Source organism: Streptomyces sp. NBC_00414 (assembly GCF_036038375.1).
In the GTDB taxonomy this organism is placed as follows: Bacteria; Actinomycetota; Actinomycetes; order Streptomycetales; family Streptomycetaceae; genus Streptomyces.
The window spans coordinates 6644108-6701400 of record NZ_CP107935.1; the positions used below are offsets into that span (position 1 = coordinate 6644108).

The 57293-nt window shown below is 72.0% G+C and carries 49 protein-coding genes (2 of these 49 running past the window's edge); 16 read left to right on the forward strand and 33 right to left on the reverse strand.

Features of this window, described 5'->3' with window-relative positions; genetic code table 11:
- The 3 genes from OHS59_RS28935 to OHS59_RS28945 all read right to left on the reverse strand — a co-directional run.
- Nucleotides 1-2685, reverse strand: the 5' portion of a protein-coding gene (locus tag OHS59_RS28935; protein ID WP_328499407.1) for an FtsX-like permease family protein. It extends 234 nt beyond the left edge of the window; 2685 of the gene's 2919 nt are visible here — the first part of the coding sequence; it begins with the start codon at nucleotides 2683-2685; its stop codon lies off the left edge, out of view.
- Between the two features lie 79 nt (nucleotides 2686-2764).
- The gene (locus OHS59_RS28940) at nucleotides 2765-6226 is read right to left on the reverse strand and encodes an ABC transporter permease (RefSeq protein WP_328496276.1); all 3462 of its coding nucleotides are present in this window, start codon (nucleotides 6224-6226) and stop codon (nucleotides 2765-2767) included.
- A gap of 236 nt (nucleotides 6227-6462) precedes the next feature.
- A complete protein-coding gene (locus OHS59_RS28945) occupies nucleotides 6463-6876 on the reverse strand; it encodes a globin (RefSeq protein ID WP_189779239.1) in 414 nt (137 codons plus the stop codon).
- A 178-nt stretch (nucleotides 6877-7054) separates the two neighbouring features.
- Between OHS59_RS28945 and OHS59_RS28950 the strand changes: the two genes are divergently transcribed.
- Entirely contained in the window at nucleotides 7055-8047 is a 993-nt protein-coding gene (locus OHS59_RS28950; protein WP_328496277.1) for a methyltransferase domain-containing protein, read from the forward strand.
- Here OHS59_RS28950 and OHS59_RS28955 read toward each other — a convergent pair.
- The 13 genes from OHS59_RS28955 to OHS59_RS29015 form a co-directional block, all read right to left on the reverse strand.
- Nucleotides 8044-9522 (reverse strand): FHA domain-containing protein, encoded by a 1479-nt coding sequence (locus OHS59_RS28955; protein ID WP_328496278.1) that lies wholly within the window; start codon nucleotides 9520-9522, stop codon nucleotides 8044-8046. The two genes, OHS59_RS28950 and OHS59_RS28955, sit on opposite strands and share 4 nt — an antisense overlap.
- A 103-nt stretch (nucleotides 9523-9625) precedes the next feature.
- Nucleotides 9626-10972: a vWA domain-containing protein gene (locus tag OHS59_RS28960; protein ID WP_328496279.1), complete on the reverse strand. Its 1347-nt coding sequence runs from the start codon at nucleotides 10970-10972 to the stop codon at nucleotides 9626-9628.
- Between the two features lie 152 nt (nucleotides 10973-11124).
- The gene (locus tag OHS59_RS28965; protein WP_328496280.1) at nucleotides 11125-12645 is read right to left on the reverse strand and encodes a PP2C family serine/threonine-protein phosphatase; all 1521 of its coding nucleotides are present in this window, start codon (nucleotides 12643-12645) and stop codon (nucleotides 11125-11127) included.
- Nucleotides 12646-12648: 3 nt separating this feature from the next.
- Nucleotides 12649-15402, reverse strand: a complete 2754-nt coding sequence (locus OHS59_RS28970) for a serine/threonine-protein kinase (protein WP_328496281.1) — start codon at nucleotides 15400-15402, stop codon at nucleotides 12649-12651.
- Nucleotides 15399-16721, reverse strand: a complete 1323-nt coding sequence (locus tag OHS59_RS28975) for a hypothetical protein (protein WP_328496282.1) — start codon at nucleotides 16719-16721, stop codon at nucleotides 15399-15401. Before OHS59_RS28975 ends, OHS59_RS28970 begins: the two co-directional genes overlap by 4 nt.
- 100 nt (nucleotides 16722-16821) lie before the next feature.
- The gene (locus OHS59_RS28980; RefSeq protein ID WP_328496283.1) at nucleotides 16822-17838 is read right to left on the reverse strand and encodes a glutamate ABC transporter substrate-binding protein; all 1017 of its coding nucleotides are present in this window, start codon (nucleotides 17836-17838) and stop codon (nucleotides 16822-16824) included.
- Nucleotides 17839-17852: 14 nt separating this feature from the next.
- On the reverse strand, nucleotides 17853-19304 hold the full coding sequence (locus tag OHS59_RS28985; RefSeq protein ID WP_443061520.1) for a hypothetical protein: 1452 nt from the start codon (nucleotides 19302-19304) through the stop codon (nucleotides 17853-17855).
- 203 nt (nucleotides 19305-19507) lie between these two features.
- Nucleotides 19508-20482 carry an N-acetylglucosamine kinase gene (locus OHS59_RS28990; protein ID WP_328499409.1) on the reverse strand — a complete coding sequence of 325 codons (975 nt, stop codon included), beginning with the start codon at nucleotides 20480-20482 and terminating at the stop codon, nucleotides 19508-19510.
- Between the two features lie 56 nt (nucleotides 20483-20538).
- Nucleotides 20539-21804, reverse strand: a complete 1266-nt coding sequence (locus tag OHS59_RS28995) for a 6-phospho-beta-glucosidase (protein WP_328496284.1) — start codon at nucleotides 21802-21804, stop codon at nucleotides 20539-20541.
- A gap of 1 nt (nucleotide 21805) precedes the next feature.
- The gene (locus OHS59_RS29000) at nucleotides 21806-22723 is read right to left on the reverse strand and encodes a carbohydrate ABC transporter permease (RefSeq protein WP_328496285.1); all 918 of its coding nucleotides are present in this window, start codon (nucleotides 22721-22723) and stop codon (nucleotides 21806-21808) included.
- Between the two features lie 2 nt (nucleotides 22724-22725).
- Complete coding sequence (locus tag OHS59_RS29005) at nucleotides 22726-23691, reverse strand: carbohydrate ABC transporter permease (protein ID WP_328496286.1); 966 nt, start codon at nucleotides 23689-23691, stop codon at nucleotides 22726-22728.
- A gap of 6 nt (nucleotides 23692-23697) precedes the next feature.
- Complete coding sequence (locus tag OHS59_RS29010; RefSeq protein ID WP_328496287.1) at nucleotides 23698-25026, reverse strand: ABC transporter substrate-binding protein; 1329 nt, start codon at nucleotides 25024-25026, stop codon at nucleotides 23698-23700.
- A gap of 120 nt (nucleotides 25027-25146) precedes the next feature.
- A complete protein-coding gene (locus tag OHS59_RS29015) occupies nucleotides 25147-26361 on the reverse strand; it encodes an ROK family transcriptional regulator (RefSeq protein WP_328496288.1) in 1215 nt (404 codons plus the stop codon).
- Nucleotides 26362-26685: 324 nt separating this feature from the next.
- Here OHS59_RS29015 and OHS59_RS29020 point away from each other — a divergent pair, with 324 nt between their 5' ends.
- Nucleotides 26686-26874, forward strand: coding sequence for a hypothetical protein (locus tag OHS59_RS29020; protein ID WP_328496289.1), 189 nt, complete (start codon nucleotides 26686-26688; stop codon nucleotides 26872-26874).
- A 2-nt stretch (nucleotides 26875-26876) separates the two neighbouring features.
- Complete coding sequence (locus tag OHS59_RS29025; RefSeq protein WP_328496290.1) at nucleotides 26877-27557, forward strand: hypothetical protein; 681 nt, start codon at nucleotides 26877-26879, stop codon at nucleotides 27555-27557.
- On the opposite strand, the gene OHS59_RS29030 is transcribed toward OHS59_RS29025, so the two are convergent.
- Nucleotides 27499-27750, reverse strand: a complete 252-nt coding sequence (locus OHS59_RS29030) for a Scr1 family TA system antitoxin-like transcriptional regulator (RefSeq protein WP_328499410.1) — start codon at nucleotides 27748-27750, stop codon at nucleotides 27499-27501. The genes OHS59_RS29025 and OHS59_RS29030 overlap by 59 nt on opposite strands.
- Nucleotides 27751-27772: 22 nt before the next feature.
- On the opposite strand from OHS59_RS29030, the gene OHS59_RS29035 reads away from it, so the two are divergent.
- Nucleotides 27773-27928: a hypothetical protein gene (locus tag OHS59_RS29035; protein ID WP_328499589.1), complete on the forward strand. Its 156-nt coding sequence runs from the start codon at nucleotides 27773-27775 to the stop codon at nucleotides 27926-27928.
- Between the two features lie 27 nt (nucleotides 27929-27955).
- Here the strand turns inward: OHS59_RS29035 and OHS59_RS29040 are convergent, their stop codons facing one another.
- Complete coding sequence (locus OHS59_RS29040) at nucleotides 27956-28582, reverse strand: Uma2 family endonuclease (protein WP_328496291.1); 627 nt, start codon at nucleotides 28580-28582, stop codon at nucleotides 27956-27958.
- A 233-nt stretch (nucleotides 28583-28815) separates the two neighbouring features.
- The gene (locus OHS59_RS29045; RefSeq protein WP_328496292.1) at nucleotides 28816-29898 is read right to left on the reverse strand and encodes a mechanosensitive ion channel family protein; all 1083 of its coding nucleotides are present in this window, start codon (nucleotides 29896-29898) and stop codon (nucleotides 28816-28818) included.
- A gap of 270 nt (nucleotides 29899-30168) precedes the next feature.
- Here OHS59_RS29045 and OHS59_RS29050 point away from each other — a divergent pair, with 270 nt between their 5' ends.
- Nucleotides 30169-30705: an HNH endonuclease gene (locus tag OHS59_RS29050; protein WP_328496293.1), complete on the forward strand. Its 537-nt coding sequence runs from the start codon at nucleotides 30169-30171 to the stop codon at nucleotides 30703-30705.
- 55 nt (nucleotides 30706-30760) lie between these two features.
- Here OHS59_RS29050 and OHS59_RS29055 read toward each other — a convergent pair whose 3' ends face one another.
- The 3 genes from OHS59_RS29055 to OHS59_RS29065 are packed head-to-tail and all read right to left on the reverse strand — an operon-like array spanning nucleotide 30761 to nucleotide 33512.
- Entirely contained in the window at nucleotides 30761-32134 is a 1374-nt protein-coding gene (locus tag OHS59_RS29055) for an ABC transporter permease (RefSeq protein ID WP_328496294.1), read from the reverse strand.
- Entirely contained in the window at nucleotides 32131-32868 is a 738-nt protein-coding gene (locus OHS59_RS29060; protein ID WP_328496295.1) for an ABC transporter ATP-binding protein, read from the reverse strand. The genes OHS59_RS29055 and OHS59_RS29060 overlap by 4 nt, the downstream gene beginning before the upstream one ends.
- Nucleotides 32865-33512 carry a PadR family transcriptional regulator gene (locus tag OHS59_RS29065; RefSeq protein ID WP_328496296.1) on the reverse strand — a complete coding sequence of 216 codons (648 nt, stop codon included), beginning with the start codon at nucleotides 33510-33512 and terminating at the stop codon, nucleotides 32865-32867. The genes OHS59_RS29060 and OHS59_RS29065 overlap by 4 nt, the downstream gene beginning before the upstream one ends.
- 236 nt (nucleotides 33513-33748) lie before the next feature.
- On the opposite strand from OHS59_RS29065, the gene OHS59_RS29070 reads away from it, so the two are divergent.
- The 6 genes from OHS59_RS29070 to OHS59_RS29095 all read left to right on the forward strand — a co-directional run bounded on the left by OHS59_RS29070 (nucleotide 33749) and on the right by OHS59_RS29095 (nucleotide 39981).
- Nucleotides 33749-34018, forward strand: coding sequence for a hypothetical protein (locus OHS59_RS29070; RefSeq protein ID WP_328496297.1), 270 nt, complete (start codon nucleotides 33749-33751; stop codon nucleotides 34016-34018).
- A complete protein-coding gene (gene malQ / locus OHS59_RS29075; protein WP_328496298.1) occupies nucleotides 34018-36333 on the forward strand; it encodes a 4-alpha-glucanotransferase in 2316 nt (771 codons plus the stop codon). The genes OHS59_RS29070 and malQ overlap by 1 nt, the downstream gene beginning before the upstream one ends.
- A gap of 77 nt (nucleotides 36334-36410) precedes the next feature.
- Complete coding sequence (locus tag OHS59_RS29080; RefSeq protein ID WP_328496299.1) at nucleotides 36411-36707, forward strand: hypothetical protein; 297 nt, start codon at nucleotides 36411-36413, stop codon at nucleotides 36705-36707.
- Nucleotides 36708-36926: 219 nt separating this feature from the next.
- Complete coding sequence (locus OHS59_RS29085) at nucleotides 36927-37481, forward strand: hypothetical protein (protein ID WP_328496300.1); 555 nt, start codon at nucleotides 36927-36929, stop codon at nucleotides 37479-37481.
- 189 nt (nucleotides 37482-37670) lie between these two features.
- Nucleotides 37671-39131 (forward strand): FAD-dependent monooxygenase, encoded by a 1461-nt coding sequence (locus OHS59_RS29090; RefSeq protein ID WP_328496301.1) that lies wholly within the window; start codon nucleotides 37671-37673, stop codon nucleotides 39129-39131.
- Between the two features lie 244 nt (nucleotides 39132-39375).
- A complete protein-coding gene (locus OHS59_RS29095) occupies nucleotides 39376-39981 on the forward strand; it encodes a response regulator transcription factor (protein ID WP_328496302.1) in 606 nt (201 codons plus the stop codon).
- Nucleotides 39982-39991: 10 nt separating this feature from the next.
- On the opposite strand, the gene OHS59_RS29100 is transcribed toward OHS59_RS29095, so the two are convergent.
- The 3 genes from OHS59_RS29100 to OHS59_RS29110 form a co-directional block, all read right to left on the reverse strand.
- Nucleotides 39992-41251, reverse strand: a complete 1260-nt coding sequence (locus OHS59_RS29100) for a sensor histidine kinase (protein WP_328496303.1) — start codon at nucleotides 41249-41251, stop codon at nucleotides 39992-39994.
- Between the two features lie 269 nt (nucleotides 41252-41520).
- Nucleotides 41521-43857, reverse strand: coding sequence for a TOMM precursor leader peptide-binding protein (locus OHS59_RS29105; protein ID WP_328496304.1), 2337 nt, complete (start codon nucleotides 43855-43857; stop codon nucleotides 41521-41523).
- A complete protein-coding gene (locus tag OHS59_RS29110; protein ID WP_328496305.1) occupies nucleotides 43854-44033 on the reverse strand; it encodes a hypothetical protein in 180 nt (59 codons plus the stop codon). Before OHS59_RS29110 ends, OHS59_RS29105 begins: the two co-directional genes overlap by 4 nt.
- Before the next feature lie 263 nt (nucleotides 44034-44296).
- Between OHS59_RS29110 and OHS59_RS29115 the strand changes: the two genes are divergently transcribed.
- Entirely contained in the window at nucleotides 44297-45115 is an 819-nt protein-coding gene (locus OHS59_RS29115) for an AfsR/SARP family transcriptional regulator (protein ID WP_328496306.1), read from the forward strand.
- Between the two features lie 15 nt (nucleotides 45116-45130).
- Here OHS59_RS29115 and rfbH read toward each other — a convergent pair whose 3' ends face one another.
- Nucleotides 45131-46435, reverse strand: coding sequence for a lipopolysaccharide biosynthesis protein RfbH (rfbH, locus tag OHS59_RS29120; RefSeq protein ID WP_328496307.1), 1305 nt, complete (start codon nucleotides 46433-46435; stop codon nucleotides 45131-45133).
- 162 nt (nucleotides 46436-46597) lie between these two features.
- Between rfbH and OHS59_RS29125 the strand changes: the two genes are divergently transcribed.
- Nucleotides 46598-47590, forward strand: coding sequence for a Gfo/Idh/MocA family protein (locus tag OHS59_RS29125; protein ID WP_328496308.1), 993 nt, complete (start codon nucleotides 46598-46600; stop codon nucleotides 47588-47590).
- 132 nt (nucleotides 47591-47722) lie between these two features.
- On the opposite strand, the gene rfbB is transcribed toward OHS59_RS29125, so the two are convergent.
- The 5 genes from rfbB to OHS59_RS29150 are packed head-to-tail and all read right to left on the reverse strand — an operon-like array spanning nucleotide 47723 to nucleotide 52848.
- Entirely contained in the window at nucleotides 47723-48694 is a 972-nt protein-coding gene (gene rfbB, locus OHS59_RS29130; RefSeq protein WP_328496309.1) for a dTDP-glucose 4,6-dehydratase, read from the reverse strand.
- Nucleotides 48682-50028, reverse strand: a complete 1347-nt coding sequence (locus OHS59_RS29135; RefSeq protein ID WP_328496310.1) for an activator-dependent family glycosyltransferase — start codon at nucleotides 50026-50028, stop codon at nucleotides 48682-48684. Before OHS59_RS29135 ends, rfbB begins: the two co-directional genes overlap by 13 nt.
- A 40-nt stretch (nucleotides 50029-50068) precedes the next feature.
- Nucleotides 50069-51451, reverse strand: coding sequence for a cytochrome P450 family protein (locus tag OHS59_RS29140; protein ID WP_328496311.1), 1383 nt, complete (start codon nucleotides 51449-51451; stop codon nucleotides 50069-50071).
- A gap of 56 nt (nucleotides 51452-51507) precedes the next feature.
- Nucleotides 51508-52368 (reverse strand): SDR family NAD(P)-dependent oxidoreductase, encoded by an 861-nt coding sequence (locus OHS59_RS29145; protein ID WP_328496312.1) that lies wholly within the window; start codon nucleotides 52366-52368, stop codon nucleotides 51508-51510.
- 45 nt (nucleotides 52369-52413) lie between these two features.
- Complete coding sequence (locus tag OHS59_RS29150; RefSeq protein ID WP_328496313.1) at nucleotides 52414-52848, reverse strand: nuclear transport factor 2 family protein; 435 nt, start codon at nucleotides 52846-52848, stop codon at nucleotides 52414-52416.
- A 236-nt stretch (nucleotides 52849-53084) separates the two neighbouring features.
- On the opposite strand from OHS59_RS29150, the gene OHS59_RS29155 reads away from it, so the two are divergent.
- On the forward strand, nucleotides 53085-53879 hold the full coding sequence (locus tag OHS59_RS29155; protein ID WP_328496314.1) for a cyclase family protein: 795 nt from the start codon (nucleotides 53085-53087) through the stop codon (nucleotides 53877-53879).
- 72 nt (nucleotides 53880-53951) lie between these two features.
- The gene (locus OHS59_RS29160) at nucleotides 53952-54668 is read left to right on the forward strand and encodes a class I SAM-dependent methyltransferase (RefSeq protein WP_328496315.1); all 717 of its coding nucleotides are present in this window, start codon (nucleotides 53952-53954) and stop codon (nucleotides 54666-54668) included.
- Nucleotides 54669-54701: 33 nt separating this feature from the next.
- Here OHS59_RS29160 and rfbA read toward each other — a convergent pair whose 3' ends face one another.
- Complete coding sequence (rfbA, locus tag OHS59_RS29165) at nucleotides 54702-55577, reverse strand: glucose-1-phosphate thymidylyltransferase RfbA (RefSeq protein WP_328496316.1); 876 nt, start codon at nucleotides 55575-55577, stop codon at nucleotides 54702-54704.
- Between the two features lie 208 nt (nucleotides 55578-55785).
- Here rfbA and OHS59_RS29170 point away from each other — a divergent pair, with 208 nt between their 5' ends.
- Nucleotides 55786-56895, forward strand: a complete 1110-nt coding sequence (locus tag OHS59_RS29170; protein ID WP_328496317.1) for a DegT/DnrJ/EryC1/StrS family aminotransferase — start codon at nucleotides 55786-55788, stop codon at nucleotides 56893-56895.
- Nucleotides 56896-56984: 89 nt separating this feature from the next.
- Here OHS59_RS29170 and OHS59_RS29175 read toward each other — a convergent pair whose 3' ends face one another.
- Nucleotides 56985-57293: the end of an NDP-hexose 2,3-dehydratase family protein gene (locus tag OHS59_RS29175; protein ID WP_328496318.1), read on the reverse strand. Its footprint extends 1044 nt past the window's final position; 309 of the gene's 1353 nt are visible here — the last part of the coding sequence; its start codon lies beyond the right edge, outside the window — the gene reads right to left on this strand; it ends in the stop codon at nucleotides 56985-56987.

The window sequence follows — 57293 nt, forward strand, 5'->3', positions numbered from 1 at the left end:
CGTCAGGGCCCCGCCGACCGCGGCGAGCAGGGCCTGCGGCAGCGCCTCCAGTACGAGCAGCCGACGGCCCTGGCCCCGGGTGAGGCCCATGGTGCGCAACCGGGCCAGCAGGGCCGCGCGTTCGGGTGCCGCGCGGATCAGGGAGAGCAGCAGCGCGAGGACGGCGTATCCGGAGCCCGCGGCCACCGCCACCGCGTAGACGCGCTCGGCGCCGGACTGCAGGGGGGAGTCGACGTACCGGGCGCGTTCCTCGGCCCGCAGGCGTACGTCGGCGGCGGTGCCCGCGACCTTGCGCAGGGCACCCGCGTCCATCCGGTCGCCGGTCAGCAGGAGCGCCGTCGGCCGCGCGGGAGCGGCGCCGAGACCGGCGCGGTCCACGACGAGGAACTCGGTTCCCGACACGGCCGGGGTCAGCTCGCGTACGACGGTGACGCGGACGCTGATGGTGCTGCCGTCCCCCAGACGCACCGGGAAGGGCTGCGTGCCGAAACGCTCGGCGACGGTGGGGGAGGCGAGGGCGGGCAGCGGGGAGCCTGCGGATGTCTCTGCGGCCGTGGAACCTCCCGTCCCGGGGGAGGCCGAGGAGCCGTTCCCGGCGCCCGTCGGGGAGGCCGAGGTGCCATTCGCTGAGGCCTTCGCGTCAGCCGGGGCCTTCAACTCGCCCGCGGCGAAGGCTCCCAGGCGCGTGCGCTGCGCCAACTCGGCGTACTCACCCGGCTCCACACCGGCCAGGGGCACCGTCTCCAGGCTGCTCCCGGCCTTCGCCTCGTAGCCGATGCTCAGGGGAGTGACCTCGTGTACGCCGGACATCGAGCGGATCTGTTCGGGGAGGGAGGCGGGCAGTGGCCCCATGACCTCGATGCGCGCGTCGGCTCCGAGGCTCAGCAGGGCCGCCCGGTCCCGCGCGTCCGCGACGCCCGCGAGGACCGACCCTCCGAACGCGGCCGTGGTGAGCGCCGTCAGCAGGGCGAGCAGGGGCATCACCGTGGAGACGGAGGTGCGGCCGGCGCGGGCCAGCGAGAGGTGGCCGACCGCCCCGCGCAGCCGGCCGGCGGGGCGGGCCAGCCAGCGCAGCGGCAGCGGATAGAGCCGGACCAGCAGTAGTGCGGCGATCACACCGATCAACACCGGTGCCAGTGCCACGAGTTGATCGCCGGAGCCGGAGGTGTCCAGGTCCGCCGTGTCGCCGGAGCCGGCCGCTCCGCTGGAACCGCCCGACGTCCCGCGGCTGCGCAGCGCGAACACCGCCGCCGACGCCAGTACCAGCAGGGTGAGTTCGGCGACGGTGCGGCGCCGTGAGGGGCGTACGGAAGCGAGGTCCTCGCGGTCGCCGTGGACGCGTACGGCACGGTGGGTGACCCAGGCGCGTACGGGAAGCATGGCGCAGGCGAGGAGCGCGACCGCGGCGGCGGTCCAGACGGCGTACGACAGACGGCCGTACGGGACGGCGAGCAGGGCGCCCGCGAGGCCGAGCGCCGCCGCCGGTATCGCGACCACCGCCGCCTCGGCGGACAGCCGGGCCGTGAGACCGCGCAGGGAGACCCCTCGGGCGCGCAGCAGGGCGAGTTCGCCGCGGCGGCGGTCGGCGGCGAGGCCACCGGCCATGAGCAGGACGACGGCCGCGACCGAGGCGCTGCCGACGGCGGCGACGGCGACCAGGGGGCTGATGCCGGAACGCAGTTCGGCGTACGAGGCGAGGACGTCGTCGAGGTCGGTGCTCGCGTCGGCCGCCGGGTCGGTGAACGCGCGTACCTTCGACAGGCCGGGCCCGGACTCCAGTGTGGCGATCGCGGTGGCCAGGCGGGGCAGGTCGTTCGCGGTCAGGGCGGAGAGGGCCGGGGCCAGCTGCCAGTAGCGCGCGGGGGCGCCGGGGGTGCCGAGGATCGCCGGTGCCGCCTCCGGGGCCAGCAGGAGCGCGCCGAGCCAGTACGTGCTCGGCTCGGCGCCCTGGGTGGGCAGGCGCACGAGGGACGGGGTGCGCAGGATGGGCTGCGCGGCCCAGTAGGCGCCCTCCCGCTCGCGCGGGGCGACGATGCCGGTGACGCGCACGGCGAGCGGGGCGCGTTCGACGGCGGGGACGTGGATGACCGAACCCACCTCGATGTGCAGGCGGTCGGCGGTCTCCTCGGTGACCGCGGCCTCCAGCTCCGGGGTCGTGGCGCTCACCTCGCCGTCGGCGCGCGGGAGACGGCCCGCGCTCAGCCGGGCGTGTTCGGCGAGGCCGTTCTGCGCGACGAGGGTCATCTGCGTGGGCAGCCCGGTCGGCCTCGGCAGCCACTTCTCCGCCGCTTCGAGGGGTTTCGTGGTGCGGACGCCGTACGCGGACTGCCGGGGGTCGGCGACCAGCGGGCGCTCGGCCACGTCCAGGATGCGGGTGTACCGGTCGCGCAGGGCGGCCGGACGCAGGGCCGACTCGCGTTCCCCCTGCGTGGCGCCGAGGGCGGGCGGCGGGGCCGACACCATCACGGAGGTCCTGGGCGCCGTGGCGTCGGCGACCGCCCGGCGCAGGCCCGCGTCCTCGTAACGGTCGACGGCGCGCGGGAAGGACGCGGCCAGGCAGACGGTCGCCGTCACCAGCAGGGCGAGCGCGACGGCGGCGTCGGGTGCGGCGCGCAGCCTGGTACGGATCCAGGGCGCGACGGGCCGTTCGGCGTCCCGGCGCGCGAAGATCCGACGGCGTCCCATCTCGTTCTTCCGGCGCGCGAAGATCCGACGGCGGTCCCCCTCGTTCTCCCGACGCGTGAAGGTCCAGCGGCGGCCCACCTCACTCACCCCCCTGCTCGTGCAGCACACGCAACGACCGGAGCGACGAGGCGGCGTCGCCCCGCCGCAGCACCAGCACACCGGTGACGACCAGCGGCGCGACCACCAGGCCCGCCAGCAGCAACGCGACGCGGGCGAACGGCAGTTGCACCAGTACCTCCGGGACCGGCCGGGTGGCCCGGGACGTCAGCACGATCAACGGAATCACCGCCCGGGTCAGTACCGCTCCCAACGCCACCCCCACCACCAGGGCCAGCGCCACCAGCACCCCCTGCTCGGCGGCGACCAGCCGGGCCAGCTGACGGCGTGGCGCCCCCAGCGCGCGGAGCAGGGCGAACTCGGCGCCACGCTCCCGCAACGAGCCCGCCGTACTCACCGCGAAGCCGACCGCGGCCAGCGCGGCGGCGACCACGGAGGCCGCGGCGAACGCCGCCTCAGGACCCGCCCCGAACGGATCGTCCCGCAGCCGCTCCGCGATCTCGTCACGCACGACGACCTGCGTCGGCTCGACATCGGGCTGTTCACGCAGCTGTGCCGCCACGTGCGCCGCGGCACCCGGCGCGGTCCGCAGCCACCATTCGGTGGGCGCGACGCTCTCCCCGTACCGCTCCTCCAGCACCCGGTTCACGGAGCGCAGATCGACCAGCAGCGCCCCGCCGGAACTCCGCGCGCCGTCCGACGTCCCGGAGCCCTCCGTGGTCGGCAGCGCGCGTGCGCTCGCCACGATCCGTACGGGTACGGCCGAGCCGCCGAAGGGGACGTCGAGCCGTTCTCCCTCGCGCGCGCCCGCGGCCTTCAGGAAGTCGTCGGTCGCCACGGCCTCGACCTCGGGCGCGGCCGACCGCTCCGGCCGCACCCGGATCGTCAACGACGAGGTCTCCCAGGGGGTCTCACGGGGGATGTATCCGGTTCCGTAGGTCACGGTCAGCGGGCTCTCCGACGTCACGTCCGGGTCCGTCGGGGTGTTGCCCGCCTTGGGGTCCGCCGTGGTCTGGTTGTTCTCCGACGTCACCTGCCAGGAGGCGGGCGCCGTCAGCCGCTGTTCCGTCCCCCCGGCTCCCGTGGCCGCCAACTCCTCGACGGACAACCGGTGTTCCTCGGCACGTCCGGTCGGCTGGGACATGTCCAGCTGCATCCCGGTCAGCGAGAGCGGTTCGGCGGGCCGGTCGGACGGGGACCGGTCGGCCTGGGCCGGCTCCAGGGTGAGGCGGTGCGCCCTGCCGTCGGCGGGGAGTTCACCGGCGGACATGCGGTACGGGGTGCCGTAGCGGTCCTCCAGCGTCACGGTCACGTCCGCCGACATCTTGGAGCGGTACGCCGCCGGGTTCGAGCCCGAACCGGCTGGCCCTGAGCCCGAGTCCGAGTTCGAACCCGGGGACTGTGCGGTCGCCCGGATCCGCAGCTCCAGGTCCAGCCGCGTGCTGCCCTTCGGCAGGGTCACGCCCGCCGGTCCCGACCGTTCCGGGCCGATCCCCGCCAGCAGCCGCGCGACAGGCTTGTCCGCCAGGTCCCCGCGCAGCAGCATCGCGGAGGTGTTCCGCGTGTCCAGCGCCAGCACCGCCGCCGTCCGGTTGCCGGACAGCGGCAGCGACGTACGCATGGCGGGTGCCGCCCCGCGTACGCCGTCGAGGCCCGCGTACAGCCCGGCCCGGGTCAAGCCGTCCTCGCCGCCCGCGAGGACCCGTACGGAGGTGCCGGCCAGGAAGCCCGCCTGGTCGTCCTGCGAGCGGTTCCACGACGCGCCCTGGCCGATCGCGAGCATGCCCATGGCGACCGCGAGGACGAGCAGCAGGACGGGTCCGGCGCCGCGCATCGGGCGACGGCTGAACTGCCAGCCCGCGAGCGCCGTGGGCAGTCCCCGGCCGCCGGCCGCGTGCCGCTCGGCGAGACGCGCCACGGGTGGCAGCAGGCGCAGGGTGAGCACGGTCCCGGCCAGCAGGGCCAGCGCGGGGGCGGAGACCAGGAGGGGGTCGATGCCGAGCGTGTCCGTGGACGTCCCCGCCGACCGGCCGGTGCCGGTGGAGGCGACGGCGCCGGACGTCTGCCGGCTCAACTGCCAGTACGCGACCGCCGCGACGACCAGCAGGCCGACGTCCGCACCCGCCCGTACCGGCGCCGGGAGCGCGCGGGCACGGCCGCCTCCCGTACCGTCCGACCGTGCCGTCAGCACGGGTACGGTCACCGCCAGCGCGCACCCGAGGGCGACCGCGGCGGCGGTCAGCCACACCCCGCCGGCCACCGCCGAGGTGTCCAGGCGCAGCCCGATCCGCGACAGCGCCCCCTGTCCGGCCAGCAGCCGTGTCAGCGGCCCGGTGAGCAGCGGCGCGCAGACCGCGGCGGGCAGGGCGAGGAGCGAGGCCTCCAGCGCGGCGAGCCCGGCCACCCGCCCGCGTGAGGCGCCGCGCGCCCGCAACAGCCGTGTCTCGTCGGCTCGTTCGACGCTCAGCAGCCGGGCCACGAGCAGCAGGGCGTAGCCGGCGAGCAGTGCGAGCTGGAGCGCGACGATCAGCAGCGTCGAACGGGAGACCAGCAACGACCGCTCGACCCGGTCCAGTTCCTCCGGCAACGATGTCGTGATCGCCGTGGTGCCGTGCAGCGAGGGCGACTTGAGCAGCGAACGGGGCCCGGCGCCCGCCGCGTCCCGCAGGTCCCCGATCCGTGCGGTCGTCAGTGCCGAGAAGTCCGCGGACGCCAGCCAGCCGGTCGAGCCGGAGCTGACCAGCCGTCCGTCTCCGGTGGCCGCGAGCACCGCGGGGTCCGCCAGCAGCGGCCCGTACGTCGTGAAGTCGAGCCTGCTGACCCCGCGTCCGTGCAGGTCGTCCAACTGCCAGTAGGGCGAGGTGACGCGCACGGGCCGGTACAGACCGGTCACCAGAACCCGAACCTTCGGGCCGTCGAACCGGTCGACGAGGGTCAGCCGCGCCCCCGGTTCGAGCCCCAGCCGGCGTGCGGCGGTCTCGGGAAGGGCCACCTCGATCCCGTCGCCGCCGGCGAGCTCGCCCGGGGCGCGGGGCGGGCGTCCCTCGACGGTCCGCACCTGGGTGGGATCCAGCGCCGCGAAGTGGGTGAGATCCGGGTCCTCCGAGCGGGCCGCGGGCTCCTGCAGGGACCTCGGCAGCGCGTACGGCCCCGACCGGGTCAGCGTCCGCACGGTCACGGGCAGTCCGTCGAAGGTGCGCCGGGCCCCGTCCCGTACGGCCTTGTCGGCGGTTTCGCGTTCCTCCGCGGGGACATCGGCCTTGACGACCAGCGTGGTGGCCGCCGCGCTCTGCGAGGCGGTGCCGGAGCCGCCGCTCTTCCCGGAGCCCGTGCCGCTCCGGGTGCCCGCCGAGGTGTCGAGGAGCGAGTGGCGCAGAGCCGCGTCGCCGATCGCTCCCGAGTACGCGGTCAGGGTCGCCAGGACGGCCGTGGTGAGCAGGACCGTGAGCAGCGCGGCGGTCAGCAGCAAACGATGCGCTCGCACACGCAGTAGGACGAACCCCGTCACCCGGCCCCCCGCCGTATCACCGGACACCCCGGATCTCCGATGATGCTGTCAGAGGGGAGGGGGCGCGGGTAAGCGCTTGAGGACCGGGTTTGACCGGATCGTGATCGGAATCCGGCGACGCGCGACCGGAATGCGCGCGTCAGCGGGTGCCGATCAACTTTTGGTGGACGGTGCTGTTCGGTCTTCGAGGGGCCTTCGAGGGGCGTTGCAGTTCAGCCTTCGGTGTTCACCATCGAAGCGGCCGCATACGTCAGGTAGTTCCAGAGCGTGTGCTCGTGCTCCTCGGAGAGGCCGAGCTCGTCGACGGCGACCCGCATGTGCTTCAGCCAGGCGTCGTGGGCCGCCCGGTCGACCGCGAAGGGGGCGTGACGCATCCGCAGCCGGGGATGACCGCGGTTCTCGCTGTACGTGGTCGGACCGCCCCAGTACTGGATCAGGAACAGCGTGAAGCGCTCCTCGGCCGGGCCCAGGTCCTCCTCGGGATACATGGGCCGCAGCAGCGGGTCCTCGGCGACACCCTCGTAGAACCGGTGCACCAGGCGCCGGAAGGTCTCCTCGCCGCCGACCTGCTCGTAGAAGGTCTGCTCCTGAAGCGTGCCGCGCCGAATCTCTTTCACACCGTCCATGGTCTCAGACGCCCCGACCGAGGACTCAAGGCTTAGGACCACCCGAATCGGATGGACCGGTTCCGGATGGAAGGCGCCGGTTGCGGATGGAAGGCGCCGGTTGCGGATCGAAGGGCCGGTTCCGGATCGTGCGGTCCCGCCGCTCGCCTCCCGGCCCGTCCCGCAGCACAGTGGAGGTATGAGCGCGTACGCCATCGACCATGGGCTCGACGACCTCGCCGCCACGGCGCGGGCGGCGCTGGTGCGCGAGATCGACGAGAGCGGTGCCTGGGACGCCGACCCGGTCTGGCGGGCGGCCTTCGACAACGTCCCGCGCCACCTCTTCGTGCCGTACTACTACGTGGGCACCCGCGGCGGCTACGAGCGCAGATGGGGCGAGGATCCCAGCCCGCGCCGACGCGAGGAGTGGCTGCGCGGGGCGTACGCGGACACCCCGCTGGCCACCCGCCTGCGCGACGGCGAACTGCTGTCGTCCAGCAGCCAGCCGTCCCTGATGGCCAAGATGCTGGCCGAGCTGGAGGTGCGGGACGGGGACGCGGTCCTGGAGATCGGCGCGGGCACCGGCTACAACGCGGCGCTGCTCTCGTACCGGCTGGGCGAGGACCTGGTCACCACGGTCGACCTGGACCCGGAGATCACCGAGTCCGCTCGGCGGCACCTGGCCGCCGCGGGCCACCGGCCGGTCGTCGTCACCGGCGACGGAGCGCGCGGCTGCCCCGAGCGGGCCCCCTTCGACCGTGTCGTCGCCACCTGCGCGCTGAACTCGGTCCCGCGTTCCTGGCTCGCCCAGTGCCGCCCCGGCGCCCGGATCCTCGCCCCGTTCGCCACCGGCCTCATCGCCCTGCGGGTGCGGGACGCCGGGCACGCCGAAGGCCGCTTCCTGCACACGTCCGCCTACTTCGTGCCCCTGCGCGGCGGGAGCAGGACCGAGCGCGAGGACCCGGACGTGCCCCTGGCGGGCCTGCCGCACCGGGCCAGGAGCCACGAGCTGTTCCGGTTCCTGCTGACCCTGACGGCGGACGGCCTCACCGCGGACGAGGCGCACACGCTGTGGGGGCCCGACGGGTGGCCGCCGCGCGAGCGGTACGGGATCACGGTCGCCGGTGACCGCGCGTGGGCGTGGCTGGACGCCCCCGAGGGGCCGTACACCTGGCCGCTGCCCGGTTCCTAACCCCGCCGGATCGTGATCGTCGTCCAGGCGCCCACGTGCACCCGGTCGCCGTCCTGGAGCGGCACGGGGACGAAGGGCTGGATGGGCTCCTCGGCGCCGTTGACCGTGGTGCCGTTGGTGGAGTTCTGGTCGACGACCGCCCAGCTGCTGTCCGGCTGCTGGACGAGGACCGCGTGCTGGTGCGAGACGCCCGGGTCCTCCGGCGGCACCGACAGGTCGATGTCCGGGGTGTCGCCCGTGGAGTGGCGGCGACGGCCGATCGTGATCTGGTTGCCACTGAGCGGACGCTGCTGTTCCGGCGAGTACGCGGGCAGGTTCAGCCCCGCGGCCTCCGGCCCTGAGCGCTGCATCATCGCCATGAAGTACTCACGGTCGGGCCCGATGGTGATGCTCCACGACAACGACTGCTGCGGCTGTTGCGGCTGCTGGTACCCGGCGGGCGCCTGCGTCGAGCCGGACTGCGGATAGCCGTAGCCGCCGCCGGGCGGGCCGCCGGGTGCGGGCGGGCCGCCGGGGGTGCCGGGCGCCGGCGGTGAGATCACCCAGTCGTCCGCGCCGCCGCCGAAGGACGGGCCGCCCGGCGCCTGAGGTCGGCCGGTCTCCTGCGGGTAGCCGGTCTCCTGCGGATACGCGGGCGGAGCGGGCGGGCCGGACTGCTGGAACCCCTGCGGGGCACCGGGGTCGCCCTGGCCGCCGCCGGGGCCGTTCGGGCCACCGGGACGGTTGGGACCGCCGGGTCCGTTGGGGCCACCGGGGCCACTGGGGCCGCCGTAACCACCCTGGTTACCTTGACCACCGGGTCCACCGGGTCCACCAGGTCCGCCGGGCGGGGGTCCGCCCGGGCCGCCGTACCCGCCGGGGTCTCCGGGGGCGCCGTACCCGCCAGGGGCTCCGGGGCTGGTGCCGCCGGGGCCGGGCGGTGGCGGTACCGGTCGAGAAGGGTCACCCGGGAAGCCCGAGGGGTCCTCGCCGTAGGGCGGGATCGGTTCCGCGGGCCGGTTCATCTGCGAGGGCCGGGAGCCCTGGTAGTCGAAGCCGCCGTGCGTGGGGCCGGACTGTCCGGGAGGCGGCGGCTGCTGGAAGCGGAGCGCCGGGTTCGGCCCACCGGGACCGGGACCGCCGGGACCGGGACCGCCGGGACCGGGGCCCGGAGGGCGCGGGGCGGCCGGGGTGTACGAGGTCGCGGTGTTCGTCAGGAAGTTCCACCGGCACTCCTCGCAGAACGGCGCCCCGCCCTCGCGCGGGGTACGGCACTGCGGGCACAGCTCCGCCTCGGGCGCCGGATCGGGCACCGCGGAGAGATGAGGACGGCCGCCCTGGCCGGGGGGCGGGGGCGAACCGGGCGGCGGGTAGCCGTAACCGGCCGCCGGGGGCGGCGGCGGAGGGGGCGGGGGCACGGCACCGGCCATGCGGTGACCGCAGACCTCGCACCAGTCGTCGGAACCCGACTGGTGTCCGTTCGGGCAGGTCGGCATGTCGGCGCTTCCCCCTCTCCTGAGCGGCCCACCGGGGACCGTGAGTTGTGCAAAACCGCGTGCGTGATGCTCGCGTACCGCTACGTAGTGTGCGCGTACTGCTCTACTTCTTTACACGAACAGTCTTTGTGGACCGTGTTTCGAGAGTCATCTCGTCGGCCTCCGCGACCTTCGCCTTCAATCGCACAGTACCTGCCGCGGCATCGACCACGTCCACCACCTTCGCAAGCAGTTTCGCCGTATCCGCGTTTCCGGACGCGCTCGCGAGCTGAACCGCCCGGCCGAGTTTGGCCGTTGCCCCGTCGGCATCTCCCGCTTTACGCGCATCCAGCCCCTGTTGGATGACTTGCGCCAGTTCCGCCTGACCTGTGTAGTGCGCGACCTGCGGATTGATCGACGTGGACGCCGTCATGTCATCGGTCCACACGGCCCGTACGAGCCCCTGCGCGCCCAGGGTCTGGGCGGTGCCGTCGCCCTGCGGGATCACCAGGGAGACGCGGGCGGCGAGCATCTCCTGCCCGAGGCCGGCCTCGGGCACCTCGACGCACACGTGGTAGTCGCGGGACTCGTCCCCCCAGGAACCGGTGGGGTAGTCGCCGGCGCGCGGGCCCGCCTCGGTGCGGCGGTCGGTCAGCTGCTCGACCGTCGGCGCGACCTGCTTGACGAACTTGATGGAGGTGCCGAGCGGGGTCCACAGCCGCAGCGCGACGTCCGCGACCTCCTTGCCCATGGCCGTCTCCATCATCTGCGTGAAGTCGGCGGACAGGCCCGCCGGATCGGCCACGATGTCCGCGGTGCCGAGCAGCGCGGACGCGATGCCGGTGACCTCCTTGACCTCCCAGTCCGTGCCGACGCCCCGCGCGTCGGCGGTGAAGCGGCCGGCGCAGGCGTCCAGGGCGGCCTTCAGGTCCTCGGGCGACTCGTGTTCGTTGCGGCCGTCGGTGAGCACGATGCCGTGCCGGATGGCGACGTCCGCCGAGGACAGCAGCCGGTCGGCCAGCTTGAGCCAGGTGCCGATCGCGGTGCCGCCGCCCGCGCTGAGCTTGCGCAGCGACTGTTTCGCCTGCTCACGGGTCTGCGCGTCGGCGACGGCCAGCTCGCCGCCGCCCGGGTAGACCTCCTTGGCCACATGCGTCCCGCCGATCACCGCGAAGTGCACGCCGTCACGCACCGCGTCGATCGCGGCGGCCGTCGCGTCCCTGGCACCGCGCATCTTGGTCGGCGGGTAGTCCATGGACCCGGAACAGTCGACCATGATCGCCACGGCCGCGTCCGGGCTCTGCCCCGGCGTGTACAGGTGGGGTGCCGCGACGGCACTCCCGACCGTGCCGCCGCCCGTGGAGGTGACCGTCACGATCGCGTTGACCTCGCGGCCGCCCTCCGGCAGGTACTCGTTCTGGTAGACCTCCACCGAGAACTGCGGCACGTTCGACTTCGAGAAATTGGCCATGCCTTCTCTGCTCCCCCTCAGGACTCCCACAGGTCGTGGGTGATATCGGTAGGCGGACCGGTCCCCTCCGGTCCTGGCCGCGCGAAGCCGCTACGGTCTCTCTGGTCCCTACGGTCCCAGCCGTCCCTACCGTTTCGTACCTCTTGGGCCTCTTAGGCCGATCCTGCCCCCTGTTGGGGCGCCGGGAACGGAAGGACGGCCACTGTTACGTTGTCGTGGCCCCCGCCGTCCAGGGCGTGGCCCACCAGGACCTGGGCGCTGTGCAGCGGCCGGTCCGCGGCGTCGGCCGGGACGACCTCGGCCATTTCCTCCGCGCCCTCCGCGTAGTTCCACAGCCCGTCGGTGCACACCACGACCACACCGGGCCGGTCCGGCTTGAAGGAAGCGGTGTGCGGCTCCAGTTCGTACGAGTCCGCTCCGAGCCAGCCCGTGATGGCGTGGGCGCGCTCGTCCGCGTAAGCCTCCGCCTCGCTCATCAGACCCGCGGCGACCATCTGGGCCGCCCACGAGTCGTCCTCGGTGAGCCGGGCCGGCGGTGACGACCGGTCCACGGGCACCCAGTAGACGCGGCTGTCGCCGACCCAGCCGACGACCAGCAGGCTGGGGGTGACGACGGCGCCGACGAGGGTGCAGGCCGGTGCGTTCACGTGCGGCTGGTGCTCGTGGGCCGAGGGGGCGGGGTCCGCCAGGGAGTTGACCGCCTCCGAGGCCGCGATGATCGCGTCGTGCATGGCCTGCTGCGGGTGCGTGCCCAGGGGCAGGGCCGCCAGGAGCGACTCGCCCGCCGCGCGGGAGGCCGCCAGGGAGGCCTCGTCGGGGCGGGTCGCCGAGGAGACGCCGTCGCAGACGATCGCGACGACCGCGGGGGAGCCGTCGGGCAGCGCGGTCGAGGACACCGTGAACGCGTCCTCGTTGCGGTGGTGGCGCAGCCCGCGGTCGCTGACCGCGGCGACCGCGTCCAGCTCCTGCTCCATGTGGTCGCGCTCGCGCGGCTGGGCGTGCCCGCAGTTCTCGCAGTAGCCGTCCCGGTCGACCTGGCCCGCGCGGCAGGCCACACAGACCTTCAGGCCCGCGGAGGGTGTCGCGAGGTCGGCCGTCCGCGGATCGGCGAGCGGTGCGTCGACCGTGGGTACCTCGACCGTCGGCAGGTCGTCCGTGGGCACCTCGGGAGGCAGCGGAGCGGCGAGCGGGTACTCGTCCGGTTCCGACGCCGCGTGGGCCGACGCCCCGTGGGTCGAGGATCCGTGCGCCGATGCCCCGTGAGCCGTCGCCGCCTGGGCCGGGGCGTGCGCCGCGACATGAGCCGGTGGCTGCGCGTGCGGCTGGGCCTGCGGCTGTGCGTGCGGTTGCGCATGGGGCGGTGCGGACGGCTGAGGGGGCCGGTCGAACCGTACGCCGGGGCTGTCGGAGCCGCCCGACTCCCGGCCCTCGATGTCCGTCGGCAGGACCACGGCCGCCGGTGCGCCCGAGCTGTCCTGCTCGGGCGCGACGGGCCAGTCCACGGCGGCCGAAGGAGGCCGTGGACCCGAGCCGTTCATGGTGATCGTGGGGTTGTCGTCCGGCGGCGCTGGTACGGCCGACAGGTCGTACCCGCACGCACCGCAGAATCGGTCTCCCGACTCCAGCGGTTCCTCACAGCTGGGGCAGGCGGCCAGTTGGGGCATCTGCGACATGAATTACACCCACGTCCGGGGGCGGTAGCGGTTGGCGCGCTCCACCAGATCGATCCTCTCCTCGCCACCTGTGGCGAGCCTGGCCAGTGTCCGGTACGAACGCTCCAGACCGAAACGCAGACCACGCTCGTCCAGGTCACTGCCGAGCAGTACGGTCCGCGTACCGGTGGCCGGTGGGGCGGAACCCTGGATACCGGAGAGTACCCAGTCCAGGGCGCAGCCAAGGACCTCTGTGGACAACTGCTCGCGGCGCACCGCGTCCAGGCCGTACTCGTCCAGTGCCTCGACCTGGGCCGCGGCCGAGGTCAGGTCGTCCAGGAACGGCGCCCCGGAAACCCCTGGACCGGCCGGCCCCCGCCGAGCCACATCCGTACCCGGTGCTCCTGGGACTCCCGGTACCCCCGGTGCTCCCGGTGCGCGCGGGACGGCCTCGGCCAGGCGCTGCCTCAGCCGCGCCCGGACCGCGGCGACCCGCGCCGCCGTGTAGTGGATCGAGGACTCCGGCACCGACTCCAACGTCCGTACGGCGTGCGCTCGCTCGCCCGCCGCGAGCTGGACGCGGGCCAGGCCGAACGCGGCGCTCACATAGCTCGGGTCGGTGATCCACACCAGCCGGTAGTACTCGGCGGCGTTGTCCAGCTGCCCCAGGACCTCCGCGCACAGGCCGAGGGCCAGCTTGGGCGCGGGCTCACCCGGGAACGCGTCGTAGATCGCGTCGAAGGACACCGCCGCCATCTCGTGGTCGCCGGCCGCCAGCGCCGCCAAGCCCCGGTACCAGACGACCCGCCAGTCGTCGGGATGGTCCGTCTCCAGGGATTCGAGCGCCCTGGTCGCGTGGTCCAGCTCGCCCATCTCCAGGCGGGCCCGCAGCTCGCGCAGCCGCAGCTCCGGGGAGCCGGCGGGCGCCGAGCGCAGTGCGCTGATCAGCTCCGCGGGCGCGGACGCCATGAGCCCCGCCAGGAACCCGGCGTTCGGATCGCCGGGGTCGACATGGGGGACCGGGAGCGCGAGCGAGGCGGCCGAGGTGTCCAGCGGTTTGACGAGGGAGGCCTGAGCGGGCGCCAGGACCGGTGAGCCGTTCGTCCCCGCCGTCGGCCACGGCGCACCGTTCGCCCCGGCCACCGGCTCCGGTGAACCGTTCGCCCCGGGCCACGGAGCACCGTTCGCCGCGGCCCGCGCGGCCGGCGCGCCCTTCTTCCTCACCCGCTTCTCCCGTACGGGCACGACCCGCACGCCCAGCCGGGACACGTCCCCGCTCAGCTTGCCGAACAACTCCGTGTCCGTGACCTTCAGTTCGGGCCCGAACAGGGTGGACAGCGCGGGCCGCGGATGCCCCGTCTGTACGGAGACGACCTCGCGCAGCACACCCGTGAGCTGCTCGGCCATCTCCTGCGCGGAGGCGAACCGGCGGGCCGGGTCGGGATCGGTGGCCCGCACGAGCAGCCGGTAGAACGACTCGTAGGTGCGGAAGACCTCGATGTTGTCGGGGTCCGGCAGGGAGTCCACGAACACGTTCGTGTAGCCCTGGAAGTCGAAGGTCAGGACCGCCAGGGTGCGGGCGACCGTGTACAGGTCGGAGGCGACCGAGGGGCCCACGTCGGCGACCTCCGGGGCCTGGTAGCCGACCGTGCCGTAGATGGCCGACTCGTCGTCGTCCATCCTGCGCACCGCGCCCATGTCGATCAGTTTGAGCTGGTCCTCGGTCTGTATCGCGTTGTCGACCTTGAAGTCGCAGTACAGGAGGTTGCGGCTGTGCAGATGGCCGAGCGCCTCCAGGGCCTCGATGCCGTACGCGCAGGCCTGCTCCACCGGCAGCGGGTCACGCTTCCCGGCCGCGGTGCGGCGGTCGTTGGCGATCTCCTTGAGGGATTTGCCGCCGACGTACTCCATGACGATGTAGCCGTCGAGGGAGCCGGTGCGCTGGTCGAGGTGCTCCACGAAGTTGTAGATCCGCACGATGTTCGAGTGCTCGATCTCGGCGAGGAAGCGGCGCTCGGAGATCGCGGCGGCCATGGCGTCCTGGTCGCCCGTGTCGAGCAGGCCCTTGAGGACCACCCAGCGGTCGGACACCGCCCGGTCGACGGCGAGATAGACCCAGCCGAGCCCGCCGTGCGCGAGGCAGCCCATGACCTCGTACTGGCCGTGCACGATGTCGCCGGTCCGCAGCTTCGGCACGAACGAGTACGGGTGGCCGCACTTGGTGCAGAAACCCTCCGTGCGTCCGGAGCTCCCGCCGCGCGAACGCCCCACCGGCGCACCGCAGTCGGAGCGCGAGCAGAATCGCTTCCGCTCCGGAACCTCGGGGTTCTCCTGCACCATCGCGCGCGGATCGGGCCGCGGCACGTCCGGGACCTGTACGAGACCGACGCCGAGCCGGCCGCGGCCGGAGGACCCGGCCGCCGAACCGGAGCTGCGCACCGACACCGAACGGCCCGTCGACCGCCCCGAGACGGCGCGCGAGAGGCGGCCCGACACCGAACGCCGGGACTGGGCGGAGCGCGACGAGGAGCGGGAGGACGCACGGGAGCCGGAGCGCGAACTCCCGCTGCCGGAGCCGCGCGAACTCCTGCCGCCCGCCGTGATCCCGGTCGGCGGGGAACCCACCATTCCGCTGGATGACACGACCGGCGCCAGACCGCAGGTGTCGCAGTACAGCTCGCCGCCGCCCATGTCCTCGTACGACCCCGTGCAACCGGGGCGCTGGCACTGTTTCTGCCCACTCCGCTGACTCTGCCGACCTTCGTCCGGCTGACTCATGACTCCCCCCTCCGGTCCTGTGGTCCGTCGTTGCCGGGGACCCTCGGTACGAGCACCTCGGCGGCCGCCTGCTGATAGCGCAGCACCGCCTGTTCCGCCACCCGCAGGTCGCAGGGCGCGCTCCACAGCATGCGGCGCGCCGCGTCGTACCGCTCCACGAGCAGCGGGTCCTCGGCGAAGCCGAGCCGTGCGACCTTCGCCTTGTACGCGTCGAGACGGCCGCGCAGCTCCGCGCGGACCGCCAGCGGCGCGGTCACCGCGGACAACGACTCGCGCGCCCGCAGCAGTTCGTCCTCGGCCTTCTCCTCCAGTGCCTCCAGCAGGGGCGAGAGGCGGTGCCACTGCGCGTGCCTGCGGTACTCGGAGGCCGTCGCCAGCTGCTCCTGCAGCGCGGTGGGCGGGCCGCTCACGGCGGGCACCTCGGAGGCGGCGATCTTCGCCAGCACCTCGCCGCGCGCGCTCCGCGCCTCGGCCAGCGTGCGGTCCGCGCGGCTCAGCACGTCCCGCAGCCGCACCAGCCGGGCCTCCGCGTCCTGCCGCACGGTGAGCACGGCGTCGATCTCCCGGCGCACCTCGTCCAGCGCGCGCGCCTCGCGGTCGTAGCGCGTCGTGTCGGGACGGCCGCCGCCCGGCGCCGAACTCCCCTGCGCGGGCGCCCAGAAGGCCAGCGGATCGGACACCACCTGCTCGCGCAACGATGTCAGCGTGCGGGTGATGCGCTCCAGGTCGTCGCCCGAGGGGTGCTCACCGGGCCGTACGCCCACGGAGTGCGCCAGCTTGCGGGTGCGCTGCAACTCCGCCGCCAGTAGATCTATCCGCGCGGGCAGCGCCGACCACACGGCGTCGGCCGTGACGACCATGTCCAGCGACGTCGCGTACAACTCGTTCATCCGCTCGACGAGTTCGGCGAGGGTGAAGCGCTCGCTCAGTCTGCCGGTGCCCGCCATCGTGGGCGCCGCGGCGTTGGCGGTGGCGCTGCCGGCCACCGTGACGCTCTCGCCGCGCAGCAGTTCCGTCAGCTCCACGAGGTCGTCGCGGTTCGACCAGCGCCTGCGGGAGCGGATCTCGCGGGCGGAGCGCAACGCGTCGGCGTACGCGTCGAAGTAGGACCAGAGCAGGGTGATCGAGGCCTCGACGGTCTCCCAGCGCTCCCTGGTCGTGCCCGTGAGCTCGGCACCTTCGAGGAGTCTGCGGCCCGCGTGGTCCTGCAGGGCGAGGAGCGAGGTCTCGATGGCCTCGTGCTCCGCGCCGAGGCGCGCCAGCGCACGGTCCACCTCGTCCCGGTCCAGTACCGGCCCGGATGGTCCCGCGACGCCCATCGATCACCCCTCGTTTCCTGTTGCCTGCGCTGCTTGCCCCGTCGTCCCGGTACGGGACCACGTGCGGAACCGTGTGTGCGGAACTACGCGTGTGCCGTGGTCATTTGTACTGGACCGGCGGCGGCCCGGACGACTCGCCGAGGCTCTCGGCGAGCCACGTGTCGTACGACTGCTGCCAGCCGTCCTTGCGGTAGTCCACCAGGATCTGGTTGACCCGGCGCACCAGGTCGTCGGCGTCCTTCTTCATCGCCACGCCGTAGAACTCGTCCGTGAACGGCTCGCCCTTGAGCCCGACCGTCGGATCCTGCGCGGCCTGGCTCGCGGCGAGCGCCCCGTCGGTCACCACGGCGTCGGCCTCGCCGAGCTGCAGCCGCACCAGGCAGTCGAGCTGGTTCGGCACGGTGCGCTTCTCGAAGTCGGCGGACGCGACGAGGGTGCCGTCCTTCTTGGCCGCGTCCAGCGCGTCCCAGGCGGTCGAGCCCTTCGCCGTGCAGATCCGCTTGTCCGCCAGGGACTTGTCGAGCCCGGTGATGTCCGACTTCTTCGGGGCGAGCACCTGCTGGCCGGTCTCGAAGTACGGCGAGGAGAAGGCGACGTCCTTCAATCGCTCGCAGTTGATCGTCATGGTGCGCACCACCATGTCGACCTTCTCGTCCTGGATCGCCGGGATGCGCTGGTCGGTGGGGATGGCCCGGAAGCGGACGTTGTTGGGCTTCTCTCCGATGATCTTGTCGGCGATCTCGTGCACGAGATCGATGTCGAAGCCTTCCAGCTCGGCCTTGTCCGATTCGCTGTTCGGGTCGCGGTAGCCGAAGCGGTAGCTGTTCTGGTCGACGCCGACCAGCAGGAAGCCGCGCTTCTTGATCTTCTGGACCGTCGCGCCGTTCTGGTCGCCGGAGGACGGGGACAGGCTCTGCTTCTCGGGGTCGACGCACTTCGGGGCCCTGGTCTGGTAACCGTTGGCCATGCCCTGCCCGTCGAGGCCCGTGGCCTTGTCCTCGCGTGACTGGGTCACCGGCAGCAGCAGCGCGAAGACCGCCGCCAGGGCACAGACGACCGCCATCGCACCCACTCCGCCCCAGCCCCTCAGGCTGGCTCGCAGACGTCGCGCGTTCATCGTCATGCCCCCTCTCACCGGTACTCCGACAGCCTGCGCCCGATGCCGAGGACCGCGCCGGCCGCGGCCAGCACCGCCAGCACCGCGGCGCCCGCCACGAGGCCGTTCATCGCGCCCCGCCCGTCACCGGCCGCCCGCTCGAACTCGGCGCGCTCGTGCTTGAGCGCGATGTCCAGGTTCTTGTCCACGCTCTCGAAGCACTCGCCCGTCGGCTTGTCCGCCTTCGAGCCGATGACCCTGGCGAGCGCGCCCTGGTAGTTGCCCAGCTCGTCCTGCTCGCGGGCTTCCCCGTGCCGCTGCTTCCAGACCTTCATGTTGCCCGTCGCGGCCTCGACCGGCTTCACGCCCGTGGTGTCGTCGGCGAGGTCCGCGGCGGCGGCCAGTTTCGTGGTGAGTTCCTTCATCTGCTGGTCGAAGTCGTAGTCGTACGTGTCCACGATCTCCGTCCCGGCTTCGGTGACCACTTTCTTGGTCTCCGCGCCGCGCGAGACCAGCGTCAGATTCTCGTTGCTGCGGGCCTTGAGCGAGGCGAGCCGGGCGTCGTTGAGCGTGTTCAGCGAGCGCACACCGTGGTCGTACGAGTCGTTCAGCCCGGCGCGGGCGACGGTGTGGCCGACCACCAGCCAGAGCAGGACGACCGTCGTGGCGGCCGTGGCGGCCACCAGCCCGTGGTTCAGAACGCGGTTCGTCCGGCGGTAGTTGCGCCGCTGGGCCCACACGAGGCCTCCGATGGCCACCACACCCGCGCCGATCGCGATCCACGGATAGGGCGTCGCGTCGTCGTAGTCGGAGCGCAGCCGCCGGTTCTCCACCGTGTAGAGACTCTCGGCGTCGTCGAGCATGATCTGCATCTTCGAGTTCGCGTACCGCAGGTAGGCGCCGCCGAGGGGGTAGCCCTGCCGGTTGTTGGCGCGGGCCCGCTCGACCAGGCCCTTGTACTCGGGAAGCATCTTGTTGAGCTTGGTGATGGTCTTCTCCGAGGCGGAGCCCGGCTCGGAGTTGGCCGCGGCGGTCACCAGCTTGTCGGCGGCCACCCTGATGTCCTTCTCGTACAGCTCGCGGGAGGCTTCCGTCTCCTGGCCGCCCGCGAGGAAGCCGCTGGAGGCCGCCGTGTTGGCGTCGGCGAGGGAACGGTAGATGTCCGCCGCGTCCGCGCTCAGCGGCTGGCTGCTGTGCAGTACGTCGTCGGCGGCGGCCGAACGTTCCGTCATCTCCCAGGCGGTGACCGCGCCGAACGCGACGACCAGGACGGCGATGACGGCGCCGATGACGCGCAGCCGCCCGGGCTCGGTGGTCGCCCCGGCCCGCAGCCGGTCGACGCCCTCCGCCCACGCGGTGCGCCGCGGCGGCCCGGGCACCCCCGGCCGCCCCTGCGGCCCCGGTGGCGGAGCCTGCGGCGGGATCGCAGGAGACGTGCCCGCCCGCGCTGCCGGTGGCGCCGCGGTGCTCTGCTGCTGGTATGTCACCTGACCTCCCCCATGGTCGTCGCCGGTCACCTCCGCCCGGCGCCGGTCAGCACGGGAAGAGACGCACGGCCGCAAGTATCGCCGCCGGGACCGACATCCGAACAGGCCTTGACGCGATCTTGGTCGGATTGCGGCACAGCGAAGATCTCGCACCACCCCTGCTCATGAATACGCCAACCCGAACTGTTCGGTTCCCGGCGCGCTCAGACCCTGTCGTAAAACTCTCTTACGCGGGCGTGCGCCCGGGCCGGGGCGCCCTGGTGGTCCAGCCCGAGGAGCGCCGATCCGAGGACCGGCCGGGCGGTGACGACGCGGGGTACGGCCTTGGGGGCCCGCTCGGCCAGCAGCTCCCTCACCCGGTCGTCGAGTTGGGGGTGGCGGGCGGCCAGGACGCCTCCGCCGAGGAGGACCGGCGCCTCCTCGTCCAGCAGGTCGAGCCGGGTCAGGGCGACGACCGCCATGCTCACGATCTCGTCCGCCAGCCGGTCGACGAGGGCGCGGGCGACCGGGTCGCCGCCGGCGGCCGTGGCGAACAGGACCGGCGTCAGCTCGTGGCGCCGCACGTCCTCCACATGCCCCAGGTGCAGGGCCTCGATCAGCGCGTACATCGTGGGGAGGCCGAAGTGCGCGGGCAGGGCGCGGGCCAGCTCGGTCGCGGCGCCCCGGCCGTCCTCGGCGCGCGCCGCGTGCCACAGCGCCTCCTCGGACAGACCCCAGCCGCCGCCCCAGTCACCGGAGATCCGGCCCAGGGCGGGGAAGCGGGCGACCCGGCCGTCGGGGCGCATGCCCACGCAGTTGATGCCCGCTCCGCACACCACGGCGACGCCCCGCGGCTCCTCGACGCCCGCCCGCAGTATCGCGAAGGTGTCGTTGCGGACCTCCACGGTCGTCCCCCACGCGCGCGCGTGCAGCGCGGCGGCCAACTGCTCCTCCTCCACGGGCAGATCGGCGTTGGCGAGGCACGCGGAGACATGGCCGACGGCGGTGACGCCCGCCGCGGCGAACGCCCGCCCGACGGCGTCGGCGAGCGTGTCCACCGCCTGCCGGACCCCGACGACGGGCGGCCGGAACCCGCCGCCGCGCGCCGTGGCGAGCACACTCCCGTCGCCCGCCACGACCGCGACGTCGGTCTTGCTGTTCCCGGCGTCCACGGCGAGGACGGTGTGTTCGGCCTCCATGCGGGCGCCGGGGTCGGTGTGTTCGGGCCCCGTGTGGGCGGTGGGGCCGGACGCGGTCATGCCCACGCGAGGTGCTCCCGGTTGTGCGCGATCAGCCGGTCGGTGAGTCCGTCGGCCAGCTCGTACTGGCCGACCAGGGGATGCGCGAGCAACGCCCGGAACACCCGCTCGCGGCCCCCGCGCAGGGCGGCCTCCAGAGCCAGGTCCTCGTACGCGGTGACGTTCGCCATCAGCCCCGCGAACAGCGGGTCCACCGGCGCCACCGGCAGCGGGACGGCCCCGGAGTGCCCGACCGCCGCCTGCACCTCGATCACGGCGTCGTCGGGCAGGAACGGCAGCGTCCCCCGGTTGTGGGTGTTCACCACCTGGTACGGGCTCCCGCCGCCGCCCAGCAGGGACGCGGCGAGGTCTACGGCGGCCTCCGAGTAGTAGGCCCCGCCCCGCTTCGCCAGCAGCGCCGGCTTCTCGTCGAGCGCCGGGTCGCCGTACATCTTCAGCAACTCCCGCTCCATCTCCGCCACTTCCGCGGCCCGCGACGGCTTCGTACCCAGCTCCCGTACGACCTCGTCGTGCGCGTAGAAGTAGCGCAGGTAGTAGGACGGGACGACACCCAGGCGGTCGAGGACGGCGGTCGGCAGACGCAGGTCACCGGCGATGGCGTCACCGTGCTCGGCGAGCAGCTTCGGCAGGACGTTCTCGCCGTCGGGGCCGCCCAGTCGCACATGGGTCTCCCAGGTGAGGTGGTTGAGGCCCACATGGTCCAGATGCACATCGGTGGGGGCGACCCCGAGGAGCCCGGCGAACTTGCGCTGGAAGCCGATCGCCACGTTGCACAGCCCGACCGCCCTGTGACCGGCCTGGAGGAGGGCGCGGGTCACGATGCCGACGGGGTTGGTGAAGTCGATTATCCAGGCGTCCGGGTTGGCACGCCGGACGCGCTCGGCGATGTCGAGCACCACCGGGACCGTACGCAGCGCCTTGGCGAGGCCGCCCGCGCCGGTGGTCTCCTGACCGACGCAGCCGCACTCCAGCGGCCAGGTCTCGTCCTCGTTGCGGGCGGCCTGGCCGCCCACGCGGAGCTGGAGCAGCACGGCGTCGGCGCCGTCCACGCCCGCGTCGAGGTCGCCGGTCGTGGTGATGCGGCCGGGGTGCCCCTGTTTGGCGAAGATGCGCCGGGCCAGACCGCCGACCAGCTCCAGCCGGTCCGGCGCCGGGTCGACGAGGACCAGCTCCTCCACGGGCAGCGTGTCCCGCAGCCGCGCGAATCCGTCGATGAGTTCAGGGGTGTAGGTCGAACCCCCGCCCACTACTGCGAGTTTCATGTCAGCCCTTCACTCCGGTGAGCGTGACGCCCTCGACGAACGCCTTCTGAGCGAAGAAGAACACGAGGATCACGGGGGCCATGACCAGGACGGTCGCGGCCATCGTCAGATTCCAGTCGGTGTGGTGCGCGCCCTTGAAGGACTCCAGGCCGTAGCTCAGGGTCCAGGCGCCGGGGTTCTCGGACGCGTAGATCTGCGGCCCGAAGTAGTCGTTCCAGGCGTAGAAGAACTGGAAGAGTGCGACGGCCGCGATGCCCGGCTTGGCCATCGGCAGCACGACCTTCAGCAGTGTCTTCAGGTCGCCGCAGCCGTCGACCTTCGCGGCGTCGATGTACTCGTTCGGGATCGTCATCAGGAACTGCCGCAGCAGGAAGATGGAGAACGCGTCGCCGAACGCCATCGGGATGATCAGCGGCCACAGCGTGCCCGACAGATCCAGCTGCTTCGCCCAGAACAAGTACATCGGGATGATGATGACCTGCGGCGGCAGCATCATCATCGAGATGACCAGCATCATCGACAGGTTCCGGCCACGGAAGCGGAACTTGGCGAGCGCGTACGCCACCGGGATCGAGGACGCGACCGTCAGCGCGGTGCCCACGCCCGCGTACAGGAGGGTGTTCTTCCACCAGGTGAGGAAGCCGGGGGTGTCGAAGACCTTCGCGTAGTTGCCCCACTCCCAGGTGTCCGGGACGAGGTCCCTGGTGAGGGTCTGGTTGTCGCTCATCAGGGAGGTGAGCACGACGAACACGAAGGGCAGGACGACGAACAGCGCGGCGGCGACGCCGAGCGCGTGCACGGCGATCCACTCCAGGAGCGCCTTGCGGCGGGCGGTGCGCTCGGCGGGGGTGACGGGCTCCTTCGGTGTGCCCGGCTTCACGGGCTCGTCCAGGGGGCGCGTCTCGGTCGTCTGCGTCATGGTCAGTCACCTGCCTGGATGAGACCGCCCCGGCGCCGCATCAGGAGTGCGGTGAACGCCATGGACAGGGCGAACAGCACCAGCGCGACCACGCACGCGGAGCCGTAGTCGAACCGCTGGAAGCCGAGGTTGTAGACGAGCTGCGGCAGGGTGAGCGTCGACTTGTCGGGGTATCCCGGTTCGAACTGCTGGCCCGAGCCGCCGATGATCCCGGAGGCGACCTTCCCCGCGACCAGCGGCTGCGTGTAGTACTGCATCGTCTGGATGACACCCGTGACCACCGCGAACATCACGATCGGCGAGATGTTCGGCAGCGTCACGAACCGGAACCGCTGCCAGGCGGACGCGCCGTCCAGCTCGGCGGCCTCGTACTGCTCCTTCGGTACGTCGAGCAGCGCGGCCATGAAGATGACCATCAGGTCGCCGACGCCCCACAGGGCCAGCATGGTGAGGGCGGGCTTGGACCAGGTGGCGTCCGTGAACCAGCCGGGCGTCGGCAGACCCAGGTCGCCCAGCACCGAGTTGACCGGTCCCGTACCCGGGTTGAGCAGGAACACGAAGGCCAGCGTGGCGGCGACGGGCGGCGCGAGGTAGGGCAGGTAGAACAGCGTGCGGAAGACGCCCGTGCCGGTCTTGATCTTCGTGATCAGCAGGCCGATCCCCAGGCCGAAGAGGACCCGGAAGGTGACCATGACGAGCACCAGCCACAGGGTGTTGCGCAGCGCCGGCCAGAACATGGGGTAGTCGTTGAGGACGTAACTCCAGTTGCCAAGACCCCTGAACTCGGGGACACCGAAGCCGTCGTACTTCATGAACGAGAAGTACACGGTCGAGACCAGCGGGTACGCGAAGAAGACACTGAAGCCGATCAGCCACGGCGACATGAAGGCGGCCGTGCGCAGAGCCTGTTTCCTGCGTTTCACCCGCAGCGTGGGCGTGGGCCGCGTGGACATGGGGTGTGTGGACATGGGGCGCTACTTCGCCTGCTCGATGTCACGGTCGATCTGGTCGGCGGTCTTCTCCAGACCGGCCTTCAGATCCTTCACCTTGCCGGACTCGTACTGGTAGCCGAAGTCCTGCAGGGTCGTCTGGTACGTCGCGCCGTTGACGGAGGCCGGCGGCGTGTTGGACCGCGGGTGCTGGGCGATGTCCACGAAGGTCTTGAAGCCGCCGTCGACCTTCAGGTCGGGCGACTTGAGCGCGTCGAACGTGGACGGCACGTTGTGGATGGCGTTGGCGAACGAGACGACGGCCTCCGTGTCGGTCGTCATGTACTTCATCAGTTCCCAGGCCGCGTTCTGCTTCTTGCTCTGCGGCGCGATACCCATGATCGTGCCGGAGAGGAAACCCTTGCCGTACTCGTCCACCTCGTCGTCGGCCACGGGCATCGGAGCGGTACCGATCTCGAACTTCACGCCCGCGTCCTGTGCCATGCCGAGCCGCCACTCGCCGTCGAGCTGCATCGCGACCTGCCCGGTCTGGAAGGGGTGCTTGGCGCCCCACTCGTCGCCGAACGTGTTGCGGTACCGCTCCAGCTTCTGGAAGCCGCCGAGATCGTCGACGAGCTTCTTCTGGTACGTGAACATCTCGGCGAAGGCCGGGTCCTCGGCGATGCTCGACTTGCCGCTCTTGTCGAAGTAGGAGTGGTCCCACTGCGACATGTAGTGGTCCACCACGGTCTCGTAGCCGTGGTAGTTCGGCATGAAGCCGAGCTGCGCGTACGAGTCGCCCTTGGACTTCGTCAGCTTCTTCGCGTCCTTCGCGAACTCGGTCCACGTCTTCGGCGGTGCCTTGATGCCGGCCGCCTCGAAGGCGGCCTTGTTGTAGTAGAGGCCGTAGGCGTCGCCGAGCAGCGGCAGCGCGCAGCGCGTGCCCTCGAACTGGGTGTACTCCAGCATCGGCTTCGGGATGATCGCGTCGAGGTCGAGCTTCGACTTCTCGATGAAGGGCTTCAGGTCGGCGAAGGCGCCGGACGAGCAGAACTTGCCGACGTTGGACGTGGTGAACGAGGACACCACGTCGGGCCCGTTCGAACCGCCCGCGCGCAGCGCCTGGTTGAGCTTGTCGTCGTTGATGTTGCCGACGACCTTCACCTTGATGTTGGGGTGCGCCTTCTCGAAGCGGCCGATGTTCTCCTGGATCGCCTTCACCTCGGCGGGCGCGCTCCAGCCGTGCCAGAACGTGATCGTGGTCCTCGCGTTCGGATCGTCCGTGGCACCGGAGTCGGACTGGCCGGTACAGCCGGTGGCGAGGAGGGCTATCGACGCGGCGGCGAGCACCGCTTTACGGGGCATTCCGGGCATGACGGGGTCTCCCTATGAGCAGGGCGGGCTGGACGGGGGAAGAGGAAAGGGGGAGCAGGGTGGTGAGGTCGGGGCGGGTGCCGGGTTCAGGGGCCCTTCAGCGGGCCGGTCGGGGGCTGTTCAGTGGGCCGAGGTGTCGAAGACCTCGTCGCGGGTGGCCGCGAGCGCGCTCTCCAACGCGCCGCGCAGCACGGGCTGTTCATGGACGTCGCCGACGACCAGGCGCGGCCGGGACGCGGCCAGCTCCTCCAGCTCGGCCTGCACCAGCGCGCGCAGGGGTTCGCCGCCCCTGCTGAGCGAGGCGCCGCTGAGGACGACGAGTTCGGGGTCGAGGACGGAGACGAGGGAGGCGAGACCGGTGGCGAGGCCGGTCGCGTACGTCTCCAGGAGTCGCCGGTGCGGGCCCGCGTTGATGTCCGCGGCCTGCTCGACGAGGGCGGCGGCGACCTCGCTGTAGGGCCCTGCGGGGATGGGCCGTATCCCGAGTTCGCGGGCGAGCTTCGGGATGGCCTGGGAGCCGGCCAGCTCCTGGTAGCCACCGCTGTTGGCCTTGGTGACGTGCCGGACGAGGGGCGCGCCGGGCACGGGGAGGAAGCCGACCTCGCCCGCGCCGCCGGTCCAGCCGCGGTGCAGCCGTCCGCCGAGCACGAGGGCTGCGCCCAGGCCTCCCTCGTTCCACAGCAGGACGAAGTCGTCGTGGCCCCGGGCCGCCCCGAGCCGTTGTTCGGCGACGGCGGCGAGGTTGACGTCGTTCTCGTACTCGACGGGCATCGGCAGCGCCGCCGCGAGTTCGTCGAGCAGGGCGGGGGAGTGCCAGCCGGGCAGGTGCGAGGCGTAGCGCAGACGGCCCGTGTTCGGGTCGAAGGCGCCGGGGGTGCCGATGACGAGGCGCCGGAGGTCGGCCCGGACGAGCCCCGCCGCCTTCACCGCGCCGTCGAGGGCGTCGGTGACCTGCCGTACGACGGTGTGGGCGGGACGCCGGCCGGGGGTGGGCAGTTCGTACTCGCCCACCGTCCGCCCGGTCACGTCGGCGACGGCGGCGAGGATCCGCTCGGGCGTCACGTCGAGCCCGGCGGCGTACGCGGCGGCGGGGTTGACCGCGTACAGCTGCGCGTTGGGCCCCGGCCGTCCTTCACTGGTACCGGTGACGACGACGAGCCCCGCCGCCTCCAGCCGGGCGAGCAGCTGTGAGGCGGTCGGTTTCGACAGCCCGGTCAGCTTGCCGATCCGGGTCCGGGACAGCGGGCCGTGCTCCAGCAGGAGGTCGAGCGCGGCCCGGTCGTTCATGGCGCGCAGCACGCGCGGGGTGCCCGGGGTACCGGATGTTCCTGCCATGACTGTCGACACCTGCCTTTCGGCTTCCCAGCTTCCCAGTGCGGTCACCGGGAAGTCCACCAAGATCACTGTTAGGAAACTTTACTATCGGTGGGAGGAAGGTAGGCCGGGGGTGGGCGGGGCGTCAACAGGTTGTTCGGGTGGCAACGGAGTCGTTACCTGGGGGTGGGTGTGGGGGTGGGGAGCTTCCCGCCGGCGGATCGGCTGCGGATCGGCGGCCGACCGGCGTAGGGGAGCCCTGGCAGGCGTGCTGCCGCGACTCCCCGTCGTTCCCGTGGGATCCGCTGGGGCCTGACGCCATAAAGTTCGGATTTTAGGAGCAGCGTGGGCGACAAGCAGTACATCGAGTTCGTTGAGCAGATCCGCGACAGGCCGGGCATGTACGGACTGAACGGCACCTACCATCCGACCGCCATGCTTCTGCTCGGGTTCGACCTGGCCCGGGACGGTGACCTGCTGCGGGGCTTCAGGGAGCGTGCGCGACACGCGGTGCGGCCTAAGGGAGACTCGTGACCGTGCCTCTCACCAGATCGCTCGCGACCGCTGACGAGATACACGACTATCTCGTCAGCCAGTTGAACCTCGCCCTGCGCCGTCCCGGGATGTTCGGTAGGGAGGGCGTACAGCAGATGCTGATGGACCATCTGCTGTTCGTGGAGAACGAGCCCGAGGCGTGGGCCCAGCAGCAGCATGTGTGGGAGGACCGGGGGATCTGGACCGGCATCGGTGTGGAGGGCGCGTTCTGGGACATGGTTCCGGGGCACCGTGACGAGAACACCACGACCTCGATCTACGCCGAGTTCGCCCACTGCCGCGGTTGGCTCGCGCCCGACCGTGTCCTGACATCCGACGAGTACCGGGCGCTGCGGGACCGGGCGCGGTCATGGGCGAGTGGGGATCGTGAATGGGCCGATGTCACCGCCGAGTTCGGCGCCCCTTCCCTGCTGATCGGGGGGACGAACCCCTACTACGGCAAGACACTCGGTTACCTGGGCGAGAACCCTGAGGAGCCGATCGTGTTCTTCCATCTCTGGAACGGCAGCGCCCCGGGCGACGAGGCGTCGTGGCCCGAACTGCAGCAACCCGTCCTGCTGGGCGTGCGCTTCGGGGACGGGCCGTTCCCGTCGACCTTCACCTTCACCCCGGAGGGCCTACGCAGGCGCCCGCAGCGCGACCCCGACGGCCACTGCCACTGACGGTCGGGTGGCCGCCCGTGCGGAACGGCAGTACCTGCAGTCGCACGTTGGGAAGTTGAGCCACGTGCAACAGGTGCTCCAACTGGGCCCGCATCACGTCCGGTCCGCCGACCAGTTGTCGCAGTGCCGCTTCCCAGACGACCGCGTACACGTGGAGCGGGCGGTCTCCGTGCAGACGGGCCTGGCGCCGCATGCGGACCTCGACGATGCGCTCGATGTCGTCCGGGTCCTCCCACACGCCGTCGCTGACGGCGAGCGAGCACGCCGCCGAACAGGCGCTCAGTAGTCCCGACCCCGCGACTCGTGAGCGCGCGATCCGGGAAGCCGGAGACATCGTGCTCGCGGCGCACCGTGAAGTCGCAGGTGGCTGACTGGTAGTGGGAGTTGCGCCGGCTCGATTACTCCGTCGGCTCCAAGAAGGGAGCCGTCTCCAGCGTCGGATACGGGGAGGGCAGCGGGAGCGGGCGGCCCAGTTCGACCTTGATCTCGGTGGCGTAGTACGCCTCGGTGGGGTCGTCGCCAGGAGTGATCGGGTCGGAGTAGCAGTGGGCCGTCTTCCGGTGACGGTTGATCAGGACGTAGAGGGGGACGTCGGCGGCGGCGTAGGTGCGCAGCTTGGGGCCGGTGTCCGTCTCGTGGTTGGTGGAGGTCACCTCGCCGACCAGGGCGATCATGTCAATGGGGTACCAGCCCTTGTGGGCCCTGCGGTACGACTCGTCCAACTCCGTCGCCTTGCGGCGGCGTACATAGAAGTCCGGGATCAGCAGGGCCATGGTGCGGCCGTCCTTGTGAGCTGCCCGGTAGCCGTTGCCCATGCCCACCAGGCGGAGTCCGGCGACGCGGAACTGGAAGAACAGCTCCCCTGTGCCGTCATTGTGGTTGTCGTTCGGTGCCGGCGGCACGATGACCGTCCCTTCGACGTACTCGGGTCGAATCGGCGTCTTGGACGCCTCCTCGAACGCGATCAGCAGATCGATGGGGTCCTGCTGCGTCATGACCGGCTCCATGCTGAGTTCGGCACTCATTGATGCTTCTCCCTCGCCATGCTGTTGCCAGGCTACGCCGGTACTGGGTGCCCCGGCAGAACCATGCGGCACCCGGACCCCATGTGACCTGGGAATACCGAGGGCGTTCACTCGAACGAGTGTGCTGAACCGTTACGGCGGTCGTGCCGGGCCGTATACGCGTGCGGGGCGGCTTCCGGATCGTTCCGGATGCCGCCCCGCAGGCGCGAACACGTATGAGAAACCTCTCCCCGCTACTTCGCCGTGTTCGACGGAACAACCGCCGGAGGCGTCAGCGGGGACGCCGACTGGGACTGTGGGGAGCCCGTGTTGGAGTACGCCGACGGGGCCGCCATGCCCGCCGTCGGGTCGGGGGCCGGTTCGGCGTCCGGCGGGGCCGGGAGGCCGCCCACGATGCTGATGTCCGCGCGGTCGAAGGCCTGCTTGATGCGCCAGCGCAGTTCGCGTTCGACGGAGAGGGCCTTGCCCGGCATGGTCTTCGCGCTGACGCGGACCACCATCGAGTCCAGGATGACGCTGTCCAGGCCCAGAACCTCTATCGGGCCCCACAGACGCTCGTTCCAGGGCTCGTCCTTGCTCATCGCCTCGCCGACCTCCGCGAGGACCGAGCGGACGCGGTCCAGGTCCTCGTCCGAGCGGACCGTGACGTCGACGCCGGCCGTGGCCCAGCCCTGGGAGAGGTTGCCGATGCGCTTGACCTCGCCGTTCCGGACGTACCAGATCTCGCCGTTGTCGCCCCGCAGCTTGGTGACCCGCAGGCCCACCTCGATGACCTCGCCGGAGGCCACCCCCGCGTCGACCGTGTCGCCTACGCCGTACTGGTCCTCCAGGATCATGAAGACGCCGGAGAGGAAGTCCGTCACGAGATTGCGGGCGCCGAAACCGATCGCCACACCCGCCACACCGGCGGAGGCCAGCAGCGGCGCCAGGTTGATCTGGAACGTGCCCAGGATCATCAGCGCGGCCGTGCCCACTATCAGGAAGGACGCGACCGAACGGAGGACCGAACCGATGGCCTGGGAGCGCTGACGACGGCGTTCGACGTTGACCAGGAGGCCCCCGAGCGCCGTGCCGTCGACCGCCTGGGCCGTCCGGTTCATACGGTCGATGAACTTCGTGATGGTCCGCCGGACGAAGACTCTCAGCACCACCGCGATGACCACGATGAGCAGCACGCGCAGGCCGATGCTGAGCCAGGTGGACCAGTTCTGCTCCACCCAGCTGGCGGCGTTGTTGGCGCTTTCCTGGGCGTCCTCAAGCGTCGGTGACGTCGGTTCCTCGGTGGGATCGGCGGCCGACAGGACGGACAAGAACACGGCAGGTACCTCCAGGCGTAGCGGTCCGTCCGGGGCAGGACATCGAGTGGGGCGCGACGGGCGGAAACACCACACTAACGGGGCACTGTGTGTGGATCGTTGCCATGTTCGAGGGAGAGACTGTGCTCACGTGGGGATAAGAAGGTGTGGTCGAAAACACTCCCAGCCCGTTACCGGCACATGGTGGCGCTTCCACCAGGCATGAGGGGAGACTGACTACAGATCGTCCCGGCGCGAGCCACGCGCCGCCGGCGTACAAGGAGGCCATCCGTGCCGCATGTCCTGGTCCTCAACGCGTCGTACGAGCCCCTCGGTGTCGTACCGCTCCGCCGCGCGCTCGTCCTCGTCCTTGAGAACAAGGCAGTCTCTCTTGAGGAATCCGGCGCCTTCATGCACAGCGCTACCGTCACTGTCCCCGCCCCCAGCGTGGTCCGGCTGAAGAGGTTCGTACGGGTCCCTTACCGGGGGCCCGTTCCGCTGACCCGCAGGGCGCTGTTCGCCCGGGACGGCGGCCGGTGCATGTACTGCGGTGGCGTCGCAACCAGCGTCGACCACGTCATCCCGCGCAGCCGCGGGGGTCAGCACGTCTGGGACAACGTGGTGGCGTCCTGCCGCCGGTGCAACCACGTCAAGGCCGACCGCCACCTGGTCGAGATCGGCTGGCGCCTGCGCCATAAACCGGCCCCGCCGTCGGGGCTCGCGTGGCGCATCATCGGCACCGGACACCGGGATCCGCGCTGGCTGCCCTACCTGCAGCCGTACGGCGCGGAGGACGCGATGGCCCGGATCGACGGCATTTCCGCCTGACGATCCGGGCCTTTGGTTTGCCCGGGCCCGGGGCGCTCCCCGGCTCCGGGCCCCGCTACGTGAAGCGCAGTTCCGCCGGGTGGACCGAGCGGTGCAGCAGCGGGAGGGACGTGGTCGCGGCGAGCAGACAGGCCGCGTACACCGCCACGGGGACGAGCAGGGGCAGCAGCACCGGGACGATCCGGTTGTCCACGAAGGCGCCGTAGACGAGGTGGACCGCCGTGCCGCCGGCGCCCGCGAGCAGCATCGCCGGGGCCAGCGGCAGCGCGGTCTCCAGGAGCAGCGCCCGGCCGAGCACCTTGCGCGGTACGCCCGCCGCGGTCTGCGCGGCGAGGCCCCGGCGCCGGGTCGCGAGCGACTCCGCGGTGCCCGCGGCAAGGCCACCCAGGCCGATCAGCAGCGCCACCAGGACGGCGGCGCCCACCAGATCGACGCCGGTGGTGTAGAACGCCACGTCGCCGGGGCTGTGGGGCAGGCCCTCCTGCGGGTGGTGCACGGAGTCCAGGAACATCTGGCGTACGCCCATGAAGCCGACGCCGACCACGGTCACCAGGAGCACCGCGGCGTGGGTGCGCGCGGTGGCCCACGGGTCGGCCCGGAGGCGTTCGGCGGCGAGGAGGACCGCGGGGCTCCCGGTCCGGGCGGCGAGCAGCCTACCGACGGCCCGCGCGGTGAGGCCGGCGACCGCCACCGCGCCCGCACCGGTCAGCGCCACCGCGGAGAACGCCAGCAGGGGGAACGCGGTGGTCCCCGGCCCGGTGCTCCGCATGACCACCAGCAGGGCGCCCAGGCCCACCAGCGCCGCCGGCACCACCAGGGCGAGGCCGGCGATCCGGCCGTGGCCCGGCCGCACCCGGCGGACCCAGCCGAGCGGCGAGGCCACGACCCGGCGCAGCGCGACCACGCTCACCAGCAGGGCGAGAAGCGGTACGGCGAGCGTCACCAGGGCGAAACCGACCCAGGCCGGCAGCGGAAGCCGCCGCTCCAACAGGTTCACCATGACGAGCGCGGAGAACACCGCGGCGACCGACGCCCCCAGCAGACAGGCGAGGCCCGACTCCAGGGCCGCGATACGCCGCACCTGCCGCGGTGTCGCCCCGGCGAGCCGCAGTCCGGCCAGCCTGCGGTCGCGGTGCACGGCGCCGATCCGCGCGCACTGGCCGAGGAAGCCGAGTACCGGCACCCACAGGAGCAACAGCGTGACGACCACTCCGGCGCGCTGCCCCGGCTGGTTCAGCAGGCCGTGGAAGTACGGGGTGGACACCTGCCCGCGCGCCGAGGCCGTCAAGGACACCGAGGCGACCGCGACCGCCGCGAGACCCAGGCCGGTGGCCAGCGCGGCCCCCACCGCCGTCAGCGTCACCCGCCACCACTCCCGCCGGTCCGAGCCCCGGGTCAGCAGCCACGCGAGCCTGAGGTCCCCGGTCATCGGGTCGCCTCCAGGGCCGACGCGTCCTCGGAGACGGCCCCGTCACGCAGCCGCACCTCACGGTCCGCGTACGCCGCGACCTGGGCGTCGTGCGTGACCAGCAGCACCGCCGTGCCGGTCTCCCGGGCCGTGTGCGCCAGCGCCGTCATCACCTGCTCGCTCGCCAGGGAGTCGAGCGCCCCGGTGGGTTCGTCGGCGAAGGCGACCTTCGGTCCCGTCACCAACGCCCTTGCCAGCGAAACCCGTTGGGCCTGACCGCCGCTCAGCTCGCCGGGCCGCAGCGCCTCCTGACCGCGTACGCCGAAGCGCTCCAGCCACTCGCCCGCCTGTCCGTGGGCGGCCTTGCGGGAGACCCCCGCGAGCAGCAGCGGCAGCGCCACGTTGTCGAGCGCCGTCAGCTCGGGGATCAGCTGCCCGAACTGGAACACCACCCCGAACTCCGTACGCCGCAGCTCGCTCAGCCGCCCCTCCGGCAGCTGGTCCAGGCGCTGGTCGGCGTAGACGACCGAGCCCTCGTCGGGCCGGACGATCCCGGCGAGGCAGTGCAGCAGGGTCGACTTGCCGCCGCCGCTCGCACCGGTGACGGCGAGTATCTCTCCCGCGTGCAGCTCCACCGAGGCGCCGTGCAGCGCCTGGGTCCTGCCGTACGTCTTGGCGAGCCCGCGGGCCGTCAGGATCGGCGCGGTCCTGTCCGCGCCGCTCCTCGGCGTACTGCTCATGGGCGTACTGCTCATGTCGGGTCGACCTCCGCGGTCAGAGTGGTGAGCCGGGCCGCGGTGGTGGCCATCCAGCGCAGGTCGGCGTCGAGGTGGTTGAGGGCGTAGTCGGCCGAGAGGACCGTGGCGAGGTCGGCGCCCGGCGCGGTCTTGACGGCCGTGAGCTCCCTCATCCGGGTCATGTGCGCCGCGCGCTGGGCGATCAGATAGCGGGCCGGATCGGCACCCGGGGACGCCGGTTCGCCACCCGAGGACGCCGGATGGGCCGAGGGCGCCGGGTCGGCCGATGACGCCTGAGTGGCCGAGGGCGCCGGGCCGGCCGGGGACACCGGGCCGGATGCGGCGAGGATCGCGCAGACGACCTTCGCGAAGATCTCGTTCGTCACGAAGGGCGCGGGCGGGGTGATCTCGGCCGCCCAGCCGACGAGTTCCTTCGTTCCCTCCGCGGTGGACCGGTACAGCGTCCGCTCCGGGCCCCCGTCCGAGCCGGTTCCGTCGACCTCGGCGAGACCGTCGCGGACCAGGCGCTGCAACGTCGTGTAGACCTGGCCGTAAGCCAGCGGGCGGGCCTGCGGGAAGCGCTCGTCGTGGCGTCGCTTGAGGTCGTAGCCATGGCTCGGCCCTCCGGCGAGCAGCCCCAGCAGGATGTGGCGGGTGCTCATGGCTTCATTATGTACTCGATATATGTAGCGAGTGAATAGTGATCGCCGGAAACTTGGACCGCGAGGCGGAGGGGCGGCGCCGGTCGCAGAGTGTCGCCACGCGGGCGCTCTTGGTGATGTCGGTCATCCGGGACACAATGTGAGCCGGAGCACGATGTCCCGGCTGTCACGTCTGCGGGCCCGCCCGTTGGGTAGGGGCTGCCTGACCCGCCCGCACGACCATCAAGGAGGCCACCGTGGCCGCATCGGCTCAGCTTCTGCTCTCGGCCCTCTCCAAACGTCCGGCGGACGTGCCCGCCGACCCCGGATCCGACCCCCACCCGCTCTACTGCATCTTCAACGCCGGTGCCGAGGGCTCCTGCGCCGAGGCGCCGCTCACCAGTGAGCCGCCGCTGCCCGATGCCGCACCCCTCACCAGCGAACCTCCTCTCGCCGACGCCGCGCCCCTGACGAGCGAGCCGACCTCCCTCGGTGCCGCCGCCGGCCTGGACCCGTCGGGGGTCTGATGCCGCTCTCCCGGCTCGCCGCGCTGCATGGCGTCGCCACGTCCTACAGCCCGTCGCCGGGCCGCACGGTCGCGGCCTCGGACACGGCGGTCGTCGCCGTGCTCGCGGCGCTGGGTGTCGCCGCGGGGACTCCGGACGCCGTCCGCGGCTCCCTCGCCGCGCGCGAGGCGGAACTGCGGGAACGGCTGCTCCCACCGACGGTGGTGAGCTGGACCGGCGCCACGCCCGCACCGGCGCGCCGGGCCGCGCCGGGTCCTCCGCCCGCGCCGGACTCCGAGGCCGCCGGGACGGGTGACGGCACCCCGGCCACTTCGGCCACTTCGGCCATCCCGGCCGCCCCGGTCTCCGCGGCCGACGACGCCGGTCCCGGCGCCGCAGCCGGTGGTGGGGCCGCCGACGACGCCGGTTCGGGCCCCGCCACGCCCGCTGGGACCCACGGATCCCCCGGTGGCTCCTCGCTGGAAGCCGCCCTCGCCGCGCTGCCCGCAGGGACCCGGCTGAGCGTGCGGACCGAACAGGGCGAGACCCGCGCCTCCGTCGAGCGGCTGCCGCCCGGCGTGCACGAGCTGACGGCCACCGCCCCCGACGGCCGCACCGCGCGTTCCCACCTCGTCGTCGCCCCGGCGAAGCTGCCCGCACCCCCCGGACGTACGTACGGGCTGCTCGTGCAGGTCTACTCGCTGCTCTCCCGGCGCTCCTGGGGCATGGGCGACCTCGGCGACCTCACCGAACTGACGGCCTGGGCGGGACGGGCGCTCGGCGCCGGATTCGTCCAGGTCAATCCGATGCACGCGGCCGTGCCCGGCGCGCCCACCGACCCCTCCCCGTACCGGCCCTCCTCGCGCCGCTACCCCGACCCCGTGTACCTGCGCGTCGAGGACGTCCCCGAGTTCGCGTACGTCGACGAGGGCGACCGGACACGACTCCTCGCGCTCCTGGCGCGGGCCCGCAGACAACGCGAATCCGTGCTCGACAAGGGCGAGTTGATCGACCGCGACGCCGTGTGGGAACTGAAGCGCGAGGCCCTGGAACTGGTACGGGACGTACCGCTCGGGCCCGGCCGCCGGGCCGCCTACTGCGACTTCCTCGCCGCGGAGGGCGAGGCGCTTGAGGACCACGCCACCTGGTGCGCGCTCGCGGAGGTGTACGGCTCCGACTGGACGCGGTGGCCGCAGGGCCTGCGCGACCCCCGCTCGGCCGAAACCGCCCGCGCCCGCGCCGAGTTGATGGACCGCGTCGACTTCCACAGCCGGCTGGCCTGGCTGACGGACGCCCAGCTCGCCACCGCCCAGCGCAGCGCCCGCGACGCCGGTATGCCGGTCGGGCTCGTGCACGACCTCGCCGTGGGCGTCCACCCGGGCGGCGCCGACGCCTGGGCGCAGCAGGACCACTTCGCGGCCGGCATGTCGGTCGGCGCGCCCCCGGACGCGTTCAGCGTCCAGGGCCAGGACTGGGGGCTGCCGCCCTGGCGCCCGGACCGCCTCGCCGAGTCCGGCTACGCCCCGTACCGCAGGCTCCTGCGCGCCCTCTTCCAGTACGCGGGCGCGCTGCGGATCGACCACGTCATGGGGCTCTTCCGGCTCTGGTGGGTGCCGCAGGGCCGCCCGGCCACCGAGGGCACCTACGTCCGTTACGACGCCGAGGCCATGCTCGCGATCCTCGCCCTGGAGGCCTCCCGCGCCGGGGCCCTGGTGATCGGCGAGGACCTCGGCACCGTGGAACCGGGTGTGCGCGAGACCCTCCAGGAGCACGGCGTGCTCGGCACCTCCGTCCTCTGGTTCGAACGCGACTGGGACGGCACGGGGCTGCCGCTGCCCCCCGAGAGCTGGCGCACCGACTGCCTCGCCACCGCCACCACCCACGACCTGCCGCCCACCGCTTCCCGGCTCACCGGCGACCACGTCGAACTCCGCGACAGCCTGGGCCTGTTGACCCGGCCGGTGGAGGAGGAACGGGCCGAGGCGGCAGCCGACGTGGGGGAGTGGCTGGCGCTGCTCGCCCGGCTCGGACTGCTCGAAGGGGCGGCCGGCGGGGTCTCGGAGCAGTCGGAGGAGGCGGAGATCCAGGCCGTGCACCGCTTCCTGCTGCGCACCCCCGCCCGCCTCGTCGGCGTCTGGCTCCCGGACGCCGTCGGCGACCGCCGCCCGCAGAACCTGCCGGGCACGTGGGACCAGTACCCGAACTGGCGCCTGCCCGTCGCCGACGCCGAGGGGCACCCGGTCACCCTGGAGGAACTCGCCGCCTCGCCCCGGCTGCACGCCCTCATGGAAGTGCTGCGCGAAGGCCGGTCCGGCGGCCACGGGCCGTCCGCGTGAGGCACCGAAACCTGTACGGCACCCCGTACGGCACCCCCGGGCGCGCGGCCGCGACAGGAGTTCGCTACGTTTGCACCGTGGACAAGAAGAACGCCCTGCGCGCCGGCGCCCTGGCTGCCGGTACGACGCTGATGATGCTGCTGATGTCGGCCCCCGCGCTCGCGCTGACGCCCGACGACGGCGACGACCCCGGTCAGGGGCTGAGCGTCATCGAGACGCTGGGCCTCTATGTCGTGGCGCCGATCGGGCTGTTCGTGCTGATCGCCGGACTGGTCTGGGTGCTCGACGGTTCGTCGGACCGCGAGCCGAGGCGCAAGCCGGGAGGCAAGGGCCAGGGCAAGATGCAGGGCCCGGACCAGGTCCGCGCTTCCTGACCTCGGCCCCACCGAGATCCAGACTTCCCCCCGAGGGCACCGCCCTCGCACCCGCACGCGACTGAAGCCGCCCGGGAGCGAGAACGGTGCCCTCGGCGTGTTCCGGCCGATGTCCCTCGACTCGACGCCGATGAAGCGGCTGGGGACCGTACATCCGGCAGTCGGATGATCACTTCGTGCGACACTCCTGCTTCACGAAAACAGCGTGAAGGAGATCCGGTGGCGCGTGCGGTGGGGGGTGCGGCGGCTGCCGCGGTCCTGGTGATGGTGCTGGCAGGCTGTGACGCGGACGGTGCCGGTGCTTCCGGAGCGTCCGGCAGGTCGGTCGAGGCGACGGCGACGGGCGAGACCGTGAACCAGGGCACGGTTCGCAGCGACGTCGAGGCGGCTGTCGCCGCGGGCGGGCTGGGGCGGATGAAGTTCACCGGCCGGGAGCTCGTCGGACACTCGGCCGAGTGCAATGTGATCGGCGCCCTCCACACGGACGGTGCGCCGGACCTCGGACGCGTCCGTGATGCCGTGGCCGAGCTGAAGAAGCGGCGATGGAAGCAGACCGGGAAAGCCGGGGACGACAGCGGCGAGGGCTGGTTGTTCAAGAAGGGCAGCTGGCAGCTGGACCTGCTCGCAGGAGCGACGTCCGGCGACGAACCGAGCACCGACCCGATGTTGCCGCAGACGGGGACAGAGACAGAACCCTTCAGCGGTGTGACGGTGTACGCGATCAGGTACAAGTGCGCCCAGTCCGCCGCCCCCACACCGACTGACGGCAGCTGACCCGCGTCCCGCGTCAGGCGATGACGTGCTCCTCGTCCGTACACCGCTCGACGGGCGGGCAACTCGGCAGGACCGGCCGGACGGCCCGGGCATCCGCCCTATGGTTGCGTACAGACGTCGGTCGACCGCTGTGGGCTGTCAGTTGTCGGCCGGTGCCCCGACCGGGAACGCCGGCATCAGGAGGTCGCCATGAACGGCACTGTCCGGAACGTCATCGTCGTCGGCGCGGGGCCCACCGGGCTGCTGCTGGCCGGTGATCTCGCGGCCGCGGGTGTCCCCGTCACCCTCGTCGAGAGGCGTGCGCGCGGCATCAGCAACCTCTCCCGTGCCTTCGTCCTGCACGCCCGCACGCTGGAGCAACTCGACGCCCGGGGCCTCGCCGACGAGCTGGAGGCCAAGGGGCGGACCCTCGACAGGCTGCGGCTCTTCGGCCGGCTGACCGTCGACCTCACCACCCTTCCCTCCCGCTTCAGGCATCTGCTCGTGCTGCCGCAGTACGAGGTGGAGAGGGCGCTGGAGCGGCGGGCCGTGGAGGCGGGCGTGCGGTTCGTGTACGAGACCGAGGCGACGGGGCTCGTACAGGACGCGGACGAGGTGACCCTGAGGGTGCGTGGGGCCGGCGGGGAAGCCGAGGAGCTGCGGGCCGCGTACGTCGTCGGAACGGACGGGATGCGCAGTGCCGTGCGGGAGGCGGTGGGGCTGCCCTTCCCCGGGCGGTCGGTGATCCGGTCCGTCGTCCTCGCCGACGTCAGGCTCGCCGAGGAGCCCGAGACGCTGCTGACCGTGAACGCGGTCGGGGACGCGTTCGCGTTCCTCGCGCCGTTCGGGGACGGCTACCACCGGGTGATCGGCTGGCACCGGGGCCGGGACGTCGCCGACGGCGAACCCCTCGCCCTCGACGAGGTCAAGGAGATCACCCGGCTCGCGCTCGGCCGTGACTTCGGGATGTACGACGCCCGTTGGATGTCCCGCTTCCACAGCGACGAGCGGCAGGCTCCCGCCTACCGGGTGGACCGTGTGTTCCTCGCCGGGGACGCCGCCCACGTGCACACCCCGGCCGGCGGTCAGGGCATGAACACCGGTCTCCAGGACGCCGCCAACCTGGGCTGGAAACTGGCCGCGACGCTCAACGGGTACGGCAGGGAAGGGCTGTTGGACACCTACCAGTCCGAGCGGCACCCCGTCGGCAGGTCCGTGCTGCGCAGCAGCGGCGGGATCGTACGGCTCGCGATGGCCAAGCGGCCCTGGACGCTCGCGGGCCGCGCCCTGCTCACCACGTTCCTCGACCGTGCCCGCCCGGCCCGCACCCGGATGGTCGGCCAGGTCACCGGCATCGGCTACGCGTACCCGGCCCCGCGCGGCGCCCACCCCCTGGTCGGCAGGCGCGTACCGGACCTGGCCCTGCGTGACGGCCGCCTGTACGAGGCCCTGCGGGACGGCAGGTTCGTACTCGTCACCCCGGCCGGCCGGGCAGCCGGTCAGGACGTCGGTGGCGGCGCCCGCAAGGACCGCCTCGGCGTCGTCACCTGGGCGAGCGGCCGGCGTACGACCCTGCTGGTCCGGCCGGACGGATACGCGGCCTGGGCGGCCGAGTCGGCGACGGCCGAGGACATCGAGGCGGCGCTCGTCGAGGCCGTCGGACGGGACTGACCGCGCAGCTCCTCGCCGCATTACACCGTTCGCGGGACCGCTCGATAAGGAGAACTCGGCGGGGTTTACCGAGGTGATTGAATCTGTGACTTCCTTTCCAAGCGGAACCCCTACGGAACCCTGGCGAAACCCCGGGGCGAAGTCACGCGATAGGCAAGGAACTTGGCGCTTCGAAGCCTTGTTCTGGCTTTCCGGATGAGAGTATGGGGCGCAGGCGACCTGTGTGTGGTCGATGTGGGGGGCCATGATAAAGATTCTGATCGCCGAGGACATGGCGATGCTGCGCCGGGCACTGGCCGAACTTCTGTCGCTGGAAGCGGACTTCGAGGTGGTGGCCGAAGTCGACCGCGGCGACGAGATCGTTCCGAGGGCGCTGGCCCTGCAACCGGACGTGGCCGTGCTCGACATCGGCCTGCCCGGTATGGACGGCATCTCCGCCGCCGCCGCGCTGGGCACCGCCGTGCCCGACTGCCGGATCCTCATGCTCACCGGCCTCGGCAACCCCAGCACCCTGCGGCGGGCCCTGGCCACCCGCGCCACGGGATTCCTGCGCAAGGACGCCGACCCCACACAACTCGTGGGCGCCATAAGGGCGGTGGCCGCTGGAAAACGGGCCGTCGACCCCCAGCTGGCCGTCGCGGCGCTCGAAGACGTGACACAGCCGCTGGCCCCCCGTGAGCTGGAGGTCCTCCGGCTGGCCGCCGCGGGCGAGGGCACCGCGGCCATCGCCCGCCGGCTGTTCCTCTCGCCGGGCACCGTGCGCAACTACCTGAGCAGCGCCGTGGTCAAGCTGAGCGCCCGCAACCGTATGGACGCGGTACGGATCGCGCGTGAGGGCGGCTGGATCTGACCCCCGCCGTTCAGGCCACGGTGGCCGAGTCGTGCATCTCGCTCTCCGGCGGGTGGGCGGCGGCGACGGCGGTGCGGAGGAAGGGTCGCTTGGCCTCGTGCGCCCCGGCCGGGAGCGGGACGACCGCCGTCAGCGAGAACCACTTGTCGTCCACGACCTTGATGCTGAGCCTGCCTTCGACCGCTTCGATGCGTTCGCGAAGGTTGGTGAGTCCGCTTCCCGGCCGCGTTCTGCGCACGGGGCCGGCCGGATGTTCCAGAATTCCGTCGTTGGTCACGATCAGCCCGACGGCCCCCGGCTCGCGGCTGAGCTGGACGACACAGGTCCCGACCCTGCTGTGCCGGAGCATGTTGGTGACGCCCTCGCGCAGCACCGTCGCCAGTGTGGTCTCTATATGGGGCGGCAGGGGCCCGGCGCTGCCACGGAAGACGGCCTTTATGCCCATGTCCTTGAGGGTGGCGAAGACGGTGTCGATCTCCGTGGTCAGTGACATGGCGCGGTAGGTCTGCGAGACGGCACGCACGTCGGCGAAGGCCCGCTGGGTGGTGTCCAGGATCTCCGTCAACTCCTGGTGGACCCGGGCGTGTTTGGAGGGCGGCAGCCGCCGCGCCAGTTCGCACTTGAAGGCGATGGTGGTCAGGCTGATGCCCAGCAGGTCGTGCAGATCGCGGGAGAACCGCAGCCGCTCCGCCTCCAGGGCCATCCTGGTGAGTTCGCTGCGGGAACGGTGGGCCTCCTGGACCAGCCCGGTCAGCTCGGAGAGCCCGTACACCACCAGGCCGGTCAGCGCGGTCGCGACGGTCCCGTACCAGAGCGAACCGCGGCCCATCCCGGTCTCGAGGACCAGCAGGCTGGCCGATGCCACGGCCGCCGCGAACGCGGGCCACTTCCAGCGGGCGGGAAGCACGAGGAGGGCGGAACCGGCGAGGAAGCCCGGGGCGGCGAGCCAGGCCTCGGCGTAGACGAGAAACGGAAGATACGTGAGGAGTGTCTGGAACCCGAGGGTCCAGTACTGCCGGCGGGCCAGTCGGGGCGAGAAGTGGGGAAAGGAATGCGCCAGTTGGAGCACGTAGACCATGAGCAGGGTGGCGATGCCCGTACCGAGCCTGAGCGGTGAGGGACGACCCTCCACCAGATAGCTCACGCCGACACCGAAGAAGGCCACAAGCACTGCGAAGGTGATGGCGATGGAGGTGCCGCGGGCGAGGTGCCTGCTTCTCGCGTCCTCCTGTTCGACGCGCGCACCATCATGCAGGGCAGAACCTTGCATCTCTTCCCCCCGGACGAACCGAACGAATTAATGAGTCAGGTTGTGCCGTGCCCCACCCTCTCACGGCAAACCGGGAGGTTGAGAACTCGCAATCGATTCTAATCGATCCGAACCGCTCAGAAGTGGAACTTGGTGGGGTGCCGGGCGGCCCCAATCTCCCTACAGGAGTAGACCGTTACTTTCGCGAAAAGGTTTGCTCCGGCGCACAAAACAACTGGAGGACTCTATTCCGTAAAGGCGAATACTTCCTTCCGTCACAGACGCGTCCGTCACAGATGCAGCGGGAGCGGATTGAGATCGTCGAAGTCCGTCGGACGGGACAGCCGGCCGAGCGCGACCGGTACGTCGAACAGCCGGCCCGGGCCGAATCCCGCCCAGTGCGGGCGCAGTCCGGGAATCAGCACCTTGGCGACGGGCAGCTCCACATCGGGGCGGGTCTGGTCGAGGACGAGTACGTCGAGGCCGTGCCGGCGCAACAACTCGACCAGCGCCCCGGCCTGGGCCGCGGCGTCGGCGGGCGGGCGCAGCGCGGCGGGCGGCCGGGCGGACCGGCGGGCGGCGGGCAGCAGATAGGGCTGGTTGGCCGTGGTGGCGTGCCGGAACCACTCCAGGGCCTCCCGGTCGTCACCGGTGTAGGCGGTTCCCTCGCAGACCGACCCGGCCGTCGACCCGGCTGCCGACTTGGCTGCCGACCCGGCTGCCGATGTGGTCGCCGGCGCGGCAGGGTCGCCCGTCAACGGCGGGAGCATCTGGTTGAGTTCGGTCAGAGCCCGGCGCAGCGCGACCCGCGCGTCGAAGTGGGCGCCGAAGCCCAGCACGATGTCCTCGGTCGGCTTGCCGATCCGTGCCGAGACGGCGGCGACCACGGGGATCCCGAGGTCGGACGTGAGGTCCAGGGCCCACACCGACCGCCCCATGTCCCTGAGGGAGGTCCGGGTGCGGGCGATCCACGGATCCCGCCGGTCCAGGACCACACCGGGCTGCCGCGTGCGGTTGTACCACCACAGGGCGACCGCGTCCCGCTCCACCAGTTCCAGACAGCCGTGCACGACGGCGTCCTCCAGGCTGGTGCCGGCGGCGGCGCCGTTGGAGGTGGCCCGGCAGTAACCGGTGTCCGCGTCCGGGGCGTTGTAGTAGAGCAGGCTCGTGGGTGCCAGCCGCTGTCGCCGCTCGGTCAGCGACCACACGGGCGTCCAGTCGAGCGGGGCGTCCTCGTCGAAGGGCTCCGTCACCTGGTGGAAGGGGCCGTGCGTGCGGTTCCAGGCCTCCCGGTCCTCGAACTGCCGACGGTCGAAGAGCTGGACGGTGTCCGGGTGGACGGCCCGCGGCGCCAGCTCGCGGTAACTGCCCCGCAGGCGCGGCTCGTCGCCCTGGTGGTAGCCGCTGAACCGCTCCAGCGCCTCGGCCAGGGCGCTCACCCTCGCGTGGGTCTCGGTGACGCCCTTGCCCGACCCCGGGCTGCGCAGCGGTGTGTGCAGCGGAGGCGGCGGCTTCGCGGGGTCCCAGGGCGGCTGGGCGCCCGCGTGGAAGCAGTTGAGGAACTCCGGTCCGCGCGGATCCCGGCGGATCTCGCCGACCAGACCGGTGACGGGGTCCACGAGATGGCCGTACCGGGCGAGCACCTCGTCGGGGCCGACCGTCCGGTGGCCCCCGCCGCCGGTGTCGCGCACCGGCTGCGGGGACAGCACGACCGGGGCCGAGACCCGGTCGCGTACGAGCAGGGGGTCGCCGCAGCGGGCGCACTGCGGGCGGCGCCGCACGGGATGGCGGCTGCTCTCAAGGGTGCGGGTGTCCAGCCGCCACAGGGTGGCCTGCTGCGGATCACGGTGCCCGGCCAGCCACTTGGCGGCCTCCAGCAGGGCCAGGTGCAGGGCCGCCGCCCGGCCCGTCGGCAGATACGACGGCCGGTGCTCGGCGGGCCCGCCCCGCCCGAGCCGGTGCTGGACGTACGCCTCGCCGCGCCGCCGCAGCCGCAGCCGGTCCGCGAGGCAGCTCCAGCAGGGACCGTCGCCCGGCGAGAAGAACGGGCCGACCCACAGGTGGGTGCCGCTCGCCCGCACGGGCAGCCAACTGCGGCCCGCGGCACGGTGTTCAGCGTCGAGGGCGCTCAGCCGCGGATCGAGGTAGTCGTGGCACAGCGCCAGGGTCAGATCGGCGGGCCCGCCCGTGGCGGCGGGACGCAGCCCCGCCGCCGACACGGCCTCGCGCAGCGTGCCCGCGGTGTCCTCGGTGAGGTCGACCGGGGCCAGCAGCGCGCCCCGTTCGCCGTCGGGCCGGGCCGCCAGGCCGGTGAGGGCCCAGTAGGCGCGCTCGGGCCCGGCGTGTCCGTCCGGCGGATAGGCGGCCAGCAGCCCCGCGTCCAGCAGCCTGGCCACGAGCCGTTCGGTGCGCTCGGCGGACAGCAGGGGCGCCGCGTCGGCGACGATCCGGGACAGGTCGCGGCTGCCGTCCAGCAGCGGGGCCAGCAGTGCGACCTGCTCGCCGCCGAGCGTGGTCACCCGGTCCTCCGTCATCAGGAACACGGGTTCCCCGGGCGCCGATTCGACCCGCAGATGCGGTGCGAACCCGAGCCCGGGGAGCCCGTCGTCCGGGGCTGGACGGTTCATCGGGTGTGACGGCCCCCGTCCGTGACGGAGACGGGGAAGGGGCCGGGCTTCCAGCAGATACAGATACGACTGTCGGTGAACTCACCGGATTCGGCGCCGAATTCGGTGATCACGAGATCGTCGGCGCCCCTCGCGTTCGCCGCGTCGCCGTCGAGCAGAGGCGTGATCCGTGACATGTGTGCTCCTTGTAGCTGTCGACTTGGGTGGGCGCGCCCGGCCCCGGCCGGGGCCCCGCGCGTTGCAGCCATCCTTTCGGTCGTCACTGGCCGATACCAGTGCGTCACACACAGGGCCCATATGAGAAATACACATCTTGCGCATAGGTTCCTCATATGCCTGGTCGGGCCCCTGGCACTGGTTGATACCGGAAGTAGCCAGCAAGACTCCCTGAGCAAGGAGCTCTTCGCGCTGCTCCGCGGACCACATGGGGGAGAGAAAAATGGACATATGGTTGCTTGGACCGCTGACGGCCGAGGTACGGGGCCGGTCGATCGTGCCGACGGCGGCGAAACCACGCCAAATTCTGGCCCTGCTGGCGATCCACGCCAACCGCGTCCTGCCCGTCGGGACGCTGATGGAGGAGATCTGGGGCAGCGAGCCGCCGCAGAGCGCGCTGGCCACCCTGCACACGTACATCCTGCAACTGCGCCGTCAGCTCACCGCGGCCTACGGCGCCGACGCGGGAGTGTCCGCCAAGGACGTCCTCGTCACCCAGTACGGCGGCTACTGCTGGCAGGCGCCGACGGACGCCGTGGACGTACCGCGCTACGAGCGGCTGGTCGCCGCGGGGCGGGTCGCCACCGGCGAGGACCGGCAGGAGAAGGCGTCGGCGTACTTCCGTGAGGCGCTCGCGCTGTGGCGCGGATCCGCGCTGGTCGACGTGCGGATAGGACCGGTGCTGAGTATCGAGGTGGCCCGGCTGGAGGAGAGCAGGCTCGGCGTGCTGGAGCGGTGTCTTGAGGCGGATCTCAGGCTGGGACGCCACGCGGAACTGCTGTCCGAACTGATCGAGCTCACCGGCCGCCATCCGCTGCACGAGGGGCTGCACGCCCAGTGCATGACGGCGCTGTACCGGGCCGGCCGCTCCTGGCAGGCACTGGACGTCTACCAGCGGCTGCGCCGCCGGCTGGCGGAGGAGCTGGGACTCTCGCCCTCCCCGCGCCTGCAGCGTCTGCAGCAGGCGGTGCTCTCCGCGGAGCCGTGGCTGGACGTGCCCGGGTGCGGGGAGGACGCGATGCTCCACCGGATGACCGGCTGACCGCCCCCGGGCGGCTCAGCCGTTCTTGGTGACGAACTCGACGACGGACTCCCGCATGTAGTCGGTCATCTCCTCGGTGATGCCCGGGTACACCCCGATCCAGAAGCTCTGCTCGGTGATGATGTCGGAGTTGCGGAGGTCTCCGGCCACCCGGTGCGGGGTGCCGAGATACGCCGGGTGCCGGGTGAGGTTGCCGCCGAACAGCCGTCGCGTGCCGATGCGCCGCTCCTCCAGGAAGGCGATCAGGTCGCGGCGGGTGTAGGTGGCGTCGGGCAGCACGGTGAGGACGAAGCCGAACCAGCTCGGGTCGGAGCCGGGGGTCGCGGTGGGCAGCAGCAGACCGGGGACGTCCGCGAGGCCGTCGCGCAGCCGCTGCCAGTTGCGCCGCCGGGCCTCGCCGAACTCCGGGAGCTTCTTCAACTGGCTGAGCGCCAGGGCCCCCTGGAGGTCGGTCGCCTTCAGGTTGTAGCCGATGTGCGAGAAGATGTACTTGTGGTCGTACCCCTTGGGGAGGTTGCCCAGCTGGTAGTCGAACCGCTTGAGGCAGGTGTTGTCCTCGCCCGGCTCGCACCAGCAGTCCCGGCCCCAGTCGCGGAACGACTCGACGATCCGGGCCAGTTCGAGGTTCCTGGTCAGGACGCAGCCGCCCTCACCCGTCGTGATGTGGTGGGCGGGGTAGAAGCTGACGGTGGCCAGATCCCCGAAGGTGCCCGTCATACGCCCCCGGTAGGTCGAGCCCACCGCGTCGCAGTTGTCCTCGATCAGGAACAGCTCGTGCTCGGTGGCCAGTTGCTGGATCTCCGCCACCTCGTACGGGTTGCCCAGGGTGTGCGCGATCATGATGGCCCGGGTCCGGTCCGAGATCGCCGCCCTGACGCGTTCCGCCGTCGTGTTGTACGTGCCGAGTTCGAGGTCCACGAACACGGGCACGAGACCGTTCTGGAAGATCGGGTTCACCGTCGTGGGGAACCCGCCGGCCACCGTGATCACCTCGTCGCCCGGAAGCAGTCTTTTCTCACCGAGCCGGGGAGAGGTCAGCGCCGAGAGCGCCAGCAGGTTCGCCGAGGAACCCGAGTTCACCAGATGCGCCTTGCGCACCCCGATGTGACGGGCGAACTTGCTCTCGAAACGCCGGGAGTACGACCCGGCCGCGATCCGCAGATCCAGGGCCGCCTCCACCAGAGAGACCCGGTCCTCCTCGTCCAGGACCGCCCCCGAGGAGAGGATCGGTGTCACTCCCGGTACGAAGTTCCCGGGCTGCTGCTGCCGGTGGTACTCGCGAACCTGCTCCAGGACCAGGGCCTTGGTGTCCGACGTCATAGCCGTCCCTCCTGTAAGGATTGCCTCGGGGCCATGCTTGCGCCGCTCGGTAGAGGAGCCATGGAGTCCCCGCGGAAAGGGCCTGCTCCAGCGGGCTTCCAGGTGCTTTCGACCTGTGCTGGCTAGCTTGTTCGGCGACGTATCCGACAGGTGAGGTGGCAGATGCCCGAGGACACTCCGCGACCCGAACTCCGCATGGGGGTGCTGGGCTGTGCCGACATCGCGGTGCGCCGGATCCTGCCTGCGCTCGTGGAGCACGGGTCGGTGCGGCTGGTGGCTGTGGCGAGCCGGGACGGGGCGCGCGCCGAACGGCTCGCGGCCCGTTTCGGGTGCGCGGCGGTGACCGGCTACCGGGCGCTCCTCGACCGGGACGACATCGACGCGGTCTATGTGCCGCTGCCCCCGGGCATGCACCACGAATGGGTCGCCGAGGCGCTCACCGCGGGCAAGCACGTCCTGGTGGAGAAGCCGCTCAGCACCACGTACGAGCAGAGCGCGGAACTGGTGGCGACGGCCGCCCGGCTGGACCTGGCGCTCACCGAGAACTTCATGTTCCTGCACCACTCGCAGCACGCGGCGGTACGGGACCTGGCCCGCGGCGAGATCGGCGAACTGCGGGTGTTCTCCAGCTCCTTCGGGGTGCCGCCGCCCCACCCGTCGTCCTTCCGGCACGACGCGCGGCTCGGCGGCGGCGCCCTGCTGGACGTCGGTGTCTATCCGCTGCGCGCCGCCCAGCTCCACCTCGCCGGGGAACTCGACGTCCTCGGCGCCTGTCTGCGCGTCGACGAGGCCACCGGAGTCGACGTGGCCGGCAGCGCGCTGCTCTCCACGGCGACCGGGGTGACCGCCCAGCTCGACTTCGGCTTCCAGCACTCCTACCGGTCGGCGTACGCCCTGTGGGGCAGCCGGGGCAGGATCAGCGTGCCACGGGCCTTCACCCCGCCCCGCGGGCACCGCCCGGTGGTGCGCCTCGAACAGCAGGACAGGATCACCGAGTTGACGCTGGCGGCCGACCACCAGGTGGGCAACGCGCTCGACGCGTTCGCGGCGGCGGCCCTGTCGGGCACCGGGCGGGCGGCGCTGGGCGAGGCACTGCTGCGGCAGGCGCTCCTGGTCGAGCAGGTGCGCAAGGCGGCGCGGGTCGTCGGCGTCTGAGGTACGCGTCCGCGGGCGTCTGAGGCACGCGTCCGCGGGTTCCGGCCGGTCCTTGCAGTCCGGTGCCTGCCGCGCCGAGAAGGGCCGGCCCAGGAGGGCCGGCCCTTCTCATGTTCCGGTGGCCGAGGCGGTTCAGACCCGCTCGGCCGGCACGGGCATCCGCGTCAGCCGGTCGCGGTACCAGTCGACGACCTCGCGCAGGCCGTCGTCCAGCGACCGCAGCGGCCGGTAGCCGAGCTCGTCACGGATCTTCGAGTCGTCCACCGCGTACCGCAGGTCGTGGCCCTTGCGGTCGGTCACCTGCCGCACCCGCGACCAGTCCGCACCGCACAGCTCCAGCAGCTTGCCCGTCATCTCACGGTTCGTCAGATGCGTACCGCCGCCGATGTTGTAGATCTCGCCGGCCCGACCGCCGGTCAGCACCGCGTGGACGGCCCGGCAGTGGTCGTCGACGTGCAGCCATTCGCGGACGTTGCCGCCGTCCCCGTACAGCGGCACGGTCCGCCCGGCCAGCAGCTCGGTGACGAACAGCGGGATGAGCTTCTCAGGGTGCTGGCGCGGGCCGTAGTTGTTGGCGCACCGGGTGGTGCGCACGTCGAGCCCGTGGGTGCGCCAGTAGGACCGGGCGACGAGGTCGCTGCCCGCCTTCGACGCCGCGTAGGGCGAGTTGGGCAGCAGCGGCTCCTCCTCCGTCCAGGTGCCCTCGGCGATGGACCCGTAGACCTCGTCCGTCGAGACGTGCACGAAGGTGCCCACCCCGCAGCGCAGGCTCGCCTCCAGCAGCGCCTGGGTGCCCAGCACATTGGTGCGGACGAACTCCGCGGGCCCCGTCAGGGAACGGTCGACATGGGTCTCGGCCGCGAAGTGCACCACCGCGTCGTGCCCGGGGAACACCTCCAGGAGCGCGTCGAGGTCACGGATGTCGACCCGGCGGAAGTCCAGCCGCGGGTCGTCCAGCGGGAGGTTGTCCGTGCTCCCCGCGTACGTGAGCAGGTCGACGACGGTCACCCGGCTCGGCCGGGGGCCCGGCAGACCGCCGGACAGCAGGGAGCGCACGTAGTGGGATCCGATGAAACCGGCGCCGCCGGTGATCAGGACACGCATGGTGTGGACGTACCTCCGAGACGTCGGCGCCCGTGGGCGCGGTGCTGGGCGGTCAGCCGCTCCAGTACGGGGACGACCTCCGCCGGGGTCGGTTCGGACTCGGCCTCGGTGCGCAGGCGGGCGGCGGCCTCGGTGAAGGAGGGCTCTTCGAGGAGCCGTACGAGCCTGCTCCGCAGCCCTTCCACCGTCACCTCGTGCGAGGGCAGATGGAGACCGGCGCCCAGTTCCTGCTGGCGGCGGGCCCGCTCGATCGCGTCCCAGATCCAGCCCATGGCGATCTGCGGGACCCCCTCGACGAGCGCCGTCGACCAGGTTCCCGCGCCGCCGTGGTGCACGATGGCCGCGCAGGTCGGCAGCAGCGCGTGCAGCGGTACGTGGTCCACCAGCCGCACGTTGTCCGGGACATGGGTGAGCAGCGCCCGCTCCTCGGCGTCGAGCGTGGCCACCACCTCGATGTCGAGCCCCTCGATCGCCTTGAGGACCAGGTCGACCGGGACCGCGTTCGGGAACTCGGAGGTCCGGGCCGTCAGCCCCAGGGTGACGCACACCCGGGGACGCGTCGGCGGGACGCGGAGCCAGTCGGGCACCACGGCGGGCACCGGGCCGTTGTACGGGATGTAGCGCATGGGCACGGCAGGCCCGTCCGACGGCGGGCGGAAGCCGCGGGGCACCTGGTCCACCGACCACTGCCCCGTCACCGCCTCCTCGTCGAAGGGCACGCCGTAGCGGCCGAGCGTCCACTGCAGCCACTGGCCGAGGGAGTCCTCGGGGTGCGCCGAGCCCTGTTCCCCGTCCTGGGCCGTGAGGCCTGCCCCGGGACCGGCGCCGAGCTGTGCGAGGAAGCCCTGCCGCATGGGCATGAACATGTCGGGGAATGAGAGCACCCGCGCGTGGGCCGCGCCGGTCACCTTCGCGGCCACCGCCCCCGCGAACGTGAACGGCTCCCACAGGACGAGGTCGGGCTGCCATTCGCGGGCGAACGCGACGAGTTCGTCGACCATCGGATCGTCGTTGATCAGCGCGAAGAAGGTGGCGGTCATCATCGCGTCCCAGCCCTTGAGGAAGGCGGGGGTGAGCTGACCGGGGGCGTCGGGGTCCAGCGACTGGTTGGCGTGGTGGGACAGCACGGAGTCGCCCACCCCCTTGACCATCGCGTCGAGGCCGGGGTCGGTCCCCACCGGGACGGCGGTCAGCCCGGCCGCCGTGATGCTTCCCGTCAGCGAGGGCTGACTGGCCACCCGTACCTCGTGCCCGGCGGCCCGCAGCGCCCAGGCGAGCGGCACGGACCCGTTGAAGTGCGCGTCCAGTGCGAAGGACGTCAGCAGAACCCGCATGGCCGGTCCTTTCTCTGCGGCGGTGTCACGACGGCCGCCGTCACGCGGAGGCGGTCGCGGAGGTGGTCAGGGTGAACCGGAGCACTCCGCCGAGGACGGGGGAGCGCATCCGGCGCTGGACCCCGTCCGCCGGGGCCAGCTGGGGGTGACGCTCGCGCAGGGTGCGTACCGCCGTCTCCGCCTGGAGCCGGGCGAACGACCCGAAGAGGGCGGTGTGCGGGCCGGACAGCGACAGCTGCCCCTGTCCCGCGGGCCGGGTGAGGTCGAAGTGGTCCGGGGCGAGGAACGCCTCGGGGTCCCGGTTGGCCGCGCCGACATGGACGACGACCTGGCCGCCGGCGGGGATGTCCTGCCCGGCCAGTGTGAGGTCCTCGGCGGCGATCCGGCTCTCAAGACGCACCGGCGGCGCGTGACGCAGCGTCTCCTCCACCGCCCCGGCCGCGAGTTCCGGGCTGTCGCCGAGCAGCGCCCACTGCCTGGGGTGCGCGAGCAGCGCCTCCACGGCGTTGTTGATGAGCCCGGCGGCGAACTCGACGCCCACCGCGGCGGTCAGCACCCCGACCGCGAGCGCGTCCTCGGCGGCGGGGGCAGCGTCGGAGCCGGTCCGCAGCACCGTGCTGAGCAGGTCGTCGCCCGGCTCGGCCCGGCGCGCCGCGACCAGGTCGGCGACGAGGGCGCGTACGTCCTCGACCGCCTCGGTGAGCCGGCGGGTGACGGCGAGCGGCTGCGGGCAGAGTGCCGCGTCGAGCGCGACCCCCAGGGCGGCGCAGGCACGGGCGAACCGGTCGCGCTGCGCCTCCGGGACGCCGAGCAGCGTGGCGGCGGCTTCGGTCGCCACCGGGCGGGAGTAGTCCGCCATCAGGTCGAAGGAGGCACCGAGCCGGTCGGCGGTCTCCTGGTGCACGCGTTCGGCGTTCTTGCGGTGGCCGTCCGCCGCGGCCCCGCCGAGCACCGGGGCCGCCGCCCGCTCCCAGCGCGCGTGGTCGGCGCCCGAGGCGTGCAGGAAGGCCCGGTCCAGCGGGATGATGTGGCACAGCAGCGGATTGCTCCAGGCGTCCGAGAAGACGTGCCGCTGGAGGCCGGGCAGATCGGCGTGCCGCAGGCTCAGCCGCGGGTCGGCCAGTACCTCGGCGGCCACGGAGTGCCGGCCGGTGACCCAGGCCCCGGCGGCGCTCTGCCACAGCGGTGTCTCCGACTCCCGTATCCGGCGGGCCAGCACCACCGGGTCGTCGCTCTCCGCGCGCAGGGTGAGGGCGTACGGGTCGCCGCTCGTCCCGTAGATCCAGTGGAAGCCGCGGGCGGTCAGCAGGTGGCGGCCGAGTTCGCTGTCGGTCTGCTCGACCTGCCCGATCTGCTCGGATGCCGCGGGGGTCTCGGCCCCGGTCTCGGCGGTGGTCGTCTCGTCGGTGTCCGTGTGGGTCACGGCAGTCTCCTTCGGGGCGTGGCGGGCGTGGCGTGGCAGGGCGGGCGGGGTGTGTGTCAGGTGAGGGACAGGCCGCCGTCGACCGCGAGGACCACGCCGGTCGCGTAGGCGGCACGCGGGTCGGTGAGCTGGAGGGCCCACCAGGCGATGTCCTCCGGGCGGCCGACCCGGCCGGCCGGGACGACGGTGGCGATGTGCTGGAGGAAGCCCGCGTAGGCCTCCGGCGTCATGCCGGACCGTTCACCGATACCGGTGTCGATCACGCCCGGGGCGAGGCCGAGCACCCGGATGCCGCGGGGCGCGAGTTCCACCGCCCAGGTCCGGGTGAGGAAGTCGAGGCCGGCCTTGGCGGCGCCGTAGACCCCGTTCTCCGGCCAGGCACGGCGGTACAGCGCGCCGGCCGAGCCGATGTTCAGCACGGTTCCGCCGCCGTTCGCCGCGAGGGCGTCAAGGGTCTGCCGGGTGAGCAGCAACGGGGCCAGGAGGTTGGTGTCGAGCTGGTCGCGGGCCGCTTCCCGCTTGGTCTCCGCGAGGGACGCGAAGCCGCCGGAGGCCGCGTTGTTGACCAGCACGTCGATACGGCCGATCGCGTCCAGCGCCGCGTCGGTGACGGCCCGCGGGGTGTCCGGGTCGGTGAGGTCGGCGGCGAGGACGCTGATGCCGGGACGGTCCTCGGCGGTCCGGGCCAGGGTCGCGGGCGTACGGCCCACGACGAGCACCCGGTCGCCGCGGTCCGCGAAGGCGTGGGCCACGGCCCGCCCGATCCCGGTCCCGCCGCCGGTGACGATCACGCCCCGGGGCGCCGTGGAGTCCGGTGCCGCGCCGCTGTCCTGTGCCGTGTCGGCGTCCTGTGCCGGGCTCGTCCCGGGTGCCGCGCTCATGTCGGGTGTCGCGCTCATGTGCGGTGTCGCGCTCATGTCCGGGACCGTAGGCCGGGCCGCTCGATTCGCGGTCGACTCCCGCTACGGCCGGTCGTCACGGGTCACCACCCTGTCCTTGACCAGCAGTTCGCCCGCCTCGCGCACGAGGACGTCCCGGCAGACGCACACCAGGTGCAGCCGGGCGGGGCCGCCTCGCGGAACGGCGACGATCGAGACCAGGCTCTCGGCGGTCAGCGAGCCGTCGTCCGCGGGGGTGACGGTGAGCATGCCGACGTAGTGGCGGTGTGTCTCACCGGCGGACGCGAGACCGGCGGCGGCCTGCCGGGCGCCCTCGGTGAGGGCCGCACGGCCGCGTACCGGCTCCGGGAGCGAGGGCGGCTTGAAGGCGCCGTCCTCGGTGAAGGTGCCGGCCCAGGTCTCGGCCTCGCCCGAGTCCAGGTCCCGCATCTGCCGTGCGTAGAAGTGCTGCACCTCGGCGTATACGTCCGCCGGGGCCGTCGGGGCCTGTACCGCCATGCCGTGTTCCTTCCGCCGTTGCCGTGTACCGGGCGGGTGCGTTCCCGGCTTCCGGGGCTGAGGTCACGACGGTGGCAGCGGGCCCTCCAGGATCGGTCGAGCGCCGGACAGGCCCCGGCACCGGCGGGTGTTCAGCCGGGCTCCAACGCTTCTCTAGCCGTGCTGGTGAGCATGGGCGGGCCGGCTGCAGGAACGCCGGCGGAACGCTTGCGGAGACCCATCGCCGGGAGGCTCGTGTGCGCATCATCGACCTGTCCTCGCCCGTGGACGCGGCGGGTTTCGAACCCGATCCCGTGGTGCACGACGTCCTCGGCCCGAAGGAGGCCGCCACGCACATGAGCGAGGAGATGCGGGACCACTTCGGGATCGAGTTTGATCCGGCGGAACTGCCCGAGGGCGAGTTCCTCTCGCTCGACCGGCTCCAGCTGACGACCCACACCGGGACGCACATCGACGCGCCCTCGCACTACGGCACACGCGCCTCCTACCGGGACGGCCCGCCGCGGCACATCGACGAGATGCCGCTCGACTGGTTCTTCCGGCCCGCGGTGGTGCTCGACCTGAGCGACCAGGGCACCGGCGCGGTCGGCGCCGACGTGCTCCAGCGGGAGCTGGACCGCATCGGCCACACCCTTTCGCCCATGGACATCGTGCTGCTGCGGACCGGCGCCGACGCGTGGTCGGGGACGCAGAAGTACTTCACGGACTTCACCGGGCTCGACGGTTCGGCCGTGCACCTGCTGCTCGACCAGGGCGTACGGGTGATCGGCACGGACGCGTTCAGCCTGGACGCCCCGTTCGGCGACATCATCGGCCGCTACCGGGAGACGGGCGACCGCTCGGTGCTCTGGCCCGCCCACATGATCGGCCGGGACCGGGAGTACTGCCAGATAGAACGGCTCGCCGGGCTGGAGCAGTTGCCCGTCTCCCGCGGCTTCCGTCTCGCCTGCTTCCCGGTGCGGATCGCCGGCGCCGGCGCGGGCTGGGCGAGGGCGGTGGCACTGCTCGACGAGGACGAGCGAGACGAGTGAGAAGTACCGCGTAGAAGTACCGCGGCCGGGTGAACCACGCGCCCAGCAGGGCGACAACGGGAGGAGACAGACATGTACGGCCGGGAACTCGCGGACGTGTACGAGGCCATCTACCGCAGCCGGGGCAAGGACTGGGGGGAGGAGGCCGCGGACGTCTCACGGCTCATCACCGAACGCCGCCCGGGAGCCGACTCGCTGCTCGACGTCGCCTGTGGCACGGGCGCCCATCTCAGCGTGTTCAGCTCGCTGTTCGAGGTCGCCGAGGGGCTGGAGATCGCGGAGCCGATGCGCCGGCTCGCCGAGCAGCGGCTGCCCGGCACCACCGTGCACCCGGGCGACATGCGCGACTTCTCGCTCGGCCGCACCTACACCGCGGTGAGCTGCATGTTCTGCGCCATCGGATATCTGGAGACCCTCGACGACATGCGGGCCGCCGTCCGGTCGATGGCCGAGCACCTGGAGCCCGGCGGCGTCCTGGTCGTCGAACCCTGGTGGTTCCCCGAGAACTTCATCGAGGGCTATGTCGCGGGTGACCTGGCCCGTGAGGAGCACCGCACCATCGCGCGGATCTCGCACACCACCCGCAAGGGCCGGGCCACCCGTATGGAGGTCCGTTTCACCGTGGGGGACGCCACCGGCATCCAGCAGTTCACCGAGATCGACGTACTGCACCTGTTCACCAAGGAGGAGTACGTCGCCGCGTTCACCGACGCGGGCTGCTCCGTGGAATTCCTGGAGGACGGCCCCACCGGCCGCGGCCTTTTCGTCGGTGTACGCGAGAAGAACTGAGACGGCGGCCGGGTGGGCAGCGGGGTGGAATTCTCAGGGCGCCATTTCGCGGGCCACCGACATCACGTACTGGCCGTAGCCCGACTGTGACATCTTCTCGCCGAGCCGGTAGCAGCTGTCCGCGTCGATGAATCCCATCCGGAGTGCGACCTCCTCGACGCAGGCGATACGCACGCCCTGCCGTTCTTCGAGGGTCCGCACATACTGGGCGGCCTGGAGCAGGGATTCCGGAGTTCCGGCGTCGAGCCAGGCGAAACCGCGGCCGAGGTCGACCAGACGGGCCCGGCCGCGGGCCAGGTAATTCCGGTTGACGTCGGTGATCTCCAGTTCTCCGCGCGCCGAGGGGCGGAGGTTCTTGGCGATGTCCACCACTTCGTTGTCGTACAGGTAGAGCCCGGTGATGGCGAGGTCGGAGCGCGGCCGGGCCGGCTTCTCCTCCAGGGAGACCAGGCGCCCCGACGCGTCGGTCTCGCCCACCCCGTAGCGCTCCGGGTCCTCCACGGGATAACCGAACAGCACACAGCCCTGTACGTCCCTGACGTTGCTCTGGAGCATGTCGTAGAAGTGGTAGCCGTGGAAGATGTTGTCGCCGAGCACCAGGGCCACGTCGTCGTCGCCCACGTGGTCGGCGCCGATGACGAAGGCCTCGGCCAGACCGGCCGGCCGGTTCTGCACCGCGTAGTCGATCCGTACGCCGAGCTGCGAACCGTCGCCGAGGAGGCGGCGGAACTGGTCCAGGTCGCGCTCGGTGCAGATGAGCAGGATCTCCCTGATGTCCGCGAGCATCAGCACCGAAAGCGGATAGTAGATCATCGGCTTGTCGCCGACCGGGAGAAGTTGCTTCGACACGGAAACGGTTATTGGATGGAGCCTTGTTCCCGAACCGCCGGCGAGAATAATCCCCTTCATGGGTATGCCCCTGTCCTCGATTTCTGCCCATGCTAACGACCGAATTCGTTCGGCAGCAAGCAGAAAAGCCTCTGGTCCAGGGAAATTCGACCGGTAATAGAGGGAAAACAAGGGTTGTGGACCGGACCGGCAATGTGATGTGCTGCGAGGGGAAGGTGACGCCCTGCGGCAAGGCAATAGCGTCAGTAATGGGAGGGAAGCGAATTCGATGACGACTCTCGTATGGGACTACCGGCAGGAATACGAGAACGAACGCGCCGATATTCTGGACGCCGTGGAAACGGTCTTCAGCTCGGGGCAGCTCGTCCTCGGTGACAGTGTTCGCGGCTTCGAGCAGGAGTTCGCCGGCTATCACGGCGCGGGGCACTGCGTCGGCGTCGACAACGGCACCAACGCGATCAAGCTGGCCCTCCAGTCGCTGGGCGTCGGCCCGGGGGACGAGGTCGTCACCGTGTCCAACACCGCGGCCCCCACGGTGGTCGCGATCGACTCGGTGGGCGCCACCCCGGTGTTCGTCGACATCGACCCGGACAGCTACCTCATGAACACCGACCAGGTGGCCGCCGTCCTCACGCCCAGGACCCGGTGCCTGCTCCCCGTCCACCTCTACGGGCAGTGCGTGGACCTCGCGCCACTGGAGCGACTGGCCGCCGAACACGGCCTGTCCCTCGTCGAGGACTGCGCCCAGGCCCACGGCGCCCGCCGCGACGGACGACTGGCCGGCACCACCGGGGACGCCGCCGCGTTCTCCTTCTATCCGACGAAGGTCCTCGGCGCCTACGGCGACGGCGGCGCCGTACTGACCTCCCGCGACGACGCCCACCGGGCCCTGCGCCGGCTGCGCTACTACGGCATGGAGGAGCGGTACTACGTCGTCGGCACCCCGGGCCACAACTCCCGGCTCGACGAGGTGCAGGCCGAGATCCTGCGGCGCAAGCTGCGCCGCCTCGACACCTACGTCCAGGGGCGCCGGGCCGTCGCCCGCCGTTACGAGGAGGGGCTCGGCGACACCGATCTGGTGCTGCCGCACACCGTCCCCGGCAACGAGCACGTCTACTACGTCTACACGGTGCGCCACCCCCGGCGCGACGACATCATCAAGGCCCTGAAGACGTACGACATCGAGCTCAACATCAGCTATCCCTGGCCGGTGCACACGATGTCCGGGTTCGCCCACCTCGGCCACCCCGCGGGCTCGCTGCCCGTGACCGAGGAACTGGCGGGCCAGATCTTCTCGTTGCCCATGTATCCGGCCCTCGCGCCGGACATCCAGGACAAGGTGATCAGCGCGGTGCGTGACGTGCTGGACAGCCTCTGAACCCGTGCGGCGGGCCCGCCCCGGCCCGCCCCGCGCACACCGAAGGCCCGGCGGAGGGATCCCGCCGGGCCTTCGGTGTGCGGAAGGGGTCAGCCGGTGGAGCCGGCCGCCTCCAGGGCACGCCAGCACGCCACCAGGCTCCGCGCCTGCACGTTGAGGTAGTGGCTGTGCCGGAGCAACTGCGTCAGCTGGTCCATGGTCAGCCAGCGGTAGTCGGGGTGGCCGGGATCCTCGGGGACGTCGCTGTCCACGATCAGATAGCGGTTGCGGGCATGGAAGAAACGGCCGCCCTCCTCGGAGAGCACGGCCTCGTAGCGGATACGGTCCGGCCCGGCGGCCAGTACCTCGTCGAGGTGGCGGGGCCGGGCGGCGGGCGGCAGCCAGCTGTAACTGTCCGG

Coding starts and splice junctions, on each gene's coding strand:
- OHS59_RS28945 (WP_189779239.1), bottom strand. CDS start 6,876: ATGGACGGTGTGAAAGAGATTCGGCGCGGCACGCTTCAGGAGCAGACC.
- OHS59_RS28950 (WP_328496277.1), top strand. CDS start 7,055: ATGAGCGCGTACGCCATCGACCATGGGCTCGACGACCTCGCCGCCACG.
- OHS59_RS28955 (WP_328496278.1), bottom strand. CDS start 9,522: ATGCCGACCTGCCCGAACGGACACCAGTCGGGTTCCGACGACTGGTGC.
- OHS59_RS28960 (WP_328496279.1), bottom strand. CDS start 10,972: ATGGCCAATTTCTCGAAGTCGAACGTGCCGCAGTTCTCGGTGGAGGTC.
- OHS59_RS28965 (WP_328496280.1), bottom strand. CDS start 12,645: ATGTCGCAGATGCCCCAACTGGCCGCCTGCCCCAGCTGTGAGGAACCG.
- OHS59_RS28970 (WP_328496281.1), bottom strand. CDS start 15,402: ATGAGTCAGCCGGACGAAGGTCGGCAGAGTCAGCGGAGTGGGCAGAAA.
- OHS59_RS28975 (WP_328496282.1), bottom strand. CDS start 16,721: ATGGGCGTCGCGGGACCATCCGGGCCGGTACTGGACCGGGACGAGGTG.
- OHS59_RS28980 (WP_328496283.1), bottom strand. CDS start 17,838: ATGAACGCGCGACGTCTGCGAGCCAGCCTGAGGGGCTGGGGCGGAGTG.
- OHS59_RS28990 (WP_328499409.1), bottom strand. CDS start 20,482: ATGGAGGCCGAACACACCGTCCTCGCCGTGGACGCCGGGAACAGCAAG.
- OHS59_RS28995 (WP_328496284.1), bottom strand. CDS start 21,804: ATGAAACTCGCAGTAGTGGGCGGGGGTTCGACCTACACCCCTGAACTC.
- OHS59_RS29000 (WP_328496285.1), bottom strand. CDS start 22,723: ATGACGCAGACGACCGAGACGCGCCCCCTGGACGAGCCCGTGAAGCCG.
- OHS59_RS29005 (WP_328496286.1), bottom strand. CDS start 23,691: ATGTCCACACACCCCATGTCCACGCGGCCCACGCCCACGCTGCGGGTG.
- OHS59_RS29010 (WP_328496287.1), bottom strand. CDS start 25,026: ATGCCCGGAATGCCCCGTAAAGCGGTGCTCGCCGCCGCGTCGATAGCC.
- OHS59_RS29015 (WP_328496288.1), bottom strand. CDS start 26,361: ATGGCAGGAACATCCGGTACCCCGGGCACCCCGCGCGTGCTGCGCGCC.
- OHS59_RS29030 (WP_328499410.1), bottom strand. CDS start 27,750: ATGCGGCGCCAGGCCCGTCTGCACGGAGACCGCCCGCTCCACGTGTAC.
- OHS59_RS29035 (WP_328499589.1), top strand. CDS start 27,773: ATGTCGTCCGGGTCCTCCCACACGCCGTCGCTGACGGCGAGCGAGCAC.
- OHS59_RS29040 (WP_328496291.1), bottom strand. CDS start 28,582: ATGAGTGCCGAACTCAGCATGGAGCCGGTCATGACGCAGCAGGACCCC.
- OHS59_RS29055 (WP_328496294.1), bottom strand. CDS start 32,134: ATGACCGGGGACCTCAGGCTCGCGTGGCTGCTGACCCGGGGCTCGGAC.
- OHS59_RS29060 (WP_328496295.1), bottom strand. CDS start 32,868: ATGAGCAGTACGCCCATGAGCAGTACGCCGAGGAGCGGCGCGGACAGG.
- OHS59_RS29065 (WP_328496296.1), bottom strand. CDS start 33,512: ATGAGCACCCGCCACATCCTGCTGGGGCTGCTCGCCGGAGGGCCGAGC.
- malQ (WP_328496298.1), top strand. CDS start 34,018: ATGCCGCTCTCCCGGCTCGCCGCGCTGCATGGCGTCGCCACGTCCTAC.
- OHS59_RS29090 (WP_328496301.1), top strand. CDS start 37,671: ATGAACGGCACTGTCCGGAACGTCATCGTCGTCGGCGCGGGGCCCACC.
- OHS59_RS29095 (WP_328496302.1), top strand. CDS start 39,376: ATGATAAAGATTCTGATCGCCGAGGACATGGCGATGCTGCGCCGGGCA.
- OHS59_RS29100 (WP_328496303.1), bottom strand. CDS start 41,251: ATGCAAGGTTCTGCCCTGCATGATGGTGCGCGCGTCGAACAGGAGGAC.
- OHS59_RS29105 (WP_328496304.1), bottom strand. CDS start 43,857: ATGAACCGTCCAGCCCCGGACGACGGGCTCCCCGGGCTCGGGTTCGCA.
- OHS59_RS29110 (WP_328496305.1), bottom strand. CDS start 44,033: ATGTCACGGATCACGCCTCTGCTCGACGGCGACGCGGCGAACGCGAGG.
- OHS59_RS29115 (WP_328496306.1), top strand. CDS start 44,297: ATGGACATATGGTTGCTTGGACCGCTGACGGCCGAGGTACGGGGCCGG.
- rfbH (WP_328496307.1), bottom strand. CDS start 46,435: ATGACGTCGGACACCAAGGCCCTGGTCCTGGAGCAGGTTCGCGAGTAC.
- OHS59_RS29125 (WP_328496308.1), top strand. CDS start 46,598: ATGCCCGAGGACACTCCGCGACCCGAACTCCGCATGGGGGTGCTGGGC.
- rfbB (WP_328496309.1), bottom strand. CDS start 48,694: ATGCGTGTCCTGATCACCGGCGGCGCCGGTTTCATCGGATCCCACTAC.
- OHS59_RS29135 (WP_328496310.1), bottom strand. CDS start 50,028: ATGCGGGTTCTGCTGACGTCCTTCGCACTGGACGCGCACTTCAACGGG.
- OHS59_RS29145 (WP_328496312.1), bottom strand. CDS start 52,368: ATGAGCGCGACACCGCACATGAGCGCGACACCCGACATGAGCGCGGCA.
- OHS59_RS29150 (WP_328496313.1), bottom strand. CDS start 52,848: ATGGCGGTACAGGCCCCGACGGCCCCGGCGGACGTATACGCCGAGGTG.
- OHS59_RS29160 (WP_328496315.1), top strand. CDS start 53,952: ATGTACGGCCGGGAACTCGCGGACGTGTACGAGGCCATCTACCGCAGC.
- rfbA (WP_328496316.1), bottom strand. CDS start 55,577: ATGAAGGGGATTATTCTCGCCGGCGGTTCGGGAACAAGGCTCCATCCA.
- OHS59_RS29170 (WP_328496317.1), top strand. CDS start 55,786: ATGACGACTCTCGTATGGGACTACCGGCAGGAATACGAGAACGAACGC.